This is a genomic window from Geobacillus sp. CAMR5420, from assembly GCF_000691465.1.
GTDB lineage: Bacteria > Bacillota > Bacilli > Bacillales > Anoxybacillaceae > Geobacillus > Geobacillus thermoleovorans.
In genome coordinates, this window is record NZ_JHUS01000032.1 from 1 (window position 1) to 56517 (window position 56517).

Below are 56517 nucleotides of genomic sequence, written 5' to 3' on the forward strand. Positions count from 1 at the left end.
TTTTTTCACCGGCCTTCTAGCCAATCCCCCTTTGTATTTGATAATGAATTTCATTTCCGTGTTATATAGTAATAAAAGTGAGAATCATTGTCAACTATAAAATGAAAAAATGATAAAAAAATCATAAGAAAACGTGAAAAAACATTGACGATGAGAGTCATTATCAAATAGACTTGACGATAGAGATATAGAAAATGAAGCAAGGGAGATCTCAGAGATGCTGGTGACAAACCGTCAAAAAATGGTTGGCCTCATCGGTTTGCTGATTGTGCTGCTTGCCGCCATGTGGATGAGCATCGTTTGCGGATATACCGATACGAGTTGGCGGCAGGCGGTGGCGGCTCTCATCGACAATGATGGATCGAATGCCCATTTAGTCGTGGCGACGGTTCGGCTGCCGCGAGCGTTGATTGCGGCTGCCGTTGGCGCCAGCTTGGCGATGGCCGGAGCGCTCATGCAAGCGCTGACGCGAAACCCGCTCGCTTCGCCAGGCATTTTCGGCATTAACGCCGGGGCCGGTTTTTTGATTGTTGTGATGGTCACCTTTTTTTCCATTTCTTCATTGCAAATGTTGTCTTGGGTCGCATTTATGGGGGCGGCGATGGCGGCGTTGATCGTGTTTGTGATCAGCGCCGCGGGGAAGGACGGGCTGACCCCGCTCAAAATGACGCTCGCCGGCACGGCGGTCGCGGCTTTATTTGCCTCGCTGACGCAAGGGATGCTGGCGATGAATGAAAAAGCGCTTGAAGAAGTGCTCTTTTGGCTGGCCGGGTCGGTCGCCGGCCGGAAGCTCGAGCTGTTGGCAGCCGTCTTTCCGTATTTGGCCGCCGCCTGGCTTGGGTCCATGCTGCTGGCGCGCCATGTCAACATCTTAATGATGGGAGACGATGTAGCGAAAGGGCTCGGGCAGCGGACAACCTTCATTAAAGCGGCCGCCGCTCTCTTAGTTGTCCTGCTCGCCGGCGGTTCGGTCGCTGTTGCCGGTCCGATCGGCTTTATCGGCATCATGGTGCCGCATATGGCGCGGGCGCTGGCCGGCGTCGACCACCGCTGGCTGCTTCCATACTGCGCCTTGCTTGGCGGGATTTTGCTTCTTATGGCCGATATTGGGGCGCGCTACGTTCTGATGCCGCGCGAAGTGCCGGTCGGCATCGTCACCGCCTTGCTCGGCGTTCCATTTTTCATCTACATTGCCCGCAGGGGGATCGCCGCAAAATGAAAAAATACATCACGGTCCGAATGGGAAAACACATCTCGTTTTTCTATGACAAAAAAGCTGTTGCGGTGCTCGCCGCGCTCATAGCAGCGGCCGTCTTACTTTTCCTGATCAGCATTGGCAGCGGCGAAATGCGCATGTCCCCGCTTGAGGCCGCTGCCGCGCTGTTCGGATACGGAGAGGAAATTCATCAGACGGTGATTGTGACGTTCCGCCTGCCGCGCGTGTTGGTTGCCTGGCTGGCCGGAATGGCGCTTGCGGCCGCGGGCGCGATTTTGCAAGGGATGGTGCGCAATCCGCTTGCTTCGCCGGATGTGCTCGGCATCACCGGCGGGGCGGCGGCCGCGGTCGTCGCTTTTTTGGCGCTGTTTAGCGATGAAAACAACTCCCTCACCGTCAGCATCCACTGGCTGCCGCTTGCCGCCTTTCTCGGCGCTACGGCCGCTGCTTGGCTCGTATATATGCTGGCGTGGAAAAACGGCCTCGCCCCGCTTCGGCTCGTGCTTGTCGGCATCGGCGTTTCTGCGCTCATGCAGGCGTTGACGACACTGTTGATGATCACAGGACCCATCTATCGGGCGAGCCAGGCAAACGTGTGGATTACGGGCAGTGTGTATGGTGCTTCTTGGCAGCACGTTTCGCTCATGGCGCCATGGGTCATCGGACTGCTCCTTGTGGCGATATTGGCCGCGCGGCATGTCAATGTGCAGGAGCTGGGCGATGAGCTGGCGATTGGGCTTGGCGGCGCGGTCGAACGGCAACGGTTAGGGCTTGTGTTGGTGAGCACCGCGCTCACCGGAGGCGCGGTCGCTTTCGCCGGCGGCATCGGCTTTGTCGGGCTGATGGCGCCGCATATGGCGCGCCGCCTTGTCGGTTCGGCGTTTGGCGCTCTTCTTCCGACCGCTGCGCTGTTAGGCGGTGTGTTCGTCATGGGGGCGGATTTGGCTGGGCGGCTGCTTTTGGCGCCGACGGAAATTCCGGCCGGAGTGTTTACCGCGGCGATTGGAGCACCGTATTTCATTTATTTATTGTACCGAAGTCGGAAATTATAAGGAGGGATGCGCATGCATGGGTTGCAGGCGAAAGAGTTGACGCTATCCTATGGCGAGGCGATCGTTATTGACCGGTTGCATTTGACGATTCCGAAAGGAAAAATCACGGTGTTCATCGGCGCGAACGGCTGCGGCAAGTCGACGTTGCTGCGCGCCTTGGCTCGTCTGTTGAAGCCGGCAGGCGGCGCTGTCTTGCTTGATGGAAAAGAGATTGCCAAACAGCCGACAAAAGAAATCGCCCGCCGGCTCGCCATTTTGCCGCAGTCGCCTACGGCTCCGGAAGGACTGACCGTTTTGCAACTTGTGAAGCAAGGGCGCTACCCGTATCAAACGTGGTTCAAGCAATGGAGTGACGAAGATGAGCGAGCGGTTGTGCGCGCTTTGTCAGCAACAGGACTGACAGAGCTTGCCGAGCGGCCGGTTGATTCGCTGTCCGGCGGCCAGCGCCAGCGCGCATGGATCGCCATGACGCTGGCGCAAGAAACGGACATCATCTTGCTTGACGAGCCGACCACTTACTTAGATTTGGCGCATCAAATTGATATTTTGGATTTATTGTTCGAACTCAATGCAACAGAACAGCGGACGATCGTCATGGTGCTTCACGATTTGAATTTAGCGTGCCGCTATGCGCATCATCTCGTCGCCATTCGCAACAAAACGGTGTACGCCGAAGGGAAGCCGGAGGATGTCATTTCCCGCCAGCTCGTGAAAGATGTGTTCCAAATGGACTGTCAAATTACGTACGATCCGCTCTTTGGCACTCCGCTTTGCATTCCGTACGGCAAAGGGCGGCGCATCCTACAGAAAGAAGGCGTATCGTGATGAGGTTAAGTGAAGAAGAAGTGAAAGCGTTGGAAACGTACCGTTTTTCGAGCGAAGCTGCTGATGTCTCGTCATCGATGTTGTTGGCCCGGCTGCTGAATGATGACGGGCAGCTCGCGAAGTATGTGGCGCACGTCCGCGCCGAGATGGGGGCGGCAAACGACGCGGTTGCCGCTTCGATGCTCGTCAAGCGCCTAAGCTTTTTGGCGCCGATGGCCTTATACGCCATGTCGGTGTGGAACAAGCGGCTTGTGCTCGATCCTGAGCGAATATGGCTTGATACGGACGGCGAAGGGGAAATGTGGATGCCGCGCTTTCGCCTTGCGCCGCCGGAAGCGGAGATGTGCGGCATTGAGCGCAGCGGTTGGCGCGAGCAGGCCGTTCGCGACGTGTTCGCCGGCTTGTTCGCTCCGCTCATCGTCCGGTTGCGGCGCCTGACGCGTGTATCGCCGCTCATCTTATGGGAAAATGTCGCGATTTATGTGTACTGGGTATATGAACGTTGGCTTGAGGATGAGTCGCTTGCCCCGGTCGCCGACCGGCTGCGCGATGATTTCCGCTTCCTTATTCATGAAGCAGACGGCCGGTTGTTTGGACAAAAAGACAACCCACTTCGCCGCTTTTTTAAAGGAGCAAGCGGCATGCAGCGGACGACGTGCTGCCTGTACGTGAAAACAAATGGGGGAACGTGCTGTCAAACGTGTCCCATTCGCGCCCGCCAACGGCAAACCGGGTGACCGGAAGGCCGCCGGCGGGCAGTTCCATATTTTTGACAAAATGTTTGCGAAATTTGTTGATTTTTGCCGTGATTTTCGTGAAAATGGAAGTGTGGACATCGCTTATTTTGGTGAAACGGCGAGGTAGCAATTGCATGGACAAATATACGGCCTTTTTCCATCACTTCACAGAAGCAGTGGTCATCTTGAATTTGCAAGGCGTGATCATTTACAACAATCCGGCTTTTGCCGGCTTGGCGCTGAGTGAAGAAGAACAGAGGACGCTGTCCGTCGAAGGACGGGCGTTGGTTGAACGGGTGAAACAGCGCCCGGCTGCCTTTCGCTGGGAGTTGCTTGGCGGCTTATTGGTCGCGGGGGTGTCGCCGATCATTGACGAAAACGGACAGGCGGCAGCCGTCTTATGCGTTCTTCGCCGCCAAGCGGAGGAGAGCGGCCTGCAAGCGCGGCTTGCCGAAGCGGAACGGCGTCTGCAGCTGATTGTTGAGCATTCGAACGATTACGTGTTGATTTTTTCTCCCAATCGTGAGTTGTCATACATTCCGCCGTCATGGAAGCGAAAAACAAACAAGCGTCTTCCAGTGTCATACGAAGAGGTGCTGACATTTGTCCACCCTGATGACGCCCCGGTCGTGGCACAAAAATTGGCTGAGCTGTACGATACATACGAGACGCAATCCGCCGAATTTCGCAAGCAAGGCGAGAAAGGCGAATGGGTTTGGATGGAGGCGCAAGGGAAGGCGATCATCGATGAAGCGGGGACGCTCGATTGCGTCATTGTGACCGTGAAAAACATCAGCGAGCGGAAGCGGTACGAAGAAAAGCTCCGTCAGCTTGCTTACTTCGATTCGCTCACGGGCATCGCCAACCGCAGCTATTTCGAGCGGCATATTCATGAGCTGATCGCGAGTCAGACGCCGTTTGCTCTTTGTTATTTGGATTTTGACAAATTCAAATGGATCAACGATCATTTTTCCCATCAAGCCGGCGATTACTTTTTGCGCGAGGCGGTCAAGCGCGTCGAGCGGGCGTTGCGTCCCGGCGACTTTTTTGCCCGCATCGGCGGTGATGAGTTTGTTCTCTTGCTGCCGAACATAACGAAAACAGAGATGACCGCCTTGGCGGAGCGGCTTGTCAGTTCGTTTCACGAGCCGTTTTATTACGAAAAACAGCTGATTCAATCAACATTGTCGATCGGCATCGCTTTTTTCCCGAAAGACAGCGATCGGATCGAGCAAGTGATGAAATATGCCGATCAAGCGTTGTACGAAGTGAAAGAGCGGGGGCGGAACGGCTATGCCTTTTACCGGCCGACCGAGCATCGGCATGCGGTGATCGAGCAAGATTTGCCGTTTGCCATTATGCGCGGGCAGTTGTATTTATGCTATCAGCCGAAAGTGCAACTTGCTAAAGGAAAGGCGATGGGGGTTGAGGCGCTTTTGCGCTGGCGTCATCCGTCGCTCGGTGAAATTCCGCCGCTCGATTTCATTCCGTTGGCGGAGGAAAGCGGGTTTATTTTTGAAATTACATTATGGGTGTTGGAACAGGCGTCCCGTCAAGTGAAAGAGTGGGAAAGAAAATTTCCGGGCCTCAAGCTCGCAGTCAACTTGTCGCCGTTTTTGCTCAATCGTCCGGAGCTCATCGAGCATGTGAAGCGCATTTTGCGGGAGACGGGGCTTTCGCCCGATCGGCTCATTTTGGAAGTGACCGAAAGCGGACTGATGGAAAACATCGAAACAGGGCAGCACATTTTAACCGAATTGCAACGTCTCGGTGTGCAGGCGGCGATCGATGACTTTGGCACCGGTTTCTCTTCGCTCGCGTATATCCGCAATTTGCCGGTGTCGCTGTTGAAAATTGATCGCAGTTTTATTCAAGGCATTGCGGAAAATTCGAAAGATGCGACGATTGTCGATACGATCATTCATTTAGCCAAAAGTTTGGATATTGAAGTGTTGGCGGAGGGAGTCGAGACGGAGTCGCAAGTGGCGCTTCTGTCGCAAATGGATTGCGACTACGCGCAAGGATTTTATTTCAGCCGTTCGCTTGAAGCGGAAAAGCTGCAACAATGGCTAGAAGAACACAACCGCAACGCTTGCGGCGAACCGCCGGCGTAGCCGATCATTTCCGTTCATTCTTTTCCTCGTTTTGCCGCACACTAACATTGAGCATGGGCAAAGAGGAGGAAAAGAAGATGGAATTTGTGCCAAGAAGCGTCGTGATCGACGAGTTTATCGACACGCTTGAGCCGATGATGGAAGCGTATGGCCTCGACCAAGTCGGCATTTTTGAAGAGCATGGTGAAGGCAATCGCTATTATGTCGGCTATACGATCAACAAAGACGATGAGATGATCACCATTCACATGCCGTTTGTAAAAAACGAACGCGGTGAACTGGCGCTTGAGAAGCAGGAATGGACCGTTCGAAAAGACGGTCGGGAGAAAAAAGGCTTTCATTCGCTGCAAGAGGCGATGGAGGAAGTGATTCATTCATGATAAGCGGCCGGGCTCGGCCGCTTTTTCGCCATCGAAAGGGAGAGGAGCATGATTGCGGAACTTCACATAGCAGACGACGAAACGGCCGTTAAGGTGCTGCACCTACAGCGGCGCGCGTATACGATCGAGGCGCAGATCATCGGCAGCACGGCGCTCCCGCCGCTTCACGATACGATCGCTTCTCTGCAACGATGCGGCGAGCGCTTTTTCGGCTATTTTCAAGGGGAACGACTCGTTGGGGCGATCGCTTGCAAGCGGAATGGGAAGACGCTTCGCCTTTGCCGGCTGATGGTCGATCCGGATTGTTTCCGCCAAGGGATCGCCAGCGCGTTGCTCGACTTTGTGATCAAGCAAGAGCCGTCGATAAGCGAGATCGTCGTGACGACCGGAAGCGGCAACGCGCCGGCCATTCGCTTTTACGAACGCCATGGGTTTCGTGCCATCGAGCGCATCGAAACGCCGGAAAGAATCGAGTTAACGAAACTCGTGAAACGAAGCGGATGACACGCGGGTACGAGTTTCCGGTTGTGTATGATGCCGATTTTGGCCATACAGATCCAATGGCAGTGTTGCCAAAAGGCATTCAAGCAGAGATGAAAACGGACAAAAGCGGATCTGTTGCGTTTCGTTTGCCTGAGCGGGCGGTTGAATGATCGATAGATGAATAGAGAGGAGAAGCAAAGGAACACATGGGGACAACCTTGTATTTGACCAGACATGGGGAAACGAAGTGGAACGTCGAAAAGCGGATGCAAGGCTGGCAAGACTCGCCGCTCACGGAAAAAGGGCGGCAAGACGCCATGCGGCTTGGAAAGCGGCTTGAAGCGGTGGAATTGGCCGCGATTTACACAAGCACAAGCGGCCGGGCGCTGGAAACGGCCGAGCTCGTCCGCGGCGGGCGGCTCATTCCGATCTATCAAGACGAGCGGCTGCGCGAGATTCGTCTTGGCGATTGGGAAGGCAAGACGCATGACGAGATTCGGCAAATGGATCCGACTGGGTTCGATCATTTTTGGAACGCGCCCCATCTGTACGCTCCAAGGCGAGGCGAGCGGTTTTGCGACGTGCAGCAGCGGGCGCTTGAAGCGGTGCGGCGCATCATCGAGCGGCACGAGGGAGAAACGGTGTTAATCGTCACCCACGGCGTCGTGCTGAAAACGCTTATGGCGGCGTTCAAGGGCGCGCCGCTTGACCAGCTGTGGGCGCCGCCGTATATGTACGGCACGAGCGTGACGATTGTGGAGGTGAATGCGGACGTGTTTCACCTGGTTGTGGAAGGCGATGTTTCCCATCTAGAAGAAGTCAAGGAAGTATAGATAGGGAAGAAGGATGGAGAATTGGAGGCGGCGCTGTTTCTTCGGTTCATCGCCATAATATGCGCTTGGCCAATCGGATCGGTTTCTTGCGCCATCATGCAACCTCATTCATGATTCAAGAAATGGATGAAAGCTATGAGTGGGCGCCTTCCAGTACAACGTTTGGTGAAGAACTGCTTTTTCTTATCAAGTCTAGTTGTCCAAAAAAACAGCCCCGTTTTCCTCGATCGGGAAGCGGGGCTGCGCCGTTTATACGAGCCCGAGCCATCTCGCCAGCTGTGCGGTCGTAAAGGTGACCGCAATGGCAATCGCTGTCGGCAAGGCAAAGGCGACGAACGTCCATTTCGCGCTTTTCGTTTCTTTGTAAATGTTGACGAGCGTCGTGCCGCATGGGTAGTGAAGCAGGGAAAACAGCATCATATTAAGGGCGGTGAGCCACGTCCAGCCGTGGTCAAGCAAAATTTGTTTTAGAGAATGCAGGCCATCGACTTCAGTGAGCGCCCCCGCGGATAAATAGCCCATCAGCAAAATCGGCACGACAATTTCATTGGCTGGCAAGCCTAAAATGAACGCCATCAAAATGTAGCCATCCAATCCCAATGCTTTGGCAAATGGGTCAAGCCAGTCGGCTAAATACGCCAGCACGGTCGTATCTCCCACGTGAACGTTGCCGAGCACCCATGTCAGAATGCCGGCCGGCGCCGCAACCGTTACCGCCCGTTTCAGCACATAGAGTGATTTGTCGAGGGTGGCCCGGATGATCGTCTCCATGATTTTCGGGCGTCGGTACGGCGGCAGCTCCAGCGTGTAATGGGTCGGAATGCCGCGCAAGGCCGTCTTGGATAAGACCCATGAAACGGTCAACGTGACGACGATGCCAAACAACACCATGGCGACGACCACACCCGCCGTAACGAACGTTTTCCATCCGCCTGTATAGCCGGCTGCCATAAATAAGGAGGAAAGCAGGATCAGCGTTGGCCAACGTCCATTGCAGGGGACGAAGTTGTTGGTCAAAATGGCCAGCATTCGTTCGCGCGGTGATTCGATAATGCGCGTCGACATGATGGCCGCCGCGTTGCAGCCGAAGCCCATGGCCATCGTCAGTGATTGTTTGCCATGCGCCCCCGCTTTTTTAAACAAGCGATCCATGTTAAAGGCGACACGCGGCAAGTAGCCATAATTTTCGAGCAAAGCGAATACGGGAAAGAAAATCGCCATCGGCGGCAGCATCACACTGACGACCCAAGCCGTGCCGCGGTATAGGCCAAGTACAATGAGGCCGTGCAACCAGTCGGGGGCGTGAATCGCTTGAAAGGCCATGGTGAGATACGTTTCGATCGTTCCGAACAAGCGGGCGAGCGAATCGGAAAATACGTTGGCGCCGGCGATCGTCATGTAAAGGACAGCGGCGAGAAGCGCCAGCATAATTGGAAATCCCCACCGCTTCGACGTGACGATCCGGTCAATCTGTTCCGTTCGATCACGTTTCACGCTCTTCGTATGATTGACACATTCTCGATAAAGCTCGGCCGATGTTTGAAAGATGGCGGCAACGATTTGCTCGCGCACATTGTCCGGCGCCAATGATTTCGCTTCTGTCATTAAGCGGTCAAATCGATTTGATGGATCCGCAACAGGCATACGCGTTCCCCTCCTTGATCAATGGTTGCGGCGGTTGTTTCAGCGCTTGAAGCAGCGATGTATCGCCGTCAAGGAGACGAAGAGCGATCCAGCGAGCAGGATACGTGTCTCCCATCACGTCTTTCACGAGTGGAAGAAGTTTGGCAATGCCTCGTTCGATTTCCGGGCTGTACCGGATGGAAAGCGGGTTGGTGTTGATGCGGCCATGCGCCATGGCATCCACTGTATCAAGCAGTGCATCGATTCCTTCCCGGTTGCGGGCCGAGATCGGCACGACCGGCACGCCGAGTTTGACGGCTAATTTTTTTGTATTGATATGAATGCCTTTCTTTTTCGCTTCATCCATCAAATTGATAGCGATAATGACGCGGTCGGTCATTTCCAATACTTGAAGCGCTAGATTCAAGTTGCGTTCTAATGCCGTAGCGTCGACCACAACGACCGTGACGTCAGGACGTTGAAACAGGAGAAAATCGCGCGCCACCTCTTCATCGGCTGAATTGGAATAGAGCGAATACGTTCCCGGCAAGTCGACGATCCGGTACAACGTGCCGCGGTGGCGGCATTCTCCTTCCGCATGAGTGACCGTTTTCCCGGGCCAGTTGCCGGTATGTTGGCGCAGGCCCGTTAAGACGTTGAACAACGTGCTTTTGCCGGTGTTCGGATTTCCCATTAAGGCAATCGTATACGTCATATCAGTCATGGCTGATCTTCTCCCCGTAAATATAGTCACTTTCTTCTTTCCTTAATGCGATCGTCGTTCCACAAACGCGATAGGCGGTCGGGTCGCCAAGCGGGCTTCTTTGTCCAACCTTCACTTCCCCGCCGGGTACAAATCCCAAATCAAGCAACCGCCTTTTTAACATAGGATCAGGAACATCAACCTTTTCGATGCGAAATCGATCGCCCGGTTTCATATCGGAGAGGCGGCAACGTTTTCCTTGTGCCATAAAAGTTTCCCTCCGGTTAATATTTTTTATAAAAGACATTTTTTTTGCTTAGACCAACTTTTGTGTTTATCATATTCCAGTTGCCTCGCTGTTGTCAACAAATTTGTTTCATCTTTTTCTGACAGAGTTGTCGAACTGGCGACTATTCAAAACAATAGGAAATCATGTTATCATATGAATAGTCTGAACAAACTATCGGCAGAAAGGCGGTGACGGCGTCCATTGACGCACGATGAAATGAAAGCGATTACGGAAGGGACGATTCTTTGGCAGCCGACGGAGGAGCAAATTCGGCAATCGAACATTCGACGGTATATGGACTGGCTGAAAGAGAAAAAGGAGTTGTCATTTAACTCGTACCGCGAACTATGGACATGGTCAGTTGAGCATCTTGAAGAATTTTGGGAAACGGTTTGGGAATATTGTGGTGTTCAGGCGGCAACGCCGTATGAGTGTGTGCTGCGGGAGCGGAAGATGCCAGGGGCGGAGTGGTTTCCAGGCGCTGCGCTCAACTATGCGAAACATATTTTCCGGCATGCGCGCGCCGACCGCCCGGCCATCATTTTCCGCTCGGAACGCGTGCCGTACCGGGAAGTGTCATGGCAGGAGCTCGGCGAAAAAACGGCGGCGATCGCCAAAGCATTGCGAGCGATGGGAGTGAAGCGCGGCGACCGCGTCGTCGCTTATATGCCGAATATCCCCGAGACGGTGATGGCGTTTTTGGCGTGCGCCTCGATCGGCGCCATTTGGTCAAGCTGCTCGCCGGATTTTGGCGCTGGCAGCGTCATTGACCGGTTCGCGCAAATCGAGCCGACTGTCTTGTTTGCCGTCGACGGCTGCCAATACAACGGCAAAGAATTTGACAAAATGCCGGTCGTATCCGAATTGCGCGCCAAATTGCCGTCATTGAAAAAGACGGTGCTGCTTCCGTATTGGCGCGGGCAGATGGAAGCACCGGATGAGGGCGTTGTGCTGTGGGATGATGTCGTGGCGGACAAGGCGGAGCTCGTCTATGAAGACGTTCCGTTTGACCATCCGCTTTGGATTTTGTATTCTTCGGGAACGACCGGTTTGCCGAAGCCGATCGTCCAAGGGCATGGCGGCATTTTGCTTGAACATTTGAAAGCATTGACTATTTCAGAAAACTTGACGAAAGACAGCACGTTTTTCTGGTTTACGACGACTGGATGGATGATGTGGAACTTTCTCGTCGGCGGACTGCTGGCCGGGTCGACCATCGTGCTCTATGACGGCAGCCCGACGTATCCGGATGGCAACGTTTTATGGGAGCTCGCCGAGAAGGCAGGCATCACCCATTTTGGCACAAGCGCGGCGTTTATCAACATCTGCATGAAGCTCGGCCTGAAGCCAAAAGAGCAATATGACTTGTCAAAGCTCGAGGCCGTGCTCTCGACCGGTTCGCCGCTGACGGTCGAAGGGTTCGCCTGGGTGTATGAAAACGTCAAGGATGACATTTGCCTGGCATCATGCAGCGGCGGAACGGATGTGTGCACCGCGTTTGTCGTCGGTTCGCCGATTTTGCCGGTGCGCGCCGGCATCCTCTCGTGCCGCGCGTTGGGCGCGGATGTGCAGGCGTTTGACGAAAACGGCCAGCCGCTTGTGAATGAAGTCGGTGAACTTGTGATTACAAAACCAATGCCGTCGATGCCGCTCTTTTTCTGGAACGATCCAGACGGCGAACGGTATCGGAACAGCTATTTTGACACGTACCCGGGCGTCTGGAAGCACGGCGACTGGATTAAAATTGACGAACAAGGGGGATGCGTCATTTACGGACGCTCCGACTCGACGATCAACCGCGCCGGCGTCCGCATGGGCACGAGCGAAATTTACCGTGCGGTCGAAGCGGTCGACGGGGTGTTCGAAAGCCTCATTGTCGATTTGGAAATGATGGGCAAGCAATCGTTTATGCCGCTGTTTGTCGTCCTCAAGCCGGGCGCAGTGCTCGATGACGAGCTGAAAGAACGCATCCGCCAATCGATTCGGCAACACGTCTCGCCGCGCTTTGTTCCAGATGAAATTTACGAGGTGAAGCAAATTCCGAAAACGCTAAATGGAAAGAAAATGGAGATTCCGATCCGGAAACTGCTCTTAGGCTTCCCGCTCGAAAAGGCAGTCAACCCGGGCTCAATGGCCAATCCAGAGGCGCTCGACTTTTTCCTCGAGCTGGCGAAGACGCTGGCGGCGAAGACGCAGATAAGCTGAAATGCGAAAGGTTGTTATTAAGTGACGACGCTTAATAACAACCTTTCTATGTATTAGTGAATTATAAATAGAGGAGTCGGGGGCATGGAAGAAAGCAAGCGGACTAGGCCAGTTTGGAAATCCATCGGTGATTGAGGAGCGGACGACGGTGAAAGAGATGTTGGGGCGATGAGACGAGACGGTGTCCGTTTTCATGATGAGAAAGTCCGGAAGATCTGTTTAGGAGAACCTTCCGGGCTTCATTTGCGGCGACGATGATTCGGAGTTTTAGTATGACGTAAGCAGGGGGATGTTGTTTGATGATGGCTATGTTCACACAGGATATGGAACAAGCGTTAAACGTCGAAGAGATCAACGAAATGGAGCGGACTGACGTCTAGTACATATTGAGCGCCGTTTTGACCCGCTTGATCTCCTTTTTGTTTTCGAACAGCTCTTCAACTAAAATGTTTTGGCCGTTGGCGACATCGGTGATCCGTTTGTCCATGTCGGCCACTTGCTGGCTTAATTGGTTGAGTTGTTCATTCGTTTGCTGCACTTGTTTGGCGAGCTGGTCGACTTGCTCATGAGTTTGCTGTACTTGGTGGTTCAGCTGCTGCACTTGGCTGTTAAGGTGTTGGACTTGTTGGCCCAGTTGCTGTACTTGCTCATTTGTTTGTTGCACCTGTTGGCCCAGTTGCTGCACTTGCTCGTTTGTTTGTTGCACCTGTTGGCCCAGTTGCTGCACTTGTCCGTTCGTTTGTTGCAGCTGCTCGGCAAGTTCTTTAATGGCTTGCCAAATCATTTCATTTGAGATCGCTCCCATTCGACAATCCCCTTTCTGGTTCGATTCTCCTTCTATTATACATGACGAAAGAAAGAGATGATAGAAGAAAGATGACGAAACGTTTTTCTTTGCGGCGCGTCCTTCGAATGTGATATAACAAAAGAATGTCAGTAGTATGCACATACTGGAGGATGAACATGGTGATCCGTGTCAGCCATTTGCATAAATCGTTCCGCGTCCATCGCCGCGAAGCGGGATGGCTTGAGGCGGCGCGCAGTTTATGGCGGCGCGACTACCGCGTCATTGAGGCGGTGAAGGACGTTTCGTTTACGATTGAAAAAGGGGAGATTGTCGGCTTTTTAGGTCCAAACGGGGCGGGGAAAACGACGACGATGAAAATGCTTGCTGGCCTCTTGCATCCGACATCAGGAGAGATCACGGTCGGCGGGTTTGTGCCGTTTGAGCAAAAGCCGGAGTTTAAAAAAATGATGAGCTTGGTGATGGGGCAAAAAAGCCAGCTCATTTGGGACATCCCGCCGATGGAGACGTTTTTGGTCAATAAAGCCATTTATGACATCGACGATCGGGCTTTCCGCCAGACGCTCGAGGAATTGACGGAACTGCTCGACTTGGCGCCGCTGTTGGACAAGCCGACGCGCAGTCTGTCGCTCGGGCAGCGGATGCGCTGCGAGCTGGCGGCGGCGCTTTTGCATCGGCCGCAAGTGTTGTTTTTGGATGAGCCGACGATCGGGCTTGACGTTCATACGCAAGAAAACGTGCGTCGCTTTATCGTTGACTACAATCGGGAGCACGAGACGACGATTTTGTTGACATCGCATTACATGGGTGATGTTGCAGCGCTTTGCGACCGGGTGATGATCATCAACTACGGGCGATTGATTTACGACGGGGAACTGTCAGTGCTGACGGAGAAGCTGGCGCCGTACAAGCGATTGGAAGTCCGGTTTTCACGGGTTCCGGACATGGATTGGGGAGAGTATGGCGAAGTGGCGGAAATCGAAGAAGGAACAGTCGTATTGCGGGTGGCGCGCGAGAAGGCGGCGGGGACAGCAGCGCGGTTATTAGAGCGGTTTGATGTCCGCGACATCAATATTGAAGACCCGCCGCTTGAGGAAGTGATTACGCGCGCGTTTCAGGAGGAGCGTGTATGATTCGCAAATATATCGCTTTGTTGCGGATGAAATACATCGAAATGCTCGCGTATCGTTTGGCGACGTTCGTCTGGATGACGGGTGCGATCACGCAGCCGCTGATCACGATGTTTGTCTGGATGAACATTCATCCGGAAGAGAGCGATTCGTTTGTCTTTTATTTTATGGCCGTCATTTTTGTCGAACGAATGACGAGCGCGTGGGATGTATGGGAGCTGGACCGTGAAATTCGCGAAGGGACGTTTTCGAATTGGTTGCTGCGGCCGCTTCACCCGATCCATTGGGCGATCGCGGAAAACATCATTTATAAATGGCTGTTTGCCGTCATTTTAGTGCCTGTCTGGGTAGTGGCAGCGACATTTTGGCCGGCGCTTCGTCCTCACATGACGGCAAGTCAAATCATGTTGTTTTTGATGGCGGTTGTATTGGGTGCGGCGCTTCGTTTTTTGCTTAGTTACTCGTGCGGGTTGCTTGCGTTTTGGATGACGAAAGTGGCGGCTGTGTACGGCGTGATCGACGTCATTTCGTTGTTTTTGTCAGGACGGATCGCGCCGCTTGAGCTGCTTCCGCCGCAGCTTCGCGAATGGAGCGAGTGGCTGCCGTTTCGCTATATGATCAGTTTTCCGATCGAAATCGCCACCGGGGCGGCGGATGGAGGAGAGTTGGCGCGCGGCTTTGCGATCGCCGCCGGGTGGATGATGGCGCTGATTGGTGCTTTGCAATGGCTGTGGAAAGCGGGGATGAGAAAAAATCAGGCGGTAGGTGGATGAACATGCGGCGATACGGGCGGGTGTTCCGCGAGTTTTTCCGCGCTTGTTTGGTCGAGGAAATGGAATACCGGAGCGAATTTTTCGGCAATTTTATCGCCAGCTTTTTTGGCATCGCAATCGCTCTGTTGACCGTCCATATCTTTTTTTACCAGACGGATCGCTTAGGCGGCTGGACGTATGGGGAAGTGCTTGTGCTGCTCGGCGTCTTTAATACGCTGCGCGGATTCATCGATTTTGCGCTCCGCCCGAACATGCCAAGGCTGCTTGAGCATGTCAGGCGCGGCACGCTCGATTATATTTTGACGAAACCGGTCGACAGCATGTTTTACGTCAGCTTCCGCCACCTTGTCTTTTGGCGGCTTATCGATGTGGCGCTTGGCATCGGCGTCATCGGCTTCGGCTTGTATGTTGAACGCTACGTGCCATCGGCGGCCGACGTATGCATGTTTCTGATCGTGATGGTCGCTTCTCTTTTGCTCATTTATTCGCTATGGATGATGTTGATGACGACCTCGTTTTGGGTCGTGCGCATCGATGACTTGTCGTTTATTTTCGATTCGTTTTTTGATACGGCCCGCTTTCCCGGCAGCATGTACCGCGGGGCGGTGCGGTTGGTGATTACCTACATCTTGCCGGCGGTGTTGATCACCAATACGCCGGCTTTGGCGCTGCTTGGAAAATGGCGCATCCCGACAGCGCTGGCGGCTTTGGCTGCGGCCATTCTCTTTTTATGGCTGGCCCGTCGCTTTTGGCGGTTTGCCTTGCGCTTTTACACCGGGGCGGGCGGGTGAGGAAACGGCTCCTTAGACAGGGGCTTTTTTCTTTTGTCATGGTGATTTCGCCAGGGAATCAGCGGCGCGTATATCGACCCATGCCGTCCGATTCGCTTCTGGCCGCCATGAATAATGGAAAAGCGTTTCAGTGCTGATGACCTGTGCGTTCGGTCGACTGTCTCTTTCTTTGCATTGGCTTAGGATGTCTCCTTTCGCCGACGGCTCCCAGATCCATTTTTTCCATATTGATGGTTGGATGGCGGAGAGAATGGACACGGAGAAGGGGGAGGATGACTGTTTCTTTGCTTTCATATTCGTTGACTTTTACGTAAACGTCAATTAAAATAAAATTCAGAATATTGATTCTAGAAAAGGGATGGCCATGCACTATTTCACCATTTCCGATTTGGCGCAAGAGTTTGATGTGAGCACACGGACGATCCGCTATTATGAAGAACGCGGATTGCTCTCCCCGATTCGGACCGAGTCAGGGCAGCGGCTGTATACGAAAAAGGAGCGGGCGAAACTCAAGCTCATTTTGCGCGGCAAACGGTTCGGCTTTTCGCTTGACGAAATTCATGAGATGATTGCGCTGTTTGATGAGGATCGCACGGGGAAGAAACAGCTTGAAAAAACGGTCGAATACGGGCGGCGGAAATTGAAGGAGGTGAGCGAGCGGATCGAGGATTTGCTTCAGCTGAAGGCGGAGATGGAAGCGCTGCTTTCCGATTTTGAACAGCGATTGCGAGAATGGGAGGAATCGGATGGATGAACATTTCAGAGCTGCTCGCCCGGAATGCGAGGAAATTTCCAGAGAAAACGGCGGTCATCGAAGGAGAATCATCGCTGTCGTATGCCGAGGTCAACTGCATGGTCAATCGCTTGGCCTCATCATTGGCTCGGCTTGGTGTCGGACGCGGCGATAAAGTCGCGCTGTATATGCCCAATACCAAAGAGTTTGCCGTTTCGTACTTTGCCGTTTTGCGCCTTGGCGCGGTTGTTGTGCCGATTAACGCGCGCTTGACGGCGGCTGAGGTGCAGTATATTCTCGGCCATAGCGAGGCAAAGGCGCTCATCGCCCACGATTTGGTGCATCAAGTGCTCGCCCCGCTTGTCGGTGGAAGCGATGGAATCTGGGTGAAGACCGGGAAGGCGGAAGGCGGTTGGCTGTCGCTCGAGGAGTTGATCGATTCGGGTGATCCAGAAGAGATCGTCTGCCCAGCCAAAGAGGATGATGAGGCGACGATTTTGTATACATCGGGGACAACGGGGCGGCCAAAAGGGGTGTTGTTCACGCATCGCAATGTGATCACGGTTGCGGACATGATCGTGATCGAAACGAAAATCGACCGTCAAAGCCGCCTGCTGCATCTCATGCCGCTCAGCCACTCAGCGCCGCTTCATTTGTTTTTCATAGGCGGCACGTACGTCGGTGCGACCCATGTCCTAGCGCCTGCGTTTTCCCCGGATGCGTTGCTCGAACTGGTCGAGCGTCACAAGATCACCCACTTTTTCGGCGCGCCAGTGGCGTATTTGTTGACGGCGAAGCATCCGCGGTTTGACGAATACGACCTTTCTTCGGTCCGTTGCTGGATGTACGGCGGGGCTCCGCTGTCGCGTGAGGAAGTGAAGTTTGTCGCCAGCCGCTTTGGCGCCGGGCGGATGATGTGTTTATACGGTTTGACCGAAGCCGGCCCGAACGGGACGTACTTGTCTCCTGAGGAGCATGGCGAAAAAGCGGGGAGCGTCGGCCGAGATGCCGCTCTTCATTGCGAGGTGGCCCTCGTCGATGAGAACGGACAGGAAGTTGCGCCCGGCGAGGTCGGGGAGATCGTGCTGCGCGGGGAGAGCATCATGAAAGGATACTACAAGGACGAAGAAAAAACGAACGAGGTGATCAAAGACGGCTGGCTGTACACCGGCGATTTGGCGCGCCGCGATGAAGACGGCTACATTTGGATCGTCGACCGGAAAAAAGATGTCATCATTTCCGGCGGTGTCAACATTTATCCAAAGGAAGTCGAAGATGTGCTGCGAACGCATCCGGCGATCGCCGATGTTGCCGTGATCGGCGTGCCGCATCCGGAGTGGGGCGAAACAGCAAAAGCGTTTGTTGTATTGAGCCAACCGCTCGAACCGCTTGCGGAAGAGTGCAAGCGTTTCCTATCTGACAAGCTGGCTGACTATAAAATTCCGCGTCTGTATGAGGCGATCGCTGAACTGCCGCGCAATGCGACGGGAAAAGTGTTGAAACAAGTGCTGCGGATGTGGGAGACGACGGCGCAGGGAGCACAGGGACGATAAGAAGAGGGGAAAGGGGAGAGACGATGAAACCGCTTTATGAAGTCGATCCGAATTTGCTGGCGAATTTGAAACGGCATTTGGATGACGAATTGTATCGGTATGCGGAAGAAAAGCTCGCGTCGTTTTACGAATTTTGCTTGACGGACGTCGACCGCCGCGCCGTGCACACCGACCGCGAAGGGCAGCCGCGCCTCATCAAGTACGACCGGTTTGGGAACGACATTTCCGAAGTATGGGTAAATGAAGGATACGTGCAGACGGCAAAACAGACGTACGAAACGGGCATTGTCGGTTATGTGCACAAACCGATTCCCGAGCTTGGAAGAAAAGGAAACTACATGTATTCGTACGCCCAAGGGTACATTTTATCCCAAGCTGAGCCCGGGTTTTATTGTCCGGTGACGCTGACGATGGCAACCGCCTATGTGCTTGAACATTTCGCCGACGACGAGTTAAAAGCACGGTACTTGCCCCATGTCACTTCCACCGGTGAGGTCGAACTGTATGAAGGGGCGACGTTTTTAACCGAGCGCCAAGGCGGGTCGGACGTTGGCGCCAACGCGGTGCGTGCTGTGCCGTGCGGCGACCATTATAAACTATATGGGGAAAAATATTTTGCCAGCAATGCCGGCCGCTGCGGCGTGGCGCTCGTATTGGCGCGCATCGACGGGAGCGGGCCGGGGACGAAAGGGCTGAGCTTGTTCCTTGTCCCGTGGCGCAAAGAAGATGGGACGTTAAACGGCATCTCGATTCGCCGCCTGAAAGATAAGTTAGGAGTGCGCGCCGTGCCGTCGGCCGAAGTCGTGTTTGACGGGGCCGAGGCGTATGTGGTCGGCGATCCGCGGAAAGGCTTCTACTATATGATGGAAGCGCTTAATCTCTCGCGCGTCTGCAATGCGGTTGCTTCCGTCGGCATCATGAAGCGGGCGCTTGAAGAGGCGAAACAATACGCTGAGCGACGCACTGCCTTTGGCCATGTCTTGACGGATTACTCGATGGTGCGCGAGACGCTTGCCAATTTGACGGCGAGACAGGAAGTGGAAACGAGCGCCTGCTTTGACATGATCGCCTTGTTTGACCGCGTCATGGCCGCGCCGCATGAAGCGAGCGAGGCGGAGAAAGCATGGCTCAGGCTGCTGATTGCGCTCCTTAAGATGCGCACCGCCGAAGAGGCAATCGCGTTCAGCCATGAGGCGATTGAAATGCATGGAGGCAACGGGTATATTGAAGATTTTGTCACGCCACGCCTGTTGCGCGATGCGCAAGTGCTGACGGTTTGGGAGGGGACGGCGAACATTTTGGCGCTCGAGGTGCTGCGGTTGATGCGCAAATATCGCATCCACGAACGGTTTGCCGCCGAGATGCAGGAGCGCCTTGAGCGTTTGGCAGCTGACGTGAAGCCGCTCGCCCGCCCGGTCGAAGAAGGGCTTAAGGAATGGGGGGCAGCACTGGCGCGTCTTAACGGCCAGTCGGAAGAGGTCCAGACGTTCCACGCGAAAGCGATCGCCAATCGGATGTGCGATCTGTATTTGAGCATCATCGCCCTTGAACGCGGGCAAGAAGACGAACGGAACAGGTTGATCGCTGAGCTGTTTTTGCGCCATGTTTGGGAGCGCGGGCTCGTCGATGAACGCATGACGTCGGTGCGCGAGTTTGACTTGATCGTCAGATGTAAAGGAGCGTCTGCGCCGCTCGCGCATTCGTAAGTTGGCGGCATGAAGCGGGCCATGGGCGAAAGGGATGTTCGTTTTTGGCGGACATCTCTTTTTTTGACTGCCAAATGAGCAATTCAACAAGTAGGATGAAAGAAAGGAAGGGGAAAACGGACATGGAAGTGGTGCGCACGCCGCGCCGGACAAAACGGCGCGTTTGGATTTCTGCGGCCATTGGCGTTGTCATTTTGGGGTTGCTCGCCTGCGTCGGTTTGTCCGTTTATGTCGGCTGGCAGCTGACGCATAAACCGCGCGAGCCGGTTACCATGACGCCGAAAGACTATGGCATGGCGTATGAAAGTGCGACATTTACAAGCAAAGATGGGAAAACGGCGCTCGAAGGCTGGATCATTCCGCCTAAAGGAGCGGCGAAGATGACGGTCATTTTTGCCCATGGGTATGCCGGCAACCGGATTCAGAAAAACGTGCCGTTTTTGCCGCTCGCCAAGCGGCTTGTTGACGACGGGTACCGCGTCATCTTGTTTGATTTTCGCGCGAGCGGCGAGTCGGGAGGCGATATGATTACGATCGGCGTCAAAGAGAAAGACGATCTGCTTGGCGTCATCGATTACGCGAAGCGGCACTATCGCGAGCCAGTTGCCTTATACGGCGTTTCGATGGGAGCGGCGACATCGATCTTGGCGGCGGCAGAGGACAGTGATGTTCGCGGGGTGATTGCGGACAGCCCGTTTAGCGACCTCGAATCGTATTTGCGCGCCAATATGCCGGTATGGACGCACTTGCCCGATGTGCCGTTTACGTATTTGATTTTGGCGATCGTTCCAGCGCTGGCCGATTTGGATCTAGGCGTGTCTTCGCCCATCCATGCCGTCGATCGTGTCGCGCCGAGGCCGATTTTGTTCATCCACAGCAAAGACGACCGTTCGATTCCATACAAAGAAAGTGTGAAGTTGTACAACACCCATCCGCATGCGTTTCAACTATGGCTGACGGACAAAGCGGATCATGTGAAAAGTTTTTCTCTCTACAGCGATGAGTATGTAGAAAGAGTGTCGGCGTTTTTGCGCTCATTGGTAAAAACTTCTTCGTAAGGCGGCTGCGATTCGTGTTCGGCCGCTTTTTGTATTATAATGGAAGAAATAGAGAATGAAGATGGCATTGATCAACGAATCGAGGAGTGAATGCCATGTGCGGTCGGTTTACGTTGACAGTTGATTTGGAAACATTGCGGGCGTTGTTTCGTTTCCGTTATCAAGGTTCGCTTGCGCCTCGGTTCAACATCGCCCCGAGCCAGGAGGTGTTGACGGTCATTGTGGAAGAAGGGGAGCGAATCGGCAAAATGATGCGCTGGGGGCTTGTGCCGTTTTGGGCGAAAGATGATCGCATCGGTGTCAAAATGATCAACGCCCGGGCGGAAACAGTCGATGAGAAGGCGAGTTTTCACCATGCGTTCAAGCGGCGGCGCTGTTTGATTTTAGCCGATGGATTTTATGAGTGGAAAAAAGAGGGATCGAAAAAAGTGCCGTATCGGTTTACGCTTGCAACGGATGCGCCGTTTGGGTTTGCCGGTCTGTGGGAGCGCTGGGAGGGAGCGAGCGGGCCGCTTGAGACGTGCACGATCATGACGACGAGGGCGAACGAGCTCATCGCCCCCATTCACGATCGGATGCCGGTCATATTGCCTCCCGAGCAGCATGAAGACTGGCTGGATCCGCGTTTAGACGACAGCGAGTATTTGAAATCGTTGCTGCGTCCGTATCCGAGCAGCGAGATGCGCATGTACGAAGTGGCGCCGCTGGTCAACTCGCCGAAAAACGACGTGATCGCCTGCATCGAGCCGGTCGACAGCCGGTCAATGGAGGGAACGTGATGCATCCTGTCATCTTATTTGATGGCGATTGCCTGTTTTGCCATGCGAGCGCACACTGGATCGCCGCCCGCGACCGCCAGGCGGTGTTCCGCTTTGCGGCGCAACAGAGCGCCGTTGGTCAAGCATTGTTAGCCAAGCAGGAGATGTCAGCGGGAGACAGCGTCGTCCTCATCGAGAACGGGTGCTGTTATGTAAAATCTGATGCTGTCCTGCGCATCGGACGTCGTCTTGCTTGGCCTTGGAATTGGCTGGCAGCGTCTGGATTTCTCATCCCTCGGCTGTTGCGCGATCATATGTATGACGCGATTGCCAATCGTCGGCATCGTCTCGTTCCAAAGCGTGATCATTGCCAGCTGCCGTCTCCTAAACTGCGGGCTCGTTTTCTTGATGAATTACCGCAGTGAAGAAGGAAAATACGCCCGTTTGTCGTATTGAAAAGGGAAAGAAACGTGGGAGGGGAAATGGATATGGCAAACGGAACAACACGGTGGCTTGATGAATGCACGCCTCGGGCGCTTGAGCGTTTTGCCGATGAATTGATCGCTATGGCCGAGCAAAGGGAGAACGAGGATCGGCGCCGGTTTTACGAAGGGATGGCGGTGGCGGCGAAACTCATCGCGCTCCGTTGGGAAGGAAAATGTGCCTATATTGATGATCATTTGCTTGATAACGTATACGAGGCGTTGGCTGTCTTCTCATTGGAAAAACTTGAGGAAACGCTGGCCTTGGAGGCAGAAGAGGCGCATGGCGGCGGCCGCTGCTCGTTTTGTCTCAAAGAAAAACCAAGGCTGGCCAAAGGTCCGCTGGCGGCAATTTGCGACGATTGCCTGCAGTTTGGGCTGCAAGTGATCGCCAAGCAGCCGTAATCGAGGCGGCGGTCATCGTGAAGGCGATGGCCGTCGTTTTTCTGCATAGCGGATAAGCGGGTAGGACAAGGCGAGCAACACGGCGATAAAGGGATGACGCCGCTCCAATGAAAATGCGCCTAGACGCAGCCGCCGGCTGTTCCGGCAAGGCTTCCCTAAATCATACATTGATGATGGGAAGGCGCGGCAGGGAATGCCAAACGTTTCATGAACGCTCCATAAAGACCGTTCCATCGGACATCGTGGTTCGTTCTCAAAGCCTGATTCTCCCATGGCCAACATGTGCAAAAGATGGAGCGCCAAAGGGGACGAAGGCCAAAAGAAGAGAGGAGGAAGGAGAATGATTCCGGTCGTAACATCTGATGAAATGTACGCCATCGACCGAGAAGTGACGGAGCGGATCGGCATCAGCGCTGATTCGTTGATGGAAAACGCAGGGCAGGCGCTGTTTCGGGTGCTGAAAGGGCGGATTCCGCGCGCTGATAGGGTGGCGGTGCTTGCCGGGGCGGGCAACAACGGCGGGGATGGGTTTGTCGTTGCCCGTATGTTGAAAAGCTGCGGCTACGAAACCGATGTATGGCTCATTCCACCAAAGGAAAAGGTGAAAGGAGCGGCGCGCACCGCGCTTGAGGTGTACGAGCGGTCCGGGTATTCGTGGATTCCGTATGAAGGGAATGAACAAGAGTTTGCGATGCGTGCGCCGCACTACGACGTGATCATTGATGCGCTCCTTGGCATCGGCGTGAAAGGCGAGGTTCGCTCTCCGTATCAAGAAATCATTGAACAACTGAACCGCTCGCGGGCTGTTGTGTATGCAATCGATGTGCCAAGCGGGGTGCCGGCGGATGGCGGTGATGTCGCCGCGGCCGTTCGCGCGGATATGACGCTCACCATTCAATGCCCGAAGCTTGGGGCGTACACATTCCCAGCGGCCGATTATTACGGGGAACTCGCTGTTGTAGATATCGGCATTCCGCCGCTCGTGGTCAAAACGAATGCAGCCCGTCGGTTCGTGTGGGAGCGAAGCGATGTCATGCGGACGATGCCAAAGCGGAGGCGGTCCTCGCATAAAGGAACGTATGGCAAACTGCTTGTAGTCGGCGGATCGAAAGCTATGGCAGGAGCAGTGACGCTCGCCGCCAAGGCAGCGCTGCGAAGCGGGGCCGGACTTGTGACCATGGCTGTTCCAGAAACAGTGTACGAAGCGGTTGCCAATCGGATGCCCGAGGCGATGTGCAGGCCATGGCCGGCCGAAGGGGGAGCGTTTGCCGGCGCGGCCGATTGGAACGGGCTGGATGTCGATGCGCTCGCCGTTGGTCCAGGCATGGGGAGAACGGAAGGGGTGCGCCGTCTTGTTGGGGAGTTGGTGCGAAAGCCGGTGCCCCTTATCCTCGATGCCGATGCCCTATTTTTCTGGGATGATTACGCTGAACAGGTGCGCCGCCGAAGCGCGCCGACGGTGATCACCCCGCATCCGGGGGAAATGGCGCGCATCGTCCGTCGCTCCATTCGCGAGGTCGAGCACGACCGCTTTGGGTTATCCAAGCGGTTGGCGATGGAATATGGCGTGTATGTCGTGTTGAAAGGGCCGTATACGATTGTTACGGCGCCGGATGGATCGCAATATGTCAACACGACCGGCAACCCGGCTTTGGCGAAAGGCGGCAGCGGTGACGTGTTGACGGGCATCGTGGCGGCGTTTTTGTTGCAGCACGAGGCGGTGCAGCCTGCGGTGAGCAATGCGGCGTTCGTGCATGGAAAGGCTGCTGATTGGCTTGTTCAACACGGTCATTCGCCTTGGGATGTATTGGCGTCGGACGTTGTGGAGGCCTTGCCGGCTGTGCTCGCTTCGCTGGCGTGATCAACCGGTCCATTGAAAGGGGCGCTGGGGGATGAAAACGATCCAGCTGGCTTGCGAATAACCGGCTGGCGTTTTCTTTCTCCCAGCCTTCTGCGCATAAGGCATGTGGTTCGGGCGCAAACTTTACCGCTGAGGCCGTATTTGCGGCTGCAGCTGTAATCGTTGGTTTATCAGCCGACAATCTTCCACTGATCGCTGGGCTGCGCCCTTCACGCGCTTGAAGCGGGAGTCTTCTTTCGAAACGATGATCAACGTTGCGGAAAGGCGGAAGTTCCATTTTTGGACAAACATGGATATCATGAATGTAGAAATAGAAGAAGGGAGATGGGAGTCATGCCGCAATTTGTTTGGCTCGAGACGGAGGAGGAAGTAAGAAGCGCTTTTCCGGTCATGCGGGAGCTGCGCACTCATTTGGATGAAGAAACGTATGTCGCGCTTGTGCGTGAAGCGCAAGAAAAAGAAGGGTATAAGCTTGCGGCGTTATATGATCAGGACAAAATGGTTGCCGTTGTCGGATTCATGCCGATGATCACGCTCTATAACGGCCGTTTTATTTGGGTTTGCGATTTGGTCACGACATCAGCCGAACGTTCGAAAGGGTATGGAAAAGCGTTGCTGTCGCATGTGCACGAATGGGCGAAGGAGCACGGCTACGGGATTGTCTCGCTGTCATCCGGCCTGCAGCGGGTTGACGCCCATCGCTTCTATGAGGAAAAAATGGAATATCAAAAAGTGAGTTATGTGTTTTTGAAACGCTTATCGATTTGAATCCAACGGCGTCCGTTCAGCGGGCGCTTTTCATTTTGTGGTAGAAAATTGTTCCACTTTTCATTATAATAATAAAAAATATATAACTCGTATTTTGGAATTAATATTCTAATATTCGGAACAGAGGGGCAATGATGAATAAAACGGTCTTAAAAACAAAAGAACTGCTTGATTTGTTTCTCGATTGCGAACGGTTGACGCTGCCGGAAATGGTCGAGCGGCTTCGGATGCCCAAAACGTCGGTGTACCGGATGGCGCAGTCGCTTGTTGTCCTTGGTTTTTTGCAAAAACGAGGCGATTACTATGAGCTCGGTTTAGCCTTCTTGACGTTTGGCGCGCTCGTCGCCGAGCGGCTCGATATTCGCCGGGCGGCGCTGCCGGTGATGAAGCGGCTGAAAGAGGAGACGAACGAAGCGGTGAATCTTGTCATTCGCGACGGCGATGAGGCGCTGTATATTGAAAAAGTCGAGACGTCCGAGCCGGTGCGCGTCTATACGAAAGTCGGGCGGCGCGCCCCTCTGTATGCCGGGGCGTGCCCTCGTGTCTTGCTCGCGTTTATGGACAAGGCGGATCGGGAACGTTATTTAGAACAAGTCGAGCTTGTCAAAATCGCCAAACATACGGTGACCGACAAAGAAGCGCTGTGCCGGTTGTTGGAAGAAGACCGGGACCGCGGCTATACGGTCAGCTATTCTGAGCTGGAAAACTATTCGGCCGCCGTTGCGGTGCCGATTTTCAACCATGAAGGCGCGGCGGTTGCCGGGCTGAGCGTTGCCGGGCCGGAACAGCGCTTTTCGCCAGATGATGTGGCGCGCATCGTTCCGCGATTGAAGCAGGCGGCGATGGACATTTCGCGCGAACTCGGCTTTCGGGGGAAGGGATGACGGTGGAGTATACGTTGTTTCCATTATGCGAATATGCGGTGACGGTTCGGTTTTCAGACCGCATTGACGAGGACGTGAATGATATCGTCCACCAAACGGCCGCCCGGCTTCAGGCCGAGCGAAAAGAAGGCATCGAGGAGATCGTGCCGGCGTTTTCGTCACTCACCATCTACTATGATCCATTGGTGATCGATTACATCGGCATAGGCGCATGGCTAAGGAAAAACATCAGGCGGTCTGAACAAGCGGTGCGGCGTTCGGCGCGGACGGTCGTCATTCCCGTCTGTTACGGCGGCGAATTCGGTCCGGATTTGCCGGATGTCGCTCGTTTCCATGGGATGACAGAAGACGAAGTGATAGCGCTCCATTCGGCCGGACGCTACCGAGTTTATATGATCGGCTTTTCTCCTGGATTTGCCTATTTAGGAGGGCTGTCGCCGCGCTTGGCGACGCCAAGGCGGTCGGTGCCGCGCACAAAAGTGCCTGCCGGTTCGGTCGGCATCGCCGGCGGACAGACGGGCGTCTACCCGCTTGCGACGCCGGGCGGCTGGCAACTGATCGGTCGAACGCCGCTGAAGCTGTTTGACCCGCACCGAGAGAAGCCAAGTTTGCTTGCGGCTGGCGATATCGTCGCGTTTCAGCCGATTGGGGCTGATGAATTTGCACGTTGGAGCGAGGAACATGATTGACGTCATCGAGGCTGGGTTGTTTACAACCGTGCAAGATGGCGGGCGTTTTGGCTACCGGCATGCCGGCGTGCCGGCGGGCGGGGCGATGGATGCGTGGGCGTATCGCCTGGCTAATGCGCTTGTCGGCAACAACGGTGATGAGGCGGTGCTTGAGGCGACGATGGCCGGACCGACGCTTCGGTTTCGCGTCGAGGCCGTCGTTGCGGTATGCGGCGGCGATTTCCCGTGCACGCTCAATGGGCAGCCGATTTCCCTTTGGAAACCGGAGATCGTCAAATCGGGCGATGTGCTCGAAGTAGGGGTGTGTCGGACGGGGTTTCGGGCGTATATCGCTGTATCAGGCGGCATCGACGTCCCGCCCGTGATGGGCAGTCGTTCCACGTACGTTCCAGCCCAGCTTGGCGGGCTTTCAGGCCGCCCGTTGCAGCGGGGCGATGCACTGCCGGTCGGCGTTACTCATGGGCGTCGTGTTATCGGCCGGATGCGTTGGGGTCTTGCTTCGGCCGCCCGCCGCTATATTGGTGGGAAAACGAAAACGGTGCGCGCGGTTCCCGGTCCGGAGTATGACGAATTTACGCCGGCGAGCCGCCGCCAGTTTTTCGCCGCCCGCTATGAGGTGACGACGCAGTCCGATCGGATCGGCTATCGGCTTTCTGGACGGGCGTTGGCGCTTGTGCGCGAGCGGGAGATGGTCTCGGAAGCGGTCGTTTTCGGCACGGTGCAAGTCCCGGCATCCGGCCAGCCGATCGTATTGATGGCGGACAGCCAGACAACCGGCGGCTACCCGCGCATCGCCCAGGTTGCGTCTGTGGATTTGCCGATTCTCGCGCAGGCTCGTCCGGGTGACTTTATCCAATTTCAGCCGATCGAGCCGGAAGAAGCGATGTGGCTTTATCGGGAACAACAGCAACGGCTGGCTCGATGGATTGCGGCCATTCGCCGTCAATGGGAGGGAGAACGGTGAGGACGATTGATTTGAATTGCGATTTCGGCGAAAGCTTTGGGGTGTATAGGCTTGGGCAGGAAGAAATCTTATCGTACGTGACCTCTGTCAACATCGCCTGTGGGTTTCACGCCGGCGACCCGCTCGTCATGCGGCGGACGGTGCAACTCGCCATCCAGCATGGCGTTGCCATCGGCGCCCATCCGGGGTTTCCGGACTTGTTTGGCTTCGGACGGCGCGCCATGGCCGTTTCGCCAGAGGAGGTATACGCCTATGTAGTCTACCAAATCGGCGCGCTGGCTGCGTTTGTGAAGGCGGAAGGCGGCGTGATGACGCATGTTAAGCCGCACGGCGCCTTGTACAATATGGCGGCGAAAGACGCGGCGCTGGCCGAAGCGATCGCCAAAGCGGTGCATGATGTCGATCCGATGCTTGTCTTATACGGCTTGTCGGGAAGCGAACTCATCCGCGCCGGCCGCGCCTGCGGCTTGCGGACGGCGAGCGAAGTGTTCGCCGATCGGACGTATCAGGCGGACGGTTCGCTCACCCCAAGAAGCGATCCGCGCGCCATCATCGCGGATGAAGACGAAGCGGTCACGCAAGTGCTTATGATGATCCGCGACCGGCGCGTTCGCTCGGTGCAAGGGACGGACGTGGCGATTGAAGCCGACACCGTCTGTCTCCATGGCGACAATGAACAGGCGGTGCGATTTGCCAAGCGGCTCTATCAAGCCTTGCAAAACGAAGGAATCGCCATTCAGGCGCCGCGCCGAGAGGAAAGACGATGAAGAAAGCCGGAACACCATATTTGGCGCCCTTGCCGTCTTCTTTAATGGTGTATATGGGCGTGTGCACTGCCATGCAGCAGCTGCCGAATAAGCGCCTTAAGCAGGAAACTCGCTTAGGGCGCTGTTTTCATTTGGAGCTGTTTATTGCTTCTTCTAACTTATACCGATTTTTTGGCTGGCTCAATGAAATGGCCTTCATGACAGTCGATCTTCAATTGGTTACAATAACAAAGAGAGGTGACGGAACGAGAAAGGAGTACAAAAGGATGCACTACGCCATTCCGACAGTGGTGGTCAGCGAATGCCTCGGCTTTTCTGCCTGCCGGTATAACGGCGATATCATTCACAATTCGTTTGTCTCTCGTTTAGGGGAGTTTGCTCGGCTTGTGCCTGTATGCCCAGAAGTGGCCATTGGGCTTGGGGTTCCGCGGGAGACGGTCCGACTTGTGAAACGAGGCGAGGAAAGGCGGCTTGTGCAGTCGTCGACGAACCGAGATTGGACGAGGGAAATGAATTTGCCACCTCCTTTGTTTTTGACAGAGGCGGAGCGGGCCGCGCCCCCTGGATACTCTTTGTTCAGCGCGGTGCAGTTTGGATACGTTTTGATTTTGGCTGCCGCTTCGGCCGAACGGAACGAGTCGAAGAAAAAGCTGGCTGCGAGCGCAAAGGAAAGGACAAGCGGGATCACGAATCTCATCATGTGTTCCTCCTCTTTGCAACATAATGGTAAGCTTTTCTAGAATCATATTTTGCCATATTGGCTTTTGTCTATCAACCAAAAACGAACAAGCAAATGATGACGGGCCAAGAAAGGGGAAACGGTATGCACGGAGCAGACATCAAAGCGATCGTCTTTGATTTGGACGGAACATTATACGAGGAAACGGAGCATTTTGACTATTATGCCGAGCAGGTGGCGAAACGTCTTCGTGAAGCAGATCGGCCGCGCTTTTGGGACGACTACCGCGCCGTGCTCGCCGCCTGTTGTAGGCGGTGTATTTTTGTTTTGTATATTCAGAAAATTATTGAAAATATTTATGAAAGCGTGTACAATAAAAAATAGTCGGCTATATACCAACTGGTCAGTAAAAAAAGCTATCCAATGCTGCTTGCGTGGAGGCTGCCGCAGTGAACGATCGCGTGAAAAGGAGGAGGAAAACGGAATGAATACGAGACATTACCCGTATTGGCCGAAACGGCTCTCAAAAACGCTGGCTGTGCCGGAGACGACGCTGGTCGACCATTTGGAAACAACGGCGAAGCGCTATCCGAACAAAACGGCGATTTACTATTACGGAGCCGTGTATTCGTACAAACAGTTGCTCGATGAAGTGAACGCGTTGGCCGGCTATTTGCAGCAAAAGCTGTCCGTCAAACCGGGCGACCGCGTTCTATTGTACATGCAAAATTCTCCGCAGTTTGTCATCTCCTACTATGCCATTTTGCGCGCTGAAGCGATCGTCGTGCCGATCAATCCGATGAACACCTCAGAGGAGCTTTCCTTTTACGTCAATGATTGCGAAACGAGAGTCGCCATCGTTGGACAGGAGCTGCTTGACAAAGCGGCCCCGCTCCTTGGACGAACGGCGTTGGAACAAATCATCGTCGCCGCTTATTCTGATTATGCTTCCGATGAATCGCCGGTTTCGCTTCCGGCTGAAGTGGCGGCGCCGCGGCGGGCCATTGGGGATGAGCGCATTCTTTTATGGGCGGACTGCCTCGGCGCCCAATTGCCGCCGCTTCCATACAACGGCCATGTTGATGACATCGCCGTCTTGCCATACACATCCGGGACGACCGGGGTGCCAAAAGGCTGCATCCACCCGCACCGGACGGTGAACGCCAACATCGTCGGCGCCTACCACTGGGGCGATGTGACGAGCGATTCGGTCGCGTTGGCGACGCTGCCGTTTTTCCATGTCACGGGGATGGTCCATAGCATGCATACGCCGATTTTCGCCGGCGCCGCCATGGTGTTGATGACGCGCTGGGATCGGGACGCGGCCGCCCGGCTGATTGAATTGCACCGCTGCACGCATTGGGTGAACATCAGCACGATGCTGATCGACTTTTTGGCCAACCCGGCGCTTGGCCGGTATGACATTTCCTCGCTTTCGAGCATTTCCGGCGGCGGAGCGGCGCTTCCGGAAGCGGTCGGGGAAAAATTGTTCCAGCTCACCGGCGTCCGTTATTTTGAAGGCTACGGGCTGACGGAGACGATTTCGCAGACGCATTTCAATCCGCCGGACCGGCCGAAATTGCAATGTCTCGGCGTTCCGTCGTTTGACGTCGACGCGCGCATCATCGACCCGGCGACGGGGCGGGAGCTTGGCGTCGGCGAAGTCGGGGAGATCATCGTTTGTGGCCCGCAAGTGTTCCGCGGCTATTACCGGCGTGAAAAAGAAACGGAAGAAGCGTTCATCGAGCTCGACGGCAAGCGGTTTTTCCGCACCGGCGACATCGGGCGGATGGATGAGGAAGGCTACTTTTTCATCGTCGACCGCGTCAAACGGATGATCAACGCTTCTGGATACAAAGTGTGGCCGACCGAAGTCGAGTCGCTTTTGTACAAACATCCGGCTGTTCAGCAGGCGTGCGTTGTCGGCGTGCCGGATCCGCGCCGCGGCGAAACGGTGAAGGCGTTTATCGTCCTTCATGACGAGTATGTCGGCAAAGTAACGGAAGAAGAGATCATTGAATGGTCCAAGACGCAAATGGCGGCGTACAAATATCCGCGCCTCGTTGAATTCCGCTCATCGCTGCCGATGACGTCAAGCGGCAAGCTGCTTTGGCGGAAACTGCAGGAAGAGGAGTATGAAAAAGCGGGGAAAGGGGTGAACAACTGATGGCGGAGATGGTAGAAACGGTATGCGGGCCGGTGCCGGTGGAACAGCTTGGCAAAACGCTCATCCACGAGCATTTCCTCTTCGGTTATCCAGGGTTTCAAGGCGATGTGACGCGCGGCACGTTCCGTGAAGACGAGGCGCTTCGCGTCGCAGTCGAGGCGGCGGAAAAGATGAAGCGGCACGGCATTCAAACGGTTGTCGATCCGACGCCGAACGATTGCGGGCGCAACCCGGCGTTTTTGCGGCGCGTCGCTGAAGAGACGGGGCTGAACATTATTTGCGCCACCGGCTATTATTATGAAGGGGAAGGGGCGCCGCCGTACTTCCAATTCCGCCGGCTTCTCGGAACAGCAGAAGATGACATTTACGACATGTTTATGGCCGAGCTGACCGAGGGCATTGCCGATACCGGAATCAAGGCGGGTGTCATCAAGCTCGCCTCGAGCAAAGGGCGCATCACCGAGTACGAAAAGATGTTCTTCCGCGCCGCCGCCCGCGCGCAAAAAGAGACGGGCGCGGTCATCATCACCCATACGCAAGAAGGAACGATGGGGCCGGAACAAGCCGCCTATTTGCTTGAGCACGGCGCCGATCCGAAAAAAATTGTCATCGGCCATATGTGCGGCAACACGGACCCGGACTATCATCGAAAGACGCTTGCTTACGGCGTTTACATTGCGTTTGACCGCTTCGGCATCCAAGGGATGGTCGGCGCGCCGACCGATGAGGAGCGGGTGCGGACGCTCCTTGCTCTGCTCCGCGATGGGTACGAGAAACAAATTATGCTGTCGCATGACACTGTCAACGTTTGGCTCGGTCGTCCGTTTACGCTGCCGGAACCGTTTGCGGAAATGATGAAAAATTGGCATGTCGAGCATTTGTTTGTGAACATCATCCCCGCGCTGAAAAATGAAGGAATCCGCGACGAAGTGCTTGAGCAAATGTTCATCGGCAATCCGGCGGCGCTGTTCTCGGCTTGACGCCGTTTGTAAGGTCGGTAAAAACCGCGCTTTCTGCAAAATCGTTGTTGCGAACGCGCGGAAAAGCGGTTGTTTATCATCCTAAACCGAGAAGACCCCACACTTCCACGCGTGAGCGTAGGTGGGAGAGCGTTCAAGAGCGAAATCTCCATGGTTCGCGCGTTTTTTCGTTCCATCACCAGCTTTTTGGCAACGTTGTGTTGCATGCAAAAGGCTGATCGAAAGGTAAATAGACGAATAGAAAACCGCCGTCATCCGGCTTCATCCGGCCGACGGCGGTTTTTTGTTTGGACAGGGGTCCGTTTTTTTCCATTCTCATGAATAATTTTCCTGTTGGGTTGAACAATAAAGAAAGACAAGAGCCGGGCGAAAGGGGGAGAAAAGGTGCCGGCCATCGAAAAGCGAATCCTGATCTTCTCTTTCGTTGTCATCGCCTTGTACGTGTCGCCGTATTTTGTGCTTGGCGAGGATGCGCATATGCGCGTCCACGACAATTTGGATTCGAACATCGCCTGGTATAAGGTGCTCACTCGAAGCGGTGAGCTGTTCGGACCGGTCGATGGCGTCATTCCGCAAATCATCAACGGCCTGCCGCGCAACGCGTTCGGCACAGAATTCAGCGGCATCGTTTGGCTTCACGCCCTGTTTCCATCCATTTACGCCTATGGGCTCAGTCAAGCCGCAACCCGCGTATTGGCGTTCATCGGCATGTATTTGCTGCTGCGAAAACATGTGCTGCCGGGCGAGCGCTGGGGATGGATTCGCATCGGCTCTTCGTTGACGTTTGCCTTGACGCCGTTTTGGCCATCGGGAATGTTAAGTACGCTCGGGATGCCGCTTGCGCTTTGGGCGTTTTTAAACATTCGGGGCGGCGAGCGTTCATGGGTGAACTGGGCGGTGTTGACGCTTTTGCCGCTCTATTCGAGCTTCGTGCTTGGATTTTTCTTTTTCTTGAGCGCGCTTGGGATTTGGTGGCTCATTGATGTCATCCGCGGCAAGGGTTGGAATTGGCGGTTTTTGGCGGCCATCGTCTATATGACGATGCTCTATTTGGCGGTCGATTACCGGCTTGTCCATTCGCTCTTGTTTTCCAATGAGCCGACAAGCCGCGACGAATATTTCCACGCCCGTCTGCCGCTTTGGCGCGTCATCCGGCTGACGTTCAAAAACTATGTGCTCGGCCATACCCACGTCATGACCGTGCATGGGCTCGTCATTTTACCGGTGACGCTCGTTGCCTTGTACATTGTATGGAAGCGGAAAAGCTGGCGGCGGGAGAAACTGTTTTTGATTTTGCACGGGTTGAACTTCGCGCTGTCGACATGGTATGCGTTTTGGTTTTACAAAGGATGGCTGCCGCTCACCGAACGGTTTGATTTGCTCGATAAGTTCAATTTCGCCCGCTACCATTTTTTGCGGCCAATGGTGATTTACGTCTTGTTTGCACTGGCGCTGAAAATTTTTTGGCAGGAAGGCCGAAGGTGGCGGGCGGTCGGTGCGACGGCCATTGTCTTGCAGCTTGTCGTGCTTGCTTTATGCAATGAGGAAATCGTCTACCGCGACAAGCCGTCGTTTCGCGAGTTTTACGCGGAAAAGCAGTTTGCCGCCATTCGCCGCTATATCGGCCGCCCGGTGCATACATACCGTGTCGCCAGCATCGGCATCCACCCGGCGATCGCTCAATACAACGGCTTTTACACACTCGATACGTACAACAACTTTTATCCGCTCGAATACAAGCATCGGTTTCGCCGCATCATCGCCAAGGAGCTTGCGAAAAACAAAAAACTGCGCGAGTATTTCGATGAATGGGGCGGGCGCTGCTATTTGTTCGTCGATGAGCTCGGCAAGCGGTATATGTTTCAGAAAAACTCGAAGCGGACGATTCGCAGCTTGGAATTGAACACAAACGTGTTTTATAACATGGGCGGGCGCTACATTTTTTCAGCGCTGCCGATTGAAAATGCCGACGAAAACGCCTTGCGCCTTGAGCGGGTGTTCCGTTCCAAAGAGTCCGCGTGGACCATCTATTTATACAAAGTCGTGCCGGAGGGAGGAAGGTGACATGTTCGAACCGACGTTGGCTATTGTTGTGCCGTGTTACAACGAAGAAGAGGTGCTGCCGGAGACGATCCGCCGCTTACGGGAGTTGCGCGAACAATTGATTGAAGAGCAGCTCATTTCATCCAACAGCGCGCTTTTGTTCGTCGATGACGGCAGCTGTGATGACACATGGAAGATCATATACAAAGCGAGTTTGCGTCACCCGGAAGTGAAAGGGCTGAAACTGGCGCATAACGCCGGCCACCAAAACGCGCTGCTTGCTGGGCTGTTCGCCGCGAAAAGGCATGCCGATTGCCTCATTTCGATCGACGCCGATTTGCAAGATGATGTAGCGGCGATTCGGGAATTTGTGCAAAAGTTTCGTGAAGGCTATGACATCGTCTACGGCGTGCGCCGGCGGCGCGATGCCGATACATGGTTCAAGCGCCATACGGCGCAAGGGTTTTATCGGTTGATGAAGGCGTTTGGCGTCGATCTCGTTTACAATCACGCCGACTATCGCCTTATGAGCCGGCGCGCTGTGGACGCGCTTGAACAGTTCGGGGAAGCGAACTTGTTTTTGCGCGGCATCGTTCCACTTTTGGGCTTTCGGTCGGCGACGGTTTATTATGACCGAAAAGAGCGGCTGGCCGGGAAAACGAAATATCCGCTGAAAAAAATGATCGCCTTTGCGCTTGACGGCGTGACGTCGTTCAGCGTCACCCCGATCCGTTTCATTTCGCTCGTTGGGTTTCTCTCATTTGTCGTCAGCTTGATGTTTGGCGCCTATTTTCTTTTTCTCAAATGGGTCGGGCATACGGAAACGGGTTGGACGTCGCTCATTACGTCCATCTGGCTGTTAGGGGGCTTGCAGCTGATGGCGCTCGGGCTGATTGGTGAATATATTGGAAAAATTTACAAAGAAACGAAACGGAGGCCGCGCTATATCATCGATTTGGATTTGTGGAATTGGCCGCTGCCGCAGCGGCTGTCGCCGGCGGCGCCGTCCGAAGAGGGAGGGGCGGCCGAATGGACGCATTCGTAATGGGACAAAAAGGGAGGTGCGCTTTGGCGGCCGCCTTTTTTCTTTGTCTTGCAATTCAAAAAAAGAAAGAGTAGACTGATGGATGGGGAGAATGGATCATTCCATTGGCCGAAAATACGGCGAAAGTCAGTGTATGGCCGGCGAAAAGGCTTGGAAAGGGGAGAAACCGGAAATGGCCAATTGGCATGAATGGGCGGAACTGCTCGAGCGGGTAAGAGAGGAGAATCCGCTCGTCCATAATATCACGAATGTCGTTGTGACGAATTTTACGGCAAATGGGCTGCTTGCGCTTGGCGCTTCGCCGGTGATGGCGTATGCGAAAGAGGAAGTGGGCGAGATGGCGAAGCTCGCTGGAGCGCTTGTCCTCAATATTGGGACGTTGAATGACAAAGAGGTGGAAGCGATGCTTGTCGCCGGCCAGGCGGCCAATGAAGCCGGCGTGCCGGTCATTTTCGACCCGGTCGGGGCCGGGGCCACGCGCTACCGGACGGAGACGGCGCGCCGCATCGCGGAACAAGTCAAGCTCGCCGTGATCCGTGGCAATGCGGCGGAGATCGCCAATATGATTGGTGAGGCGTGGGCGATTAAAGGAGTCGATGCCGGCGGAGGAAGCGGCGATCGAGTGGCGTTGGCCAAACGGGCGGCGGAGCAGCTCGGCGCCGTTGTCGTGATTACTGGAAAAGAGGACGTCGTTGCGGACGGACAGACGACGTATCTTATTCAGAACGGCCATCCGTTGTTGACAAAAGTGACCGGAGCGGGCTGCTTGCTGACATCGGTCATCGGAGCGTTTGCGGCCGTTGAGCGCGATGCGGCGGCAGCGGCGGTGGCCGCGCTTGTGTATTACGGCGTCGCAGCGGAGCAGGCGGCGGCCAAAGCCGGGGAGCGCGGACCGGGCAGCTTCCAGACGGCGTTTTTGGACGCGTTGGCGTATACAAGCGTCGATGATGTCAAACGGTATGGCCGGGTGGAACAACGGTAAAAGGGGAGGAGAAACACGATGGTGTACAAAGCGTTGACGATTGCCGGGTCGGACAGCGGCGGCGGCGCCGGCATCCAAGCCGATCTCAAAACGTTCCAGGAGCTCGGCGTCTTTGGCATGTCAGCGATCACGGCGGTGACGGCGCAAAACACACTTGGCGTGCAAGGCGTCTTTCCGCTGTCGGCGGAAGCAGTCGCCGCCCAGATCGAATCGGTGGCCGCCGATTTAGGCGCGGATGCGGTGAAAACCGGCATGCTCTTTAGTGCCGAGATCATTCGTACGGTTGCTGAACAAGTGAAAAAACATAAATGGGAGCGGCTGGTCGTCGACCCGGTGATGATCGCCAAAGGCGGCGCTCCGCTGTTGCAAGAGGAAGCGGTGGCCGCGCTGAAAGAAGAGCTGCTGCCGATGGCGCTTGTCATTACACCGAACATTCCAGAAGCGGAAGCGTTGACGGGCGTTGTCATCCGCACGATGGATGACCGCCGTGAAGCCGCGCGCCTCCTCCACCGGATGGGCGCCCGCTATGTCGTCGTGAAAGGCGGCCATGACGATGATGGCGAAGAAACCGTCGACTTGCTGTATAACGGCAGCGAATTTTCCTATTTTAAAAGCAAGCGAATTGACACGCGCCATACGCACGGAACCGGCTGTACATTTGCCGCGGCGATCGCCGCTGAGCTGGCGAAAGGGCGGCATCCTGTCGACGCTGTCGCGACGGCGAAGGCGTTTGTGCAATCGGCGATTGCCCATCCGCTCGGCATCGGCCAAGGCCATGGGCCGACGAACCATTGGGCGTACCGCCAATACGGAGAGTGAGAACGATGGCGCGCATCGCGAGCGGTGAAATGAAGGAGCGGCTGGCTGTTTACTTCATTATGGGAAGCCAAAACAGCGAACGTCCGGCCGCCGATGTGCTGAAAGAAGCGCTTGACGGCGGTGTGACGTTGTTTCAATTCCGCGAAAAAGGGCCGGGCGCTTTAAAAGGGGCGGACAAAGAGAAGCTCGCCCGGCAGCTGCAGCACCTTTGCCGCGCTTATGGGGTGCCGTTTATCGTCAACGATGACGTCGAGCTGGCCCTCGCCATTGATGCCGACGGCGTCCATGTCGGTCAAGACGATGAGGACGCGCGGCGCGTGCGGGAAAAAATCGGCGATAAAATTTTGGGCGTCTCAGCGCACAACGTCGAAGAAGCGATGGCGGCCGTTGAGGCGGGCGCCGATTACCTCGGCGTCGGCCCGATTTACCCGACCAGTTCGAAAGAGGATGCAAAGGAAGCGCAAGGACCGGATGTTCTCCGCCGCTTGCGCGAAGCCGGCATCACCATTCCAATCGTCGCCATTGGCGGCATTACGGCTGCGAACGCCAAAACCGTTGTGGAAGCCGGGGCGGATGGAGTATCCGTCATCAGCGCCATCGCTTCGGCTCCGTCGCCAAAGGCGGCGGCCGCCGCCTTAGCGGAAGCGGTGCGGGCAGCCCGCACGCGCTGAATGAAAAAGTCGGTTTCCACTTGTAGGCAAAGCGCCATAAATGGAAAAAGGTGTCCCGTTGATATTTCGGGACACCTTCTTTTTTGACTGCTAGGTCGTTGTCTGCCGCCAGTTCGGCCATCGCCATTCCAACAGCGGCCGCACGAGCCGGACGACCGGCTTGCTTCCAAGGATGAGCATCATGGCAACCGACAGTGCAAGCAGAAGCGGATAGCCGTGCACATCCATAATAAAGTCTGGGAATGGCGTCTCGTGCAAATATTTTAAAATAAACCCGTGCAAGATATAGATGTAAAACGTGCGCGCCCCGAGCACGGAAAAGGAGAAGCGACGGCTCGGGATGAGCGACAGAAAGCCAAACATCATGAGCAGGCTCGCCCCATAAATGGCGAGGCGGCTCGCAATGCCGGCTGATTCCGAGACGCCGAGCGTATCGTACGATTTCGAGCCGTACAGCCAATCTTGCGGCAAATCCGGAAACCCGAAATGGATGACGAAAAACATGCCAACAAGCACGAATAGCGAAACGAGGCGCACTGGGGCGGCAAACAAGCGCTCGATCGCCGACTTTTGAAAGAAAAATCCAAGCAAAAAGAACGGGAAAAACGTGAGCGTCCGCGACAAGCTCAGCCATTTTTCCGCTTCCATCATGCCGCCGGTCAAGCCGAGAAGAAGCGCCATCGGCAATGCGATCCGCTTTGGCAGCCGGCCGAACCATAACAGCAGCACGTTCCAGCTAAACAGGCTGAGCAAAAACCATAAACTCCAATGCGGGGTCAATAAGTCAAGTTCCAGCGACTGTTTGTCATACAGGAAGAAATAGTAGATCGAATACAGCAGCTGGAACAGAACGTACGGGATGAGCAATTTTTTCGTGATTTTTTGCAAGTAGCCGTGCTCATGGAATTTTTTGGCGAAATAGCCGGAAATGAAAATGAACGCTGGCATGTGGAAAAAGAAAATCCACGTATACAAGCTGTGCACCCATAAGACGCCGTCAATGTACGGGCGTAGAAAGTGGCCAAACACGACGAGGAGCATGAGCGCGCATTTCGCGTTGTCAAAATAATAGTCCCGCTCCTTCATAGTGTTTCCTCCTTTCTATACACACCAATTCGAATCATACTCCTTCTTTTTGAGGGAGTCAACGCAGAAACGAAGCGATGGGATGTCCGCTGTCATCAGTTTGCCAAAGAAAGGGGATGATTCGGTGAAAAACGATCGGCACGAAATGGGCGATATGACGCAGTTGCTTGAAATCATCAACGCCAAAGGAGACGAAGGCGAGCTTCATGAGATCGTCTGCAGCGACGAGTTGTTTTGGAAAAGCTTGCGGGCGCAGGCGGAGGACAGTGCGAAAGGAGGGGAGTAGATGGAACTGTTGCGGGCGAAGCGAATGGCTGAAGCTGGGGAGATCGTTCCGGTGATGTATAAAGGGAAACAAGTGGTGATTCAGCACGTCGATGATGAGCGCGAAATGGCTCGCGTTTATTTCACCGATGAGCCGGAACACGAACAAGACGTACCGGTGCGACTGCTTGAGGAACAATGAGAGATGTGCAAATTGTCGCCGTTTTGTCAAGGGAAAGACGATGACACCGTCCGTTCTTCTATGGTATAATGATTCAAGAAACGACGCTTGAACATTGGAGTGACAAACATGAACATCGGCTTTGGAGAAATTGCGCTCATCGTCTTTTTCGCTTTGCTCATTTTCGGACCGAAAAAGCTGCCGGAGTTAGGACAAGCGGCCGGGAAAACGCTGCGCGAATTTAAGAATGCGACAAAAGGCATCATCGACGATGACGAGACGACAAAAGCGCAAAAATAAGAGGTTGGGCATAGAGGCCTGGCCTCTTATTTTTGTATTTCGTCCGTGACTAGCCATTTCCTCCGCGATGCGGCAAAAAAGAGACAAGCTCTGTCAAGGGGCGCTATATACATATATATGGAGGCATGTTGGCTCGTTGGGATAAGCCGTGGCGGAGGGGTTTCGTGATGATCAAAAAAATGGCGGCGGTGATTGTCGGCAGTCTGCTTCTTGGCGTTGGCATCAACGTCTTTTTAGTCCCTCACCATTTGCTTGATGGGGGGATGATCGGGCTCGGGCTGATCGCCAAATACGTGTGGCACGTTCAGGCTGGGTTGACGATGATCGTCTTAAGCGTTCCGCTTTATGCAGCCGCATGGTTTTACTACCGCCCGTTTTTTTACAACAGCTTGCACGGACTTTTATTTTCCTCATGGATGATTGACGTATTGTCCGTTTTGCGCGGCGTGGTGGTGTTGGATTCGCTTTTGAGCGCGGTCATCGGCGGGGTGCTGGTCGGCGCGGGCATCGGCTTGATGCTGCGCGAGGAGACGAGCACAGGCGGGACCGACCTGCTCGCCCAGTTTATCGCTAGATGGACGAACTGGAACGTCGGGATCATCATTTTTGTCATTGACGCCTGCATTATTTCAGCTGGGAGCATGATCATCGACTCAGTGCCGTTTGTCCACTCGCTTGTCGTTGTCACGGTCGTCGGGGCGGTGACGACGATGTTGACGCGCGAAAAAACGATGGGGGTATAGCCCGAATCCCCATCGTTTTTCGTTTCAGCAGATAGGCGCTCCTCTATGGGAATGCGGCACCGAAGGCGCCGTTTCCGGCTGTTTGCTGATTGATGCTGTGGGGGAGTTTTAACATCGTTCGCACAGGAGATGAGAATTTTGTCCGTTTGACCTTTCCCAGCGACGAGTTCCCCAATCATTGGCGGAAGGAGCATCGGTTATCGCTTAGCCAGCTCGAGCGCGCGGTAGACGTTAATCAGCCCATAGCCGTAATACGGATCTTTTCCTCTCTCTCCCAAATCGTCAGCGCTTTCGAGAATAATGTCGCGCACTTCATCGTTCGAAAGCCGCGGGTTGACGGAGCGGATCAAAGCGGCGAGCGCGGTGACGTGCGGCGCGGCCATCGACGTGCCGGAAAGGGCGGCGTACCGGTGGCCGGCAAACGTGCTGGCAATGTTCGTTCCAGGCGCGACGACATCCATATAGTCGCCGTAGTTGGAATAAAGCGCATAGGAAAGATCCGGGTTGACAGCGCCAACACTGATCACTTCTGGATAAGCGGCTGGGAAGCTCGCCTGCGACGTGCTGTCGTTGCCGGAAGCGGCGACAAGCACGACATCATGAGCGTCGGCGTAGCGGATCGCTTCCTCAAGCACCGAGGACGGTTGGTAGTTGCCAAGGCTTAAATTGATGACCTTTGCCCCGTGGTCGACCGCCCAGCGGATTCCTTTCGCTACATCAATGCTCGTTCCATAGCCGTCCGCATTTAATGCTTTGACGGCCATGATCGGGTTGAACCATGTTATGCCGGCGACTCCTTCGCCGTTGTTCGGCTGTGAGGCGATAATGCCAGCGACATGGGTGCCATGGCCGTTTTCGTCATTCGGAGAGCGGTCGTCGGCCAATACGTTATATCCGGGCAGAAGGCGGCGGGTTAAATCGGGATGGGTCAAATCGACTCCGCTGTCGATGATGGCGACAGGCACATTCCGCTTGCCGCGCGACAGCGTCCAGCCGTCTTCGGTATGAATGGCCGGCAAGTTCCACTGGTAGCGGGCGTAAAACGAATCGTTCGGCACCGGCGCCGGCTTGTTCCACTCATTTTGCATGTAAATGTAGTGCGGTTCGCAATAATCAACCGTTGGAAGAGAGCGGAAATAGCGGCGCATTTCCTCATACGTTTGCTCGCGCGAGCGGAATACAAACACGTGGTCGACCTGCTTGATGAACTGGCCGGCGATGGCTGCCTCCATTTGTTGAAGACGGCTTTCCGATGGCAATGCCCGAAAGCGGACCACGATCTCATTGGCGAAATAATGGCTTCGGTCACCGCGGCGATTATGGAGGATTTCCCGAATGCGCGGGTGCTTGTTCAACTGCTGTTTCAGCTGCTCGCCTGCGCTTAAGCTGTCTAAGGCGACAACGGTTGGATGGGTGGGTGCGACCTCGGCGTCAAACGGCTTCAGCCGCGGTGGAGCCGGGGCGTTTTCTTCTGGAGCCGGTCGCCCCAAGACGGCTGCGGCAACGAGTAGAGCAACAACCGCGCTGGCCGCGGCCCATATTCGGTATCGGCGTTTCACGCTGTTCACCTCCTTTGTTGTTAGGATGGGCGATTGACGGACAAATCATGAAAAATGGGATTCACCTTTTGCCATGGTGAAATCCCATTTTCTTCTTCAGCGGCCGACCGATTGCATACAGATGCAATTTGAAGTTTTCACATTTGCGGCTTTTGCCGAGCATTTGATCGACTGTCGGGAGACCGAACAACGCCGCTTTCAGCCTCATGTATGGGTCTAGGAAGCGGGTGGTTGTTCAGTCTTCCGCCACGCCAAGGCGTGACGGGGGCAAGCCTGTGGCTTGCCCTCGACAGTCGAAAAATAGATAAGCGGCTTTTCTGTCCAAGATATGTTAAACGTTTTGATTGCATCTAGTGTGCTAAGCGTTACTGTTCTCCTTCTCTTAGCCGCCGGCGCCGTTCTTCTTTTGCGCCGGGGCGAGTATGCGTTTGTGCCGGATGGGAGCGATATTGCGCCGTATGAAGCGAGCAAACAGAGATGGGTTGATCGTCAGCGAGCCGGGTTATCGGTTCAATGAGCAAAACAATGCCGTGGCCGCTTGGCAAAATACGCTCAATCCTCCGCCGCCAAATGAACGGATCAGCGAGGAGCGGGCGGCGAGAGGAAGAGAGGTGTTTGTCCGCGCCGGCTGCATCCGCTGCCATGCCGGGGCGTATTTGACGAACAACCGCGTCGTGGCGGCGAATGTCATCGGCACGGAACCGTCGCGGGCGAAAGCACTGAAAAAGACAGAAAAAGTGTTCGGAGAGGCCGTGTTGTACGCTCCGGATACGCCGGTCCCGATCCCAAAGGGGGCGAAAGTATTGAACGTGCCGACGAACCGTTTAGATCCAAAACAACTCAGGCTTGCCTTCGCCCACGGTGATTCGCCGGGCGGGTATAAAGTGCCGAGCCTCATCGGCCTGGCGTGGAGTGCGCCGTATTTGCACGACGGCGGCGTGGCGGTTGGGCCGAACGGTGAGCTCGGGCTTTCGGGCACCGTTCAAAAAGGCATCGCCCCTGATGCGCGCAACAGTCTGCGGGCGCTGATCGACCGGACGTGGCGCGGCCGCGTCATTGCCGCGAATGCCGCCGTTCCAGCTCTAAAGTCGGTGCATGTGACCGGCGCCGGGCACCGGTATTGGATCGACCATCAAGCCGGGTTTACGAAGGAAGAGCAAGAGGCGGTATTGGACTATTTGTTGTCGCTCACGTCGCACTGATCGCATCGAGCGTCGTTTATTCTGTGCTCATGCCGCTGGGAATAGTTCCCTTGCAACGCTGTTATAAGACGGCTCACACTAATAGGCAAGGGAGGGAAAGCGATGAGCGAAACATGTTTTTACTGTCAGTGCGAGTGCGATGACAAGGTGCATTACGTATCGTTCCATACGAATGGCGAAGAACACGAAGAAACGCTTTGTCCGGAATGTTACCAAGAATGGCTGCAGGGCATGAAAGGTTGACCTTTCTTCCTGCTTTCATTTCGCTCGGAAGCGGGGCTTTTTCGCGAAATGATGATGAAAAAACCGCACCGTGGTCAAACTGGTGCGGTTTTTTGGGACAGCGGCGGAGTGGCGATGATGTCCGCCAAATCGCCGTCTTCGTCATAGGCGCGGTAGACAGCGGCTTTCGTACGCGGAGCATGGACCGATAAAAAGAGAATGCGCTCCTTGCCTTCACGGGCGACTTTCGTTTCCATTTTCAATGACACTCCGTTTATCGTGAGCGAGTAGAACCGGTACGTCAAGCCAAGCCATGTGCGTTCTTGTCGAACGGTATCCGGATGATGGCGGATGAACGCAGCGAGCTCGGCGAACGAATGCATCTCCCGCTCGAGCCATTCGCGGATGGCACTTGCCGCCTGCTCCAACCAGCCTTTCCAAAACGTTTTCATCGGCATCACCTTTTTTCATCCATCATGCCCATTTCCGCTGTTCATTATGCAGGGAGGCGGATGGAAAACGTCGTCATGTCTTCATCGGATAAACAGCGGATATCTCCGCCATGGTCTTCAATCACTTTTTTGCAAATGTACAGGCCGATGCCGGTTCCGAGTTTTTTTGTCGTAAAAAACGGCTCGAAAATCGTTTCCACAATGTCGGCCGGAATGGACGGACCGTTGTTGGCGATTTCGATGATGATGCTTCCGTCTTGGCAACGGGCGGCGATGTTGATCCGCCGCGGTTTTTCCCTCTCTTTCACCGCTTCGATCGAGTTGAGCAAAATGTTTACCAGCACCTGGCGCAGCTGATCTTTATAGGCAAATATATGTATGGATTCATCGATCGCCACCGAAAGGTCGACATCGCTGTCGACGATCGTGGCGTATAAAAACTCGATAATTTCCTCCAACAACTGGTGAAGTGAAAACGTTTCCTTTTCGCTTTCAACAATTTCTTTGCGTGAGGCATGCAAAAATTGCGAAATGCGAAATTTCAGCTGCTGCAACTCATGGTCGATAATGTCTAAATAAGGAAGATGCGGATGCTCAAACTTCAATAATTGAATAAAACCAATAATAGCCGTAAGCGGATTGCGAAACTCATGGACAAAACTCGATGACATTTGTCCGAGCAGCGTCAGCCGGTCTTGATGCGATCTGGCAATGAGCGCGTTTTTTTCATGCAGTTCTTTTTCTTTTAACTCATTGTATTTTGTGATGACATGAAACAGAAATTGGTCAAACAGCTCGTTCAAATGGTCGATGAGCGGGGACAGCTCGTCGACCGACAGCGGCGCGGCGAGCGCGTGGTTGATGACGAGCCGCCTCCCAAGGTTGACGTTGTAGACGAGAGCTCCGATGCCGACATTCATTTCCGCACGTTCTTTCGCGATTTTGTTGGCTAACCGTTCGACCGTCTCGCTAGATAGCGACCGCAACAGCGCTTCTTTGACCAGCTCAAACACTGCTAAGCCGTTTTGTTCGACATGATCGATGTATTTGTCATCGTCGGCAATTTTCATATGTTGCCGCCAATACGCGAGAAAGTTCGGCAAATGGGCTTCTAAATGGGTGACGAGCTGCTGTGCCGCAGATGCCAAAAAAGCCACCTCGCTTTCCATCGTTTATTTTTTATTATAAGGGGGAATATCGGACTAGAACAGAGGAAAAATCGCAATCGATCCGGCTAAATGAACGTCCTTTTGCGAAAAGCGATCCAAAAACGCCTGGTGCTGCGGACCGGACAGACTGTTTGAATGAAAAAGGAAAAATCATTTATAATGAATGGGACGAACAAATATTTTGCAAAAGGTTGGGGACGATCGTGAAATTGTATGACTCGATTTTAGATTTGATCGGCGGCACGCCGATTGTCAAGTTGCGCCGCCTTCCTGATCCAAACGGGGCAGAGGTATACATAAAGCTCGAATCGTTCAACCCAGGCGGAAGCGTCAAAGATCGGCCCGCTTGGGAAATGATCCGACGCGCGGAGGCGGAAGGGAAAATTACACCGGGAAAAAGCACGATCATCGAACCGACGTCCGGCAACACCGGCATCGGCCTGGCCATGGTGTGCGCCGCCAGGGGATATCGCTGCATCATTACGATGCCCGACAATGCGACGGTCGAACGGGTGAAAATTTTAAAGGCGTACGGAGCCAAAGTCTATTTGACGCCGGCGGAGAAGCGGATGCAAGGGGCGATCGATGAGGCAAACCGGCTTGCTAGCGAAATCCCTGACAGCTTTATTCCGATGCAGTTTGAAAATCCGGCCAATCCGGATGCACACCGGCATACAACAGCGGTGGAAATTTATGAAGCATTTGATGGACGGCTCGATGCGTTCGTGTTAACCGCCGGCACCGGCGGGACGGTGACCGGAACAGGGGAGGAGCTGAAAAAACGCATCCCGAATTTGCGCATTTACGTCGTTGAACCGTACGGTTCGCCTGTGTTGTCGGGCGGCAAGCCGGGGCCGCACAAAATTCCCGGCACGGGTCCGGGGTTTATCCCGAAAATTTTAAATCGCTCGATTTATGATGACATTTTTTTGATCAAAGATGAGGATGCCCAACAGATGGCGCGCGAACTGGCGGCGAAGGAAGGCATTTTGGTCGGCGCTTCGGCCGCTGCCAGTGCCTATTACGCCATCAAAGTGGCGAAACAGCTCCCCAAAGGCGCCCGCGTCCTTTGCATGGCGCCCGATTCCGGCGAGCGGTATTTGTCATCCGATTTATTCGCTGATTAAGCGGACGTCGATCGACGAAAAAAGCGAGGATTTCTTGCCTTTCATTGGGAAGTGAAGCATTCCTCTCTGCAAAACAAAGAGGAATGCTTTTGTTTGATCGTTTGCCGGTGTGGAGAACAAAAAAACCGACCGGTCGTTCTTGATGAAGGATGACAATCGGCTTTCTTTCTTTTTCCTCGGAGCATGCTTTGAGCGCCTCAGCGGGGAGTGCGGTGAATCGTTGCTGTTCTTTTGGTAGATAGAACGAGCGCAGCGTTGCGTCATGGTCGGAATGATAAAAACAGAGACGGATTTCATGAACCATTTCGAATTCCTCCATTTTTAACATCTTTCCGAAAGAAGTCTCCCACTTCGAAACGAAGTGAAAGTGGGAGATGAATTTCAGTAAAACCGTGGGGCACACGGGGATCGCTCGGTCAACTTCCCATCATGAGATGGGATTACCCGAGAAGCCCCCACCTCTAAGTGAAGCGTAGGTGGTGGGAGTATGTCACTGAATCAGACAATATTATATCAATGATCCTTTTTGTTTTTCCATCTTTTTCTTCTTGTTTGCACGGTCTCATCGCTGTGTGTATTGACGATGTATTGACTATGGACGGCTGAAGGCTTTCGCTATGTGCATGAGGGAGAGAAAACAGAGAATGGTTTATTCGGTGAAAGTCGTTGCGAAAGGAAGAGAGAAGGTGTTCGCTTGGCCTCGAAAAGACAAGAGAAGTGGAACAACATGGCGCGCATTGCGTTGACGCTGGTGATCGCGGCGCTCGGCGGCTTCATTTTCGCCTTGTTTGGCGTTCCGCTCCATTGGATGCTCGGTCCAGCAGCTGCGTTGCTTTTGGTTGGTCGTTTTTTGAAGGGAAAGTTGTATTGGCCGGTCGGCATTCGCAACGCTGCGCTTATTCCGATCGGCTATACGCTAGGGGCATCGATGACGGCAGGAACGCTTGTGGAGATGGGCCGGCAATTGCCGGTGATGTTGCTGGCGACGGTGTTGATTTTGCTGTTTAGCTTCCTTGTTTCTTGCCTTGTCGCGAGATGGACAAAGATTCCGCTCCGTTCAGTCGTCACCGGCAGCATCCCCGGCGGATTGTCGCAAATGCTTGTGTTGGGCGAAGAGCTCGACGGTGTCGATGCCACGATTGTCACGTTTTTTCAAGTCATGCGCCTGATGGGCGTTGTATTTCTCGTTCCCCTCATCGCCTTAAGCCCGTTCTTTTCCGGCGGCGCTGAGGCAGGGACGGGCGCAGAAAGCGGACAAGAGGCGCATTGGAGCGTTGGTCTTGTTTGGCTGTATGTGATCGTCACAGTCGCCAGCGCGATCATCGGAAGACGCATCAAACTGCCGACTGCCTATTTGCTCGGCCCGATCATCGGAACAGCGGCTCTGGTCATGGCCGGGGCGCCGGCGCCGCCTTTGCCTGCTCCTTTGTTGGATATCGCGCAAATCGCGATGGGGGCTTACCTAGGCGTCATGCTGAAACCGGCCCGCATCGCGGAAAAAGGAAGAGCGGTGCTGGCCGCGATGGCCACCGGCCTTGCGCTCATTTTGTTTTCCATGGCTTCCGCATTTGTCTTAACGGTTTTGCATGGCGTGCCGTATTTGACAGCGTTCATCGCTTTGGCGCCGGGGGGTATGGATCAAATGGGGATTTTGGCGCGGGAAGCGCATGCCGATCTTGCTGTTGTGACAAGTTATCAAATGTTCCGCATTTTTTTCATTTTGCTTGTCGTTCCGCCGGTGCTGAAAAAATGGTTTGCCGCCCGCTGGTTTCGATCGATTGAACGATGGGTCATGCCGTCTGCGTCAATCCAAAAGAAAGGGCTGTGACAAGAAACAAATATATGCTAAACTAGAAAGAAAAAGGAGGGGGTTGCCATGAACCATTCGACCGTTTATCGTCCGCACAGCCCGGTGGCGAAGTTGGCGGTTTCCTTTTTAGCGGCGCTGGCTGTTGCGACCGCAGGGCTGTATGCCGGGCAATGGGTGCCGGCCGGGATGTACTTGCCGCTCTATGGCTTGGAACTCATTTTGCTTTTGGTGATGATCTTCGCCCGCAGCAAAAAAGCGGTCGGCTATCCGCTCATGTTTGCGTTTATGTTTGTCTCGGGGGCGACGCTCTATCCGCTCATCGGCTATTACTTGTCCGTCATCGGCGCAGCGGCGGTGTTCAAAGCGTTTGCGCTGGCCGTCGTCTCGTTTTCCGGCGTTGCCATTTACGCGGCGAGAACGAAAGAAGATTTTTCGTTCCTCGGCGGGTTTTTGATGCTTGGCGCGTTTGCGCTTCTTGGCTTGCTGATCATCCAATGGTTCATCCCATTCTCAAGCGTCGGGCAAATGGGCATCGCCGCTTTGGGGATTTTGATTTTCCTTGGCTTTACGATTTACGACATCAACCGTTTGGCCCGCTATGGCTTTACGGAAGCGGATATCCCGATGATTGTCGTCAATATTTACCTTGATTTCATCAATTTGTTTGTCTACATTTTGCGTTTTTTCGCCAGCGATGAGGATTGAGCGCCAAAAAGGGGCTGACCCAAAAGGCCGTCTGTCTTTAAGATAGGCACAACATATAGTGTTAAAGAAGCGGTCAGCACGCATATATGGAGGCGGAAGAGGGCGTCCCCATCCTTTTGGGACACCCTCTTTTTCCATGACGGTGGCATTGATCAAAGCGGCAAGTCGCGTTTGGAAAAGAAACTGATCCCCACCGTGTAGCCGAGGGCGCCGATCGCCAATAACAACAGGGAGACAGGGAGCCATTCGGCTTGGCCTTGGGCGATTTTTCCGGGTTCGAAGGCGGCAAAGATTGACCCATACCGAAGCCATTCCGCTTTCTCAGCCAGCTTGCCGATAAGGTCCAAGCTGTAAGACAGAACGGTGACCCCGCCAGATAAAGAAAGCGCCCGCTTTTCGTCGCTGGCTATGGCGGAGAAGAAAAACGAATAGCCGCTGATGGCGAAAAAGAGAAGGAACCCAATCGCATTCATGATCAGGAACCGCTCTGCATCGAGAGCATCATCGGCAACGAACCACGCGTCGGCGGCAAAACCAGCTGCGGTTGTCAAGATGACGATGGCCGCTAATCCCGTGAGCAGTACGAGCGCTTGGGTGAAGGCGATCGTTCGCCGCGAATTCGGCGTCGCAAGCAAATAGGCCATCCAACCACGGTCAATGGGCCGCGCCATCAGTTGATTGGCGGCGGTGATGCAATAAATCGAGCCGATTAAAATAAACAGCAGCCCGTAATACTCCCCGGCGATGAATTCGAGCAGGTTGCCCATGCCGGTGATGTTGAACACTTTCAGAAGCTCATCCGGCAGCTGTTGAAGATAGTGATTGATGGCTTTGGAATCGGCCAACGATGGATAGACGCCGGCGATCAGCGCGATATAAAAGGCTGATCCGACCGAATAGCTGATGATCGTTTTGGCCTGCGCTTTGACCATATGTTTATATAATGCGGCATTCATCGTTCGTCCCCCCGGCGATCATAGTAATGCAGAAAAATATCTTCTAAGCTTTGTGTGCGGAGATCGATACTTTGCACTTGGTATTGAGCCAGCTCGCGAATGAAGGCATCGTAGTTTCCTTGCACGGCGATGCAGACTCGGCGGCCGGCATGGTGGACGACCTCGAGCGGCGAGGCGAGCAGTTTCGCGACATCCTCTTCGCGGGACAACATGACGTCAAACAGCTTTCGCTGCATCGATTGCAGTTCATGAATGTCATTGACGGCCATCAGGCGGCCGTCTTTCATGATGGCTACTCGATCGCACGTCCGCTCGATTTCAGGAAAGATGTGTGAAGACAAAAAGATCGTTTTCCCTTTTTGCTTTTCTTCACGAATAAGATCGATGAACGTTTGTTGCATGAGCGGGTCAAGGCCGGATGTCGGTTCATCGAGAATGATCACCTCGGGATCATGCATGAGCGCAGCGACAAGGCCGACTTTTTGCTTTGTTCCCTTGGACATTTTCCGGAGCGGAAGTCGGACATCCAACTGCAGCCGTTCAATCAGCTCATCACGGTAGCGGGTCGAGTTCATTCGCCGCATCCCAGCCAGCAAGTCGAGCAGTTCCATCCCGGTCATTCCGTCGGGAAAGGCGATTTCACCGGGCAAATAGCCGATTGACGCCTGCACTTTTACGGACTCTTGCCAACAGTCGACCCCTTTGATGGCGGCGCGGCCTTTCGTCGGCTTCAGAAATCCAAGCAAGTGCCGGATCGTCGTGGACTTTCCCGCGCCGTTCGGCCCTAAAAATCCGAACACTTCCCCTTCATGGACGGTTAAGGTGACATCAAAAATCCCCCTGCCGTTCGGAAAGACTTTGGTTAACTGTTGTAGTTCGATCATGGCATGACCTCCCCTAGAGCTGATTTTTTGAAATATTTATGTTTAAATATTTCATTTTTATTATACGTCATTGTTTGGTGGTTCATCAATGAATTTTGTAATTTGTTTTTATTTATATTTCATTATAGTTAGAAGTAGAATAGATAAAGAAAAACAGAGTGGAAGGTGGTGCTGGATGAACGGCTTTGCTAGGCGGACAGAACAAAAAAAGCAGGCGATCAAGCAGGCGGTGCTGGAGCTGCTCCAAAAAATAAGGGACCCGCGCGAGGTGACGATCCAAGAGATCGCGAAACAGGCCCATGTATCGCCGGTGACAATCTACAATTATTTCGGAAGCAAGGAAAATCTCATCCGCGAAACGCTCCTCGATGACGTGGTCCGGCAAGTGGATGAATACGAGGCGTTTTTGAAACAAGCGGGATCGTTTGAGGAAAAGGTGAAGCATACGATTTTCCAAGAGGTGAAATTGTTTAAAGAAGGTTGGGCAGATGTGATGCTGCGCTGGATGCAGGAGGATGAAGAATTTCGCCGTTCGATCGAGCTGCTAAATGAAACGCGGGTGCTGCCGCTGGTGGTGGACATGATTCGCGAAGCCCAGAAAAAAGGGGAAGTTGACCCGCGTTTATCTATCGAGGCGTTGTTGCTTTACTTGAACGGATGGCGGGAGCTGTCGGAAAAAATTCCGGCTTCCCTGTATAATGAGCGGTTGGTCGAAGACATGGTGCGGCTGTTTTTTTACGGCATGAAAGGTGAAACGCGGTGAGGCAGGAATCGGCAAAGGGTGGGGCGAATAAAAGAAAGAAATGGAGAAGAAAGGGGCCTCATGATGAAGTTTGCCGTCAATGTTTCGACGATTTTCACGGAAGCGCCGTTTCTCGCCCGGTTTGCCAAGGCGAAGCAGCACGGGTTTTCGCACGTTGAATGCCAGTTTCCGTACTCGGTGGCTCCTGAGGCGATTGCTGATGAACTCGAGCAGCTTGAGCTGTCGCTTGTTTTGCTGAATTTGCCCGCTGGCGATTGGGAAAAGGGGGAGCGCGGGCTCGCCATTTTTTCTGACCGTCATGATGAATTCCGGCGTGCACTGGAGGAAGGAGTGCGTTATGCGCTCGCGCTCGGTGTGCCGAATCTTCATTGCATGGCCGGAGTGTTGCCAAGGGACTTGCCGCGCGAGCGGGCGAAGGAGACGTATATGCGCCGCATTGACGAAGCGGCTGCAACGCTTGCTGTTCATGGTTTGACGCTGACGATTGAACCGATCAATCCGTTCGATATGCCCGGCTACTTTTTAACCGATATTGAGGAAGCGGCCGCGATCATCCGCGATCTCGGCCGGACGAATGTGAAATTGCAATATGACGTCTATCATATGGCTCGGCTCGGACGCAATGTGACAGCGACGTTTGCCGACTACGCACCGCTCATCGCGCATGTGCAATTCGCTGATGCCCCCGGGCGGCATGAGCCGGGGACGGGAGAGCTTCCGTATCGCGAGATTTTCGCATTTTTGCAAGAGCACGGCTACAATGGAGCGATTGGACTTGAGTACATTCCATCAGGGAAAAGCAGCGAAAGTTTTGTCTGGTATGATGAATACCGCGGAATGAAAGGGGGAGGCGGACGATGACACGCGTCGGCTTTATCGGATTGGGCGTGATGGGCTCGCGCATGGCTAGACGGCTGCTTGAAGCGGGATTCAATGTTACGGTGTACAACCGTACGACAGAAAAAGCGGTTCCGCTTGTCAACCTTGGCGCCCGACAGGCGGCGACAGTGGCAGAGCTGGCTGGTGAGGCGGATATCATTTGCACGTGCTTATCGATGCCGGATGATGTCATCGAGGTGTATACAGGTGAAGGCGGCGTCCTTAGCGCGGCCCGTCCGGGGACGATTTGCCTTGATTTTACAACCGTCGGTCCGAAAACAAGTCGGTTTGTCGCTCGGCGCGCCGATGAGCACGGCGTCGCCTATTTGGACGCACCGGTAAGCGGCGGGCCGGAAGGGGCGGAGCAAGGGGCGCTGACGATCATGGTCGGCGGGGCGAAAGAAGCATGGGAGCGGGTGCGCCCGTTGCTTCGGGTGTTAGGAAAAACGGTTGAATATTTAGGAGAAAGCGGCGCCGGCAGCGCGGCGAAAGTGATCAATCAGTACTTGGTTGCTGTCCATTCCGTCGCCGCGGCGGAAGCGATGGTCGCTGGCGTCGCTTATGGGCTTGATGCCGGGAAGCTGTATCGGCTGTTAAAAGAAAGCTACGGAGACAGCCGGATGCTGCGCCGCCATATGGAGCAGTTCGTGCTGCCGCGTCAATTCACTCCTGGCGGGGCGGTGAAGTATGTGCACAAGGACGTGCGCCTGGCGAACGAGTTGATGGACGAGATCGGCCTTGGCCACCGTCTTGGCATGCAGGCGGAAAAAGCGTTTGCCGCAGCGATCGCCGCAGGCCTTGCCGACTTGGATATGGCCGCGGTCATTCAGCCGCTCGAGCAGCAGGTCGGGGTGGTGGTAAAAGAGACAGAATGGACAAAATGATCGTCAAATTCAAAAAATTCGTTGAAAAAATGGAGGAGCGATGGTTTAATAGAAGTAGCAGGGAGGGTTGGCTCCAAAGGTTGTTTTGCGCTAAATCACTTGTATATATGACGGTGATCAGAAAAGGTGTCCTGATTCTTTTGGGACACCCTCCGCCTGATAAAGAAAACGGTTCGAGCGGTTCGCTTTTTTTTACAGATAAAAAGAAACGATGTTTCTTATTACGAAACGAAGGAGGGCGCTCATGCTTTCATTGACATGGATTGAGGAGCTGCAGGCGTTTTTGCATCCAGAACAGATCAAACGGAATGAATCGTTCCATCCCCTCGGCAATGATGGGGCGGTGGCCGTCTATCCGCGAGCAGAGGAAGAAATCGCTGCGGTGCTCCGCTATGCCGACCGCCATGGCAAAAAAGTCGTCATCGCTGGACGCGGCACAAAACGGGGATTTGGCGGGCATCGGGAACAGGCGGACATCTTGCTGTCGTTGGAACACTATGCCGGCATTGTCGAACATGCGGCCGCCGATATGACGGTCACTGTCAAAGCCGGAACGGTGTTTGGTGATTTGCAGCGCGCGCTCGCTCCGCATCGACAAAAGGTCGCCTTAGATCCGTTTTGGCCGGAGGAAGCGACGATCGGCGGAGTGATTGCGGCCAACGACAGCGGACCGAAGCGTCTCGGCTACGGGTCGGCGCGCGATTCCGTCATCGGGATGCGCATCGTGTACCCAGATGGGACGATCATCCGTTCAGGCGGCAAAGTCGTGAAAAACGTCGCCGGCTACGATATGAATAAGTTGTTCATTGGGGCGATGGGGACGCTCGGGGTGCTGAGCGAGATTACGCTCAAGCTCCGGCCGCTGCCAAAATATGAAAGTGTTGTTTTATTGTCATTTCCAACCGGCGATGTTCATGATATTCGCTCGTTTGCGGTTTCCTTCCTTGATACGATGATGGAGCCGGTTTGCTTTGAACTGCTTAACCCGGCGCTTTCCGAGCGGCTGACGGGACGGCCGGTTTATACGCTTGTGATCGGGTTTGAAGATGTGGAAAACGCCGTCCATTACCAAGAACAATGGGTGGAACGGCTGCGGCCGAAAATGGCGGAAATGTCCATTTTAGCTGCTGAGGAGGCTTCCGCCTTTTGGCAGGCGTTTTATACAGCGGCGCCGAACGGGCGCCTGGCGTTGGCGAAAAACGGCGTGGAAGCGGCGGTGAAAATCGGCGTCGTCAACTTGGATGTGCTCGCTGTCTTGCGGGAAAGCGTTCTCATCGCTGATCGCTGCCACGTCCGTCTTGAGGCGCACGGCGGATTGGGCCACGGGCTTTGTCAGGCGTATGTACATGGGAGTGAAGAAGGAGTGTTGGCGGCAATAGAGGAGCTGCGTCAGGCAGCGGTTCGCCTGGGCGGCTACGCGATTGTGAAACATTTGCCGCTTTCGCTGCGCCAGCGCGTCGACGTCTGGGGCGGAAAGCCGTCGTACTTTTTCCTGCTCGAAGGCATTAAGCGAAAAATCGATCCGAACAAAACGGTCAACGATCAACGCTTTATTGGGGGGATTTAATGATGAGCACGATGACCAATGAGCGGGCGGACAGCCCGGCGTGTGCGACCGCGAGTCTTGGAAACTATCGTTTTCACGATTTGCCGGACCCGAGCAAGTGGGCTGATTGCGTTCATTGCGGCATGTGTTTAGAATCATGCCCGACGTACGAACAGACGGGTGAAGAACAGCACTCTCCGCGCGGCCGCGTTCATTTGATGAAGTCGGTCGGCGAAGGGAAGCTTGAGTTGACGCCTGATTTGCTCGATCCGATTTTTACGTGCTTGGATTGCCGTGCATGCACGACGGCTTGCCCGGCCGATGTCGATGTCGGTGGGCTCATTGAACAAGTGCGCGGCCAGCTCCGCCAGGCGGTTCCGCTCACCGGTTGGAAGGCGCTTGTCAGCGACGTTTTCTTAAAAGGCATTTTTCCGCATCCGTCGCGCCTCGATTGGCTCGGCCGCCTGCTGAAATGGTACCAAAAAAGCGGCTTGCAGACGGTGGCGCGCAAAACCGGACTGCTGCGTGTCATGCCCGATCACTTGGCTGAGATGGAGGCGATTTTGCCAGCGGTCGGTACGCCGGTTCGGAGAAAGTATAAACATCAGCCGCTCATTAAGGCGAAGGGGGAAACAAAGCGAACCGTCGCGATTTTGACCGGATGCGTCATGGATGTTATGTTTAGTGATATTAACGAAGCGACGATCCGTGTATTGACCCATAACGGCAACGATGTCGTCATCGTCCCGAACCAGACGTGCTGCGGGGCGCTTCACGTTCACGCCGGCGACCGCGAAACCGGCCGGAAGCTCGCCAAGCAAAATATTGAGGCGTTTCAACATGTCGACCATGTCATCGTTAACGCCGCCGGCTGCGGCTGCATGTTGAAAGAATATCCGGAACTGTTCCGCCATGACCCGGAATGGCATGAAAAGGCGGAGCAATTTGCCGCCAAAGTTGAGGATGTGTCCAAATTTTTGCATGACACGGGCTTCAAACCACCGAAAGCGGAATTGAACGTGCGCCTCACCTACCATGATGCGTGCCATTTGGCCCATGGCCAGGGCATCCGCCAAGAGCCGCGCGCTTTGATTGAAAGCATTCCGGGGGTGGAAATGGTCGCCATGCCAAACGCCGATCGTTGCTGCGGCAGCGCCGGCATTTACAACCTCACCCATCCGGAGATGGCACAAGCGGTGCTTGAGAGCAAAATGCAACACGTGCCGCAAGAGGTGGAGCTGATCTCGATGGGCAATCCAGGTTGCATGCTGCAAATGGCGCTTGGCGTCATGAAACATGGACGAAACCAAAAAATCGTCCATACGGTGCAGCTGCTCGATTGGGCGTACCAAAAAGAAGAAGGGAAGGACGTGCGCATATGAGAAAACGGCCGATTGCAACGAACGACCCGCACATCCAAGCGCTCGCCCGCATCGTTGGGGAACAGGCGATTTTATACCGGAAAGAAGATTTAATGGCGTATGACTGCGACGGCTTCACCGTCCACCGCCATTTGCCAAGGGCGGTTGTATTTCCAAACAGCACGGAGCAAGTGGCGGCGGTCGTCAAATACTGCCATGAGCATGATCTTCCGTTTCTCGCCCGCGGCGCCGGCACGGGGTTAAGCGGCGGGGCGATTCCGCTAAACGGCGAAGTCGTCATCAGCCTAACGCGGATGAAGCGGCTGTTGCACGTCGATCTCGAAAACCGGCGCGCCGTCGTCGAGCCGGGGTTTGTCAACTTGAAGTTGACGAACTCGGTCGCCCACCGCGGCTATTACTATGCGCCCGACCCGTCAAGCCAATATTGCTG

At 54.6% G+C, this 56517-nt stretch carries 59 protein-coding genes and 3 pseudogenes (1 of these 62 only partly in view); 50 read left to right on the plus strand and 12 right to left on the minus strand.

Features of this window, described 5'->3' with window-relative positions; translation table 11 throughout:
• Positions 1-217: 217 nt before the first annotated feature.
• The 9 genes from DI44_RS09170 (at position 218) to DI44_RS09130 (ending at position 7640) form a co-directional block, all read left to right on the plus strand.
• Positions 218-1219: an iron ABC transporter permease gene (locus tag DI44_RS09170; RefSeq protein WP_014195635.1), complete on the plus strand. Its 1002-nt coding sequence runs from the start codon at positions 218-220 to the stop codon at positions 1217-1219.
• Complete coding sequence (locus DI44_RS09165) at positions 1216-2268, plus strand: iron ABC transporter permease (RefSeq protein ID WP_033025234.1); 1053 nt, start codon at positions 1216-1218, stop codon at positions 2266-2268. Before DI44_RS09170 ends, DI44_RS09165 begins: the two co-directional genes overlap by 4 nt.
• A gap of 12 nt (positions 2269-2280) precedes the next feature.
• Positions 2281-3093 carry an ABC transporter ATP-binding protein gene (locus DI44_RS09160; RefSeq protein WP_033025236.1) on the plus strand — a complete coding sequence of 271 codons (813 nt, stop codon included), beginning with the start codon at positions 2281-2283 and terminating at the stop codon, positions 3091-3093.
• The gene (locus DI44_RS09155) at positions 3093-3830 is read left to right on the plus strand and encodes an IucA/IucC family C-terminal-domain containing protein (RefSeq protein WP_033025237.1); all 738 of its coding nucleotides are present in this window, start codon (positions 3093-3095) and stop codon (positions 3828-3830) included. Before DI44_RS09160 ends, DI44_RS09155 begins: the two co-directional genes overlap by 1 nt.
• Positions 3831-3964: 134 nt before the next feature.
• Positions 3965-5944, plus strand: coding sequence for a GGDEF and EAL domain-containing protein (locus DI44_RS09150; RefSeq protein WP_033025310.1), 1980 nt, complete (start codon positions 3965-3967; stop codon positions 5942-5944).
• A gap of 77 nt (positions 5945-6021) precedes the next feature.
• Positions 6022-6324: a DUF5634 family protein gene (locus DI44_RS09145; RefSeq protein WP_033025238.1), complete on the plus strand. Its 303-nt coding sequence runs from the start codon at positions 6022-6024 to the stop codon at positions 6322-6324.
• Between the two features lie 48 nt (positions 6325-6372).
• Positions 6373-6828 (plus strand): GNAT family N-acetyltransferase, encoded by a 456-nt coding sequence (locus tag DI44_RS09140; protein ID WP_011230961.1) that lies wholly within the window; start codon positions 6373-6375, stop codon positions 6826-6828.
• Positions 6825-6977 carry a peptidase U61 gene (locus DI44_RS09135; RefSeq protein ID WP_013145567.1) on the plus strand — a complete coding sequence of 51 codons (153 nt, stop codon included), beginning with the start codon at positions 6825-6827 and terminating at the stop codon, positions 6975-6977. Before DI44_RS09140 ends, DI44_RS09135 begins: the two co-directional genes overlap by 4 nt.
• A gap of 36 nt (positions 6978-7013) precedes the next feature.
• Positions 7014-7640, plus strand: coding sequence for a histidine phosphatase family protein (locus DI44_RS09130; RefSeq protein ID WP_033025240.1), 627 nt, complete (start codon positions 7014-7016; stop codon positions 7638-7640).
• 249 nt (positions 7641-7889) lie between these two features.
• Here DI44_RS09130 and DI44_RS09125 read toward each other — a convergent pair whose 3' ends face one another.
• The 3 genes from DI44_RS09125 to DI44_RS09115 are packed head-to-tail and all read right to left on the minus strand — an operon-like array spanning position 7890 to position 10234.
• Positions 7890-9284 (minus strand): nucleoside recognition domain-containing protein, encoded by a 1395-nt coding sequence (locus tag DI44_RS09125; protein WP_033012601.1) that lies wholly within the window; start codon positions 9282-9284, stop codon positions 7890-7892.
• A complete protein-coding gene (locus DI44_RS09120; protein WP_011230979.1) occupies positions 9253-9987 on the minus strand; it encodes a FeoB small GTPase domain-containing protein in 735 nt (244 codons plus the stop codon). Before DI44_RS09120 ends, DI44_RS09125 begins: the two co-directional genes overlap by 32 nt.
• Positions 9980-10234, minus strand: a complete 255-nt coding sequence (locus tag DI44_RS09115; protein WP_011230980.1) for a FeoA family protein — start codon at positions 10232-10234, stop codon at positions 9980-9982. Before DI44_RS09115 ends, DI44_RS09120 begins: the two co-directional genes overlap by 8 nt.
• Positions 10235-10471: 237 nt before the next feature.
• Here DI44_RS09115 and DI44_RS09110 point away from each other — a divergent pair, with 237 nt between their 5' ends.
• Positions 10472-12460 carry an acetoacetate--CoA ligase gene (locus tag DI44_RS09110; protein ID WP_033025312.1) on the plus strand — a complete coding sequence of 663 codons (1989 nt, stop codon included), beginning with the start codon at positions 10472-10474 and terminating at the stop codon, positions 12458-12460.
• 376 nt (positions 12461-12836) lie between these two features.
• Here the strand turns inward: DI44_RS09110 and DI44_RS09105 are convergent, their stop codons facing one another.
• Complete coding sequence (locus DI44_RS09105) at positions 12837-13265, minus strand: hypothetical protein (RefSeq protein ID WP_011230982.1); 429 nt, start codon at positions 13263-13265, stop codon at positions 12837-12839.
• Between the two features lie 161 nt (positions 13266-13426).
• On the opposite strand from DI44_RS09105, the gene DI44_RS09100 reads away from it, so the two are divergent.
• From DI44_RS09100 to DI44_RS19435, 17 genes and pseudogenes are all read left to right on the plus strand, one after another.
• Positions 13427-14398 carry an ABC transporter ATP-binding protein gene (locus DI44_RS09100; RefSeq protein ID WP_011230983.1) on the plus strand — a complete coding sequence of 324 codons (972 nt, stop codon included), beginning with the start codon at positions 13427-13429 and terminating at the stop codon, positions 14396-14398.
• Positions 14395-15168 carry an ABC-2 family transporter protein gene (locus DI44_RS09095; RefSeq protein WP_014195648.1) on the plus strand — a complete coding sequence of 258 codons (774 nt, stop codon included), beginning with the start codon at positions 14395-14397 and terminating at the stop codon, positions 15166-15168. The genes DI44_RS09100 and DI44_RS09095 overlap by 4 nt, the downstream gene beginning before the upstream one ends.
• A gap of 2 nt (positions 15169-15170) precedes the next feature.
• Entirely contained in the window at positions 15171-15959 is a 789-nt protein-coding gene (locus DI44_RS09090) for an ABC-2 family transporter protein (protein WP_025039200.1), read from the plus strand.
• Positions 15960-16323: 364 nt separating this feature from the next.
• A complete protein-coding gene (locus tag DI44_RS09080) occupies positions 16324-16713 on the plus strand; it encodes a MerR family DNA-binding transcriptional regulator (RefSeq protein ID WP_011230986.1) in 390 nt (129 codons plus the stop codon).
• Positions 16710-18245 (plus strand): long-chain fatty acid--CoA ligase, encoded by a 1536-nt coding sequence (locus DI44_RS09075; RefSeq protein WP_011230987.1) that lies wholly within the window; start codon positions 16710-16712, stop codon positions 18243-18245. Before DI44_RS09080 ends, DI44_RS09075 begins: the two co-directional genes overlap by 4 nt.
• A 23-nt stretch (positions 18246-18268) precedes the next feature.
• Complete coding sequence (locus tag DI44_RS09070) at positions 18269-19951, plus strand: acyl-CoA dehydrogenase family protein (protein WP_033025241.1); 1683 nt, start codon at positions 18269-18271, stop codon at positions 19949-19951.
• Between the two features lie 122 nt (positions 19952-20073).
• On the plus strand, positions 20074-21009 hold the full coding sequence (locus DI44_RS09065; RefSeq protein ID WP_011230989.1) for an alpha/beta fold hydrolase: 936 nt from the start codon (positions 20074-20076) through the stop codon (positions 21007-21009).
• A 95-nt stretch (positions 21010-21104) separates the two neighbouring features.
• Complete coding sequence (locus DI44_RS09060; protein ID WP_011230990.1) at positions 21105-21788, plus strand: SOS response-associated peptidase; 684 nt, start codon at positions 21105-21107, stop codon at positions 21786-21788.
• Positions 21788-22192, plus strand: a complete 405-nt coding sequence (locus DI44_RS09055) for a DCC1-like thiol-disulfide oxidoreductase family protein (RefSeq protein ID WP_033025242.1) — start codon at positions 21788-21790, stop codon at positions 22190-22192. The genes DI44_RS09060 and DI44_RS09055 overlap by 1 nt, the downstream gene beginning before the upstream one ends.
• A gap of 63 nt (positions 22193-22255) precedes the next feature.
• Positions 22256-22654, plus strand: coding sequence for a hypothetical protein (locus DI44_RS09050; RefSeq protein ID WP_021322568.1), 399 nt, complete (start codon positions 22256-22258; stop codon positions 22652-22654).
• A 340-nt stretch (positions 22655-22994) separates the two neighbouring features.
• A complete protein-coding gene (locus DI44_RS09040; RefSeq protein WP_011230993.1) occupies positions 22995-24515 on the plus strand; it encodes a bifunctional ADP-dependent NAD(P)H-hydrate dehydratase/NAD(P)H-hydrate epimerase in 1521 nt (506 codons plus the stop codon).
• A 279-nt stretch (positions 24516-24794) separates the two neighbouring features.
• The gene (locus tag DI44_RS09035) at positions 24795-25283 is read left to right on the plus strand and encodes a GNAT family N-acetyltransferase (RefSeq protein WP_119877459.1); all 489 of its coding nucleotides are present in this window, start codon (positions 24795-24797) and stop codon (positions 25281-25283) included.
• Positions 25284-25417: 134 nt separating this feature from the next.
• The gene (locus DI44_RS09030; RefSeq protein ID WP_033025245.1) at positions 25418-26167 is read left to right on the plus strand and encodes an IclR family transcriptional regulator; all 750 of its coding nucleotides are present in this window, start codon (positions 25418-25420) and stop codon (positions 26165-26167) included.
• Positions 26164-26856, plus strand: a complete 693-nt coding sequence (gene pxpB, locus DI44_RS09025) for a 5-oxoprolinase subunit PxpB (protein ID WP_013145505.1) — start codon at positions 26164-26166, stop codon at positions 26854-26856. The genes DI44_RS09030 and pxpB overlap by 4 nt, the downstream gene beginning before the upstream one ends.
• Positions 26849-27820 carry a biotin-dependent carboxyltransferase family protein gene (locus tag DI44_RS09020; RefSeq protein WP_014195657.1) on the plus strand — a complete coding sequence of 324 codons (972 nt, stop codon included), beginning with the start codon at positions 26849-26851 and terminating at the stop codon, positions 27818-27820. Before pxpB ends, DI44_RS09020 begins: the two co-directional genes overlap by 8 nt.
• Complete coding sequence (locus tag DI44_RS09015) at positions 27817-28587, plus strand: 5-oxoprolinase subunit PxpA (protein ID WP_011230998.1); 771 nt, start codon at positions 27817-27819, stop codon at positions 28585-28587. Before DI44_RS09020 ends, DI44_RS09015 begins: the two co-directional genes overlap by 4 nt.
• A gap of 266 nt (positions 28588-28853) precedes the next feature.
• A pseudogene (locus DI44_RS19435) lies at positions 28854-29093 on the plus strand (DUF523 domain-containing protein); the annotation flags it as partial.
• A gap of 14 nt (positions 29094-29107) precedes the next feature.
• Here DI44_RS19435 and DI44_RS19440 read toward each other — a convergent pair.
• Positions 29108-29284, minus strand: a pseudogene (locus DI44_RS19440) (hypothetical protein); the annotation flags it as partial.
• Between the two features lie 126 nt (positions 29285-29410).
• On the opposite strand from DI44_RS19440, the gene DI44_RS09005 reads away from it, so the two are divergent.
• The 3 genes from DI44_RS09005 (at position 29411) to DI44_RS08995 (ending at position 32413) form a co-directional block, all read left to right on the plus strand.
• Complete coding sequence (locus DI44_RS09005; protein WP_011231000.1) at positions 29411-29650, plus strand: hypothetical protein; 240 nt, start codon at positions 29411-29413, stop codon at positions 29648-29650.
• 100 nt (positions 29651-29750) lie between these two features.
• The gene (locus DI44_RS09000) at positions 29751-31433 is read left to right on the plus strand and encodes a long-chain fatty acid--CoA ligase (protein WP_011231001.1); all 1683 of its coding nucleotides are present in this window, start codon (positions 29751-29753) and stop codon (positions 31431-31433) included.
• Positions 31433-32413, plus strand: coding sequence for a phosphotriesterase-related protein (locus tag DI44_RS08995; RefSeq protein ID WP_021322572.1), 981 nt, complete (start codon positions 31433-31435; stop codon positions 32411-32413). Before DI44_RS09000 ends, DI44_RS08995 begins: the two co-directional genes overlap by 1 nt.
• A gap of 175 nt (positions 32414-32588) precedes the next feature.
• Here DI44_RS08995 and DI44_RS18985 read toward each other — a convergent pair whose 3' ends face one another.
• Positions 32589-32732 carry a hypothetical protein gene (locus tag DI44_RS18985; protein ID WP_157832557.1) on the minus strand — a complete coding sequence of 48 codons (144 nt, stop codon included), beginning with the start codon at positions 32730-32732 and terminating at the stop codon, positions 32589-32591.
• 65 nt (positions 32733-32797) lie between these two features.
• Here DI44_RS18985 and DI44_RS08990 point away from each other — a divergent pair, with 65 nt between their 5' ends.
• From DI44_RS08990 to thiE, 5 genes are all read left to right on the plus strand, one after another.
• Positions 32798-34477, plus strand: a complete 1680-nt coding sequence (locus tag DI44_RS08990) for a DUF6044 family protein (RefSeq protein WP_033025246.1) — start codon at positions 32798-32800, stop codon at positions 34475-34477.
• A 1-nt stretch (position 34478) separates the two neighbouring features.
• Positions 34479-35501: a glycosyltransferase family 2 protein gene (locus DI44_RS08985; protein ID WP_033025247.1), complete on the plus strand. Its 1023-nt coding sequence runs from the start codon at positions 34479-34481 to the stop codon at positions 35499-35501.
• A 172-nt stretch (positions 35502-35673) separates the two neighbouring features.
• The gene (thiM, locus tag DI44_RS08980) at positions 35674-36483 is read left to right on the plus strand and encodes a hydroxyethylthiazole kinase (protein WP_033025314.1); all 810 of its coding nucleotides are present in this window, start codon (positions 35674-35676) and stop codon (positions 36481-36483) included.
• An 18-nt stretch (positions 36484-36501) separates the two neighbouring features.
• Positions 36502-37302: a bifunctional hydroxymethylpyrimidine kinase/phosphomethylpyrimidine kinase gene (gene thiD / locus DI44_RS08975; RefSeq protein WP_013145494.1), complete on the plus strand. Its 801-nt coding sequence runs from the start codon at positions 36502-36504 to the stop codon at positions 37300-37302.
• A gap of 5 nt (positions 37303-37307) precedes the next feature.
• Entirely contained in the window at positions 37308-37973 is a 666-nt protein-coding gene (thiE, locus tag DI44_RS08970) for a thiamine phosphate synthase (protein ID WP_033025248.1), read from the plus strand.
• Positions 37974-38063: 90 nt separating this feature from the next.
• Here the strand turns inward: thiE and DI44_RS08965 are convergent, their stop codons facing one another.
• The gene (locus DI44_RS08965) at positions 38064-39059 is read right to left on the minus strand and encodes an acyltransferase family protein (protein WP_033025249.1); all 996 of its coding nucleotides are present in this window, start codon (positions 39057-39059) and stop codon (positions 38064-38066) included.
• Between the two features lie 124 nt (positions 39060-39183).
• Between DI44_RS08965 and DI44_RS08960 the strand changes: the two genes are divergently transcribed.
• The 4 genes from DI44_RS08960 to DI44_RS08945 all read left to right on the plus strand — a co-directional run bounded on the left by DI44_RS08960 (position 39184) and on the right by DI44_RS08945 (position 40547).
• Positions 39184-39345, plus strand: coding sequence for a hypothetical protein (locus DI44_RS08960; protein ID WP_227456639.1), 162 nt, complete (start codon positions 39184-39186; stop codon positions 39343-39345).
• On the plus strand, positions 39346-39525 hold the full coding sequence (locus tag DI44_RS08955) for an H-type small acid-soluble spore protein (protein ID WP_011231010.1): 180 nt from the start codon (positions 39346-39348) through the stop codon (positions 39523-39525).
• Between the two features lie 108 nt (positions 39526-39633).
• Complete coding sequence (locus DI44_RS08950) at positions 39634-39804, plus strand: twin-arginine translocase TatA/TatE family subunit (protein ID WP_011231011.1); 171 nt, start codon at positions 39634-39636, stop codon at positions 39802-39804.
• 167 nt (positions 39805-39971) lie between these two features.
• The gene (locus DI44_RS08945; RefSeq protein ID WP_033025253.1) at positions 39972-40547 is read left to right on the plus strand and encodes a YitT family protein; all 576 of its coding nucleotides are present in this window, start codon (positions 39972-39974) and stop codon (positions 40545-40547) included.
• 197 nt (positions 40548-40744) lie between these two features.
• Here the strand turns inward: DI44_RS08945 and DI44_RS08940 are convergent, their stop codons facing one another.
• Positions 40745-42106, minus strand: a complete 1362-nt coding sequence (locus DI44_RS08940; RefSeq protein WP_033025255.1) for a S8 family peptidase — start codon at positions 42104-42106, stop codon at positions 40745-40747.
• Between the two features lie 476 nt (positions 42107-42582).
• Here DI44_RS08940 and DI44_RS08935 point away from each other — a divergent pair.
• Positions 42583-43308, plus strand: a pseudogene (locus DI44_RS08935) (electron transport protein); the annotation flags it as partial.
• A 102-nt stretch (positions 43309-43410) separates the two neighbouring features.
• On the plus strand, positions 43411-43551 hold the full coding sequence (locus tag DI44_RS19155; RefSeq protein WP_164977981.1) for a hypothetical protein: 141 nt from the start codon (positions 43411-43413) through the stop codon (positions 43549-43551).
• A gap of 74 nt (positions 43552-43625) precedes the next feature.
• On the opposite strand, the gene DI44_RS08930 is transcribed toward DI44_RS19155, so the two are convergent.
• Both DI44_RS08930 and DI44_RS08925 read right to left on the minus strand, forming a co-directional pair.
• A complete protein-coding gene (locus DI44_RS08930) occupies positions 43626-43988 on the minus strand; it encodes a hypothetical protein (protein ID WP_050483832.1) in 363 nt (120 codons plus the stop codon).
• 38 nt (positions 43989-44026) lie between these two features.
• Positions 44027-45130, minus strand: coding sequence for a sensor histidine kinase (locus tag DI44_RS08925; protein ID WP_033025317.1), 1104 nt, complete (start codon positions 45128-45130; stop codon positions 44027-44029).
• 224 nt (positions 45131-45354) lie between these two features.
• Here DI44_RS08925 and cysK point away from each other — a divergent pair, with 224 nt between their 5' ends.
• The 3 genes from cysK (at position 45355) to DI44_RS08910 (ending at position 48793) form a co-directional block, all read left to right on the plus strand.
• Positions 45355-46278, plus strand: coding sequence for a cysteine synthase A (cysK, locus tag DI44_RS08920; protein WP_033025319.1), 924 nt, complete (start codon positions 45355-45357; stop codon positions 46276-46278).
• 694 nt (positions 46279-46972) lie between these two features.
• Positions 46973-48106 carry an AbrB family transcriptional regulator gene (locus tag DI44_RS08915; RefSeq protein ID WP_033025258.1) on the plus strand — a complete coding sequence of 378 codons (1134 nt, stop codon included), beginning with the start codon at positions 46973-46975 and terminating at the stop codon, positions 48104-48106.
• A 48-nt stretch (positions 48107-48154) separates the two neighbouring features.
• Positions 48155-48793, plus strand: a complete 639-nt coding sequence (locus DI44_RS08910) for a Bax inhibitor-1/YccA family protein (protein ID WP_020755708.1) — start codon at positions 48155-48157, stop codon at positions 48791-48793.
• Positions 48794-48945: 152 nt separating this feature from the next.
• Here DI44_RS08910 and DI44_RS08905 read toward each other — a convergent pair whose 3' ends face one another.
• The gene (locus DI44_RS08905) at positions 48946-49749 is read right to left on the minus strand and encodes an ABC transporter permease subunit (RefSeq protein WP_020755707.1); all 804 of its coding nucleotides are present in this window, start codon (positions 49747-49749) and stop codon (positions 48946-48948) included.
• Entirely contained in the window at positions 49746-50633 is an 888-nt protein-coding gene (locus tag DI44_RS08900) for an ABC transporter ATP-binding protein (protein WP_020755706.1), read from the minus strand. Before DI44_RS08900 ends, DI44_RS08905 begins: the two co-directional genes overlap by 4 nt.
• Positions 50634-50808: 175 nt before the next feature.
• On the opposite strand from DI44_RS08900, the gene DI44_RS08895 reads away from it, so the two are divergent.
• The 6 genes from DI44_RS08895 to DI44_RS08865 all read left to right on the plus strand — a co-directional run.
• Positions 50809-51396, plus strand: coding sequence for a TetR/AcrR family transcriptional regulator (locus tag DI44_RS08895; protein ID WP_033025259.1), 588 nt, complete (start codon positions 50809-50811; stop codon positions 51394-51396).
• Positions 51397-51459: 63 nt separating this feature from the next.
• The gene (gene hyi / locus DI44_RS08890) at positions 51460-52257 is read left to right on the plus strand and encodes a hydroxypyruvate isomerase (protein WP_031213236.1); all 798 of its coding nucleotides are present in this window, start codon (positions 51460-51462) and stop codon (positions 52255-52257) included.
• Positions 52254-53159: an NAD(P)-dependent oxidoreductase gene (locus DI44_RS08885; RefSeq protein WP_033025260.1), complete on the plus strand. Its 906-nt coding sequence runs from the start codon at positions 52254-52256 to the stop codon at positions 53157-53159. The genes hyi and DI44_RS08885 overlap by 4 nt, the downstream gene beginning before the upstream one ends.
• Before the next feature lie 244 nt (positions 53160-53403).
• Positions 53404-54726 (plus strand): FAD-binding oxidoreductase, encoded by a 1323-nt coding sequence (locus DI44_RS08875; protein ID WP_033025261.1) that lies wholly within the window; start codon positions 53404-53406, stop codon positions 54724-54726.
• Entirely contained in the window at positions 54726-56087 is a 1362-nt protein-coding gene (locus DI44_RS08870; RefSeq protein WP_014195676.1) for a (Fe-S)-binding protein, read from the plus strand. Before DI44_RS08875 ends, DI44_RS08870 begins: the two co-directional genes overlap by 1 nt.
• A protein-coding gene (locus DI44_RS08865) for an FAD-linked oxidase C-terminal domain-containing protein (protein WP_013145472.1) crosses the window boundary here: on the plus strand, positions 56084-56517 show its 5' portion. 1012 nt of this gene lie beyond the right edge of the window; 434 of the gene's 1446 nt are visible here — the first part of the coding sequence; it begins with the start codon at positions 56084-56086; the stop codon falls past the right edge of the window. The genes DI44_RS08870 and DI44_RS08865 overlap by 4 nt, the downstream gene beginning before the upstream one ends.

Coding starts and splice junctions, on each gene's coding strand:
- DI44_RS09095 (WP_014195648.1), top strand. CDS start 14,395: ATGATTCGCAAATATATCGCTTTGTTGCGGATGAAATACATCGAAATG.
- DI44_RS09160 (WP_033025236.1), top strand. CDS start 2,281: ATGCATGGGTTGCAGGCGAAAGAGTTGACGCTATCCTATGGCGAGGCG.
- DI44_RS09155 (WP_033025237.1), top strand. CDS start 3,093: ATGAGGTTAAGTGAAGAAGAAGTGAAAGCGTTGGAAACGTACCGTTTT.
- DI44_RS09125 (WP_033012601.1), bottom strand. CDS start 9,284: ATGCCTGTTGCGGATCCATCAAATCGATTTGACCGCTTAATGACAGAA.
- DI44_RS08895 (WP_033025259.1), top strand. CDS start 50,809: ATGAACGGCTTTGCTAGGCGGACAGAACAAAAAAAGCAGGCGATCAAG.
- DI44_RS09135 (WP_013145567.1), top strand. CDS start 6,825: ATGACACGCGGGTACGAGTTTCCGGTTGTGTATGATGCCGATTTTGGC.
- DI44_RS09050 (WP_021322568.1), top strand. CDS start 22,256: ATGGCAAACGGAACAACACGGTGGCTTGATGAATGCACGCCTCGGGCG.
- DI44_RS08905 (WP_020755707.1), bottom strand. CDS start 49,749: ATGAATGCCGCATTATATAAACATATGGTCAAAGCGCAGGCCAAAACG.
- DI44_RS08870 (WP_014195676.1), top strand. CDS start 54,726: ATGATGAGCACGATGACCAATGAGCGGGCGGACAGCCCGGCGTGTGCG.
- DI44_RS09090 (WP_025039200.1), top strand. CDS start 15,171: ATGCGGCGATACGGGCGGGTGTTCCGCGAGTTTTTCCGCGCTTGTTTG.
- DI44_RS19155 (WP_164977981.1), top strand. CDS start 43,411: ATGAGCGAAACATGTTTTTACTGTCAGTGCGAGTGCGATGACAAGGTG.
- DI44_RS09000 (WP_011231001.1), top strand. CDS start 29,751: ATGAATACGAGACATTACCCGTATTGGCCGAAACGGCTCTCAAAAACG.
- DI44_RS09070 (WP_033025241.1), top strand. CDS start 18,269: ATGAAACCGCTTTATGAAGTCGATCCGAATTTGCTGGCGAATTTGAAA.
- DI44_RS09060 (WP_011230990.1), top strand. CDS start 21,105: ATGTGCGGTCGGTTTACGTTGACAGTTGATTTGGAAACATTGCGGGCG.
- DI44_RS08945 (WP_033025253.1), top strand. CDS start 39,972: ATGATCAAAAAAATGGCGGCGGTGATTGTCGGCAGTCTGCTTCTTGGC.
- DI44_RS08950 (WP_011231011.1), top strand. CDS start 39,634: ATGAACATCGGCTTTGGAGAAATTGCGCTCATCGTCTTTTTCGCTTTG.
- DI44_RS08985 (WP_033025247.1), top strand. CDS start 34,479: ATGTTCGAACCGACGTTGGCTATTGTTGTGCCGTGTTACAACGAAGAA.
- DI44_RS09030 (WP_033025245.1), top strand. CDS start 25,418: ATGAATAAAACGGTCTTAAAAACAAAAGAACTGCTTGATTTGTTTCTC.
- DI44_RS08900 (WP_020755706.1), bottom strand. CDS start 50,633: ATGATCGAACTACAACAGTTAACCAAAGTCTTTCCGAACGGCAGGGGG.
- DI44_RS09105 (WP_011230982.1), bottom strand. CDS start 13,265: ATGGGAGCGATCTCAAATGAAATGATTTGGCAAGCCATTAAAGAACTT.
- DI44_RS09065 (WP_011230989.1), top strand. CDS start 20,074: ATGGAAGTGGTGCGCACGCCGCGCCGGACAAAACGGCGCGTTTGGATT.
- DI44_RS08875 (WP_033025261.1), top strand. CDS start 53,404: ATGCTTTCATTGACATGGATTGAGGAGCTGCAGGCGTTTTTGCATCCA.
- DI44_RS09165 (WP_033025234.1), top strand. CDS start 1,216: ATGAAAAAATACATCACGGTCCGAATGGGAAAACACATCTCGTTTTTC.
- DI44_RS08910 (WP_020755708.1), top strand. CDS start 48,155: ATGAACCATTCGACCGTTTATCGTCCGCACAGCCCGGTGGCGAAGTTG.
- DI44_RS08955 (WP_011231010.1), top strand. CDS start 39,346: ATGGAACTGTTGCGGGCGAAGCGAATGGCTGAAGCTGGGGAGATCGTT.
- DI44_RS09115 (WP_011230980.1), bottom strand. CDS start 10,234: ATGGCACAAGGAAAACGTTGCCGCCTCTCCGATATGAAACCGGGCGAT.
- DI44_RS09130 (WP_033025240.1), top strand. CDS start 7,014: ATGGGGACAACCTTGTATTTGACCAGACATGGGGAAACGAAGTGGAAC.
- thiM (WP_033025314.1), top strand. CDS start 35,674: ATGGCCAATTGGCATGAATGGGCGGAACTGCTCGAGCGGGTAAGAGAG.
- DI44_RS09075 (WP_011230987.1), top strand. CDS start 16,710: ATGAACATTTCAGAGCTGCTCGCCCGGAATGCGAGGAAATTTCCAGAG.
- DI44_RS09055 (WP_033025242.1), top strand. CDS start 21,788: ATGCATCCTGTCATCTTATTTGATGGCGATTGCCTGTTTTGCCATGCG.
- DI44_RS09110 (WP_033025312.1), top strand. CDS start 10,472: ATGAAAGCGATTACGGAAGGGACGATTCTTTGGCAGCCGACGGAGGAG.
- DI44_RS08885 (WP_033025260.1), top strand. CDS start 52,254: ATGACACGCGTCGGCTTTATCGGATTGGGCGTGATGGGCTCGCGCATG.
- DI44_RS09150 (WP_033025310.1), top strand. CDS start 3,965: ATGGACAAATATACGGCCTTTTTCCATCACTTCACAGAAGCAGTGGTC.
- DI44_RS09120 (WP_011230979.1), bottom strand. CDS start 9,987: ATGACTGATATGACGTATACGATTGCCTTAATGGGAAATCCGAACACC.
- DI44_RS09040 (WP_011230993.1), top strand. CDS start 22,995: ATGATTCCGGTCGTAACATCTGATGAAATGTACGCCATCGACCGAGAA.
- DI44_RS18985 (WP_157832557.1), bottom strand. CDS start 32,732: ATGAGAATGGAAAAAAACGGACCCCTGTCCAAACAAAAAACCGCCGTC.
- DI44_RS09020 (WP_014195657.1), top strand. CDS start 26,849: ATGATTGACGTCATCGAGGCTGGGTTGTTTACAACCGTGCAAGATGGC.
- DI44_RS09145 (WP_033025238.1), top strand. CDS start 6,022: ATGGAATTTGTGCCAAGAAGCGTCGTGATCGACGAGTTTATCGACACG.
- thiE (WP_033025248.1), top strand. CDS start 37,308: ATGGCGCGCATCGCGAGCGGTGAAATGAAGGAGCGGCTGGCTGTTTAC.
- DI44_RS08995 (WP_021322572.1), top strand. CDS start 31,433: ATGGCGGAGATGGTAGAAACGGTATGCGGGCCGGTGCCGGTGGAACAG.
- DI44_RS09005 (WP_011231000.1), top strand. CDS start 29,411: ATGCACGGAGCAGACATCAAAGCGATCGTCTTTGATTTGGACGGAACA.
- DI44_RS09140 (WP_011230961.1), top strand. CDS start 6,373: ATGATTGCGGAACTTCACATAGCAGACGACGAAACGGCCGTTAAGGTG.
- DI44_RS09080 (WP_011230986.1), top strand. CDS start 16,324: ATGCACTATTTCACCATTTCCGATTTGGCGCAAGAGTTTGATGTGAGC.
- thiD (WP_013145494.1), top strand. CDS start 36,502: ATGGTGTACAAAGCGTTGACGATTGCCGGGTCGGACAGCGGCGGCGGC.
- hyi (WP_031213236.1), top strand. CDS start 51,460: ATGAAGTTTGCCGTCAATGTTTCGACGATTTTCACGGAAGCGCCGTTT.
- DI44_RS08930 (WP_050483832.1), bottom strand. CDS start 43,988: ATGCCGATGAAAACGTTTTGGAAAGGCTGGTTGGAGCAGGCGGCAAGT.
- DI44_RS08965 (WP_033025249.1), bottom strand. CDS start 39,059: ATGAAGGAGCGGGACTATTATTTTGACAACGCGAAATGCGCGCTCATG.
- pxpB (WP_013145505.1), top strand. CDS start 26,164: ATGACGGTGGAGTATACGTTGTTTCCATTATGCGAATATGCGGTGACG.
- DI44_RS09170 (WP_014195635.1), top strand. CDS start 218: ATGCTGGTGACAAACCGTCAAAAAATGGTTGGCCTCATCGGTTTGCTG.